Origin of the sequence: Paenibacillus praedii, assembly GCF_049725345.1 — a bacterium.
In the GTDB taxonomy this organism is placed as follows: domain Bacteria; phylum Bacillota; class Bacilli; order Paenibacillales; family Paenibacillaceae; genus Pristimantibacillus.
In genome coordinates this window covers 173,014-228,153 of record NZ_JBMWAM010000004.1, presented here as the reverse complement: position 1 = coordinate 228,153, position 55,140 = coordinate 173,014, and the positions used below count along the sequence as shown (strand labels likewise).

Annotated in this window: 44 protein-coding genes, 1 rRNA gene and 2 pseudogenes (1 of these 47 only partly in view); 4 read left to right on the top strand and 43 right to left on the bottom strand. The window is 49.7% G+C overall.

All coding sequences use genetic code 11. From position 1 onward, the window contains the following. The 5 genes from ACO9K6_RS06325 to ACO9K6_RS06305 all read right to left on the bottom strand — a co-directional run. Positions 1 to 174: ribosomal RNA gene (locus ACO9K6_RS06325) — 16S ribosomal RNA — on the bottom strand; the annotation flags it as partial. Positions 175 to 517: 343 nt separating this feature from the next. Continuing rightward, positions 518 to 2,515, bottom strand: a complete 1,998-nt coding sequence (gene ligA / locus ACO9K6_RS06320) for an NAD-dependent DNA ligase LigA (RefSeq protein ID WP_424766701.1) — start codon at positions 2,513 to 2,515, stop codon at positions 518 to 520. 63 nt (positions 2,516 to 2,578) lie between these two features. Next, entirely contained in the window at positions 2,579 to 4,921 is a 2,343-nt protein-coding gene (pcrA, locus tag ACO9K6_RS06315; protein WP_424766688.1) for a DNA helicase PcrA, read from the bottom strand. A gap of 238 nt (positions 4,922 to 5,159) precedes the next feature. Further along, entirely contained in the window at positions 5,160 to 5,870 is a 711-nt protein-coding gene (gene pcrB / locus ACO9K6_RS06310; protein ID WP_424766687.1) for a heptaprenylglyceryl phosphate synthase, read from the bottom strand. Positions 5,871 to 5,926: 56 nt separating this feature from the next. After that, the gene (locus ACO9K6_RS06305; protein WP_424766686.1) at positions 5,927 to 8,458 is read right to left on the bottom strand and encodes a U32 family peptidase; all 2,532 of its coding nucleotides are present in this window, start codon (positions 8,456 to 8,458) and stop codon (positions 5,927 to 5,929) included. 263 nt (positions 8,459 to 8,721) lie between these two features. On the opposite strand from ACO9K6_RS06305, the gene ACO9K6_RS06300 reads away from it, so the two are divergent. Then, positions 8,722 to 9,690: a sugar phosphate isomerase/epimerase family protein gene (locus ACO9K6_RS06300; protein ID WP_424766685.1), complete on the top strand. Its 969-nt coding sequence runs from the start codon at positions 8,722 to 8,724 to the stop codon at positions 9,688 to 9,690. Between the two features lie 56 nt (positions 9,691 to 9,746). Here ACO9K6_RS06300 and ACO9K6_RS06295 read toward each other — a convergent pair whose 3' ends face one another. After that, positions 9,747 to 9,965, bottom strand: coding sequence for a hypothetical protein (locus tag ACO9K6_RS06295; RefSeq protein ID WP_424766684.1), 219 nt, complete (start codon positions 9,963 to 9,965; stop codon positions 9,747 to 9,749). A gap of 297 nt (positions 9,966 to 10,262) precedes the next feature. Between ACO9K6_RS06295 and ACO9K6_RS06290 the strand changes: the two genes are divergently transcribed. Together ACO9K6_RS06290 and ACO9K6_RS06285 are read left to right on the top strand one after the other, a co-directional pair. Beyond that, a complete protein-coding gene (locus ACO9K6_RS06290; RefSeq protein WP_424766683.1) occupies positions 10,263 to 11,873 on the top strand; it encodes a nitrite/sulfite reductase in 1,611 nt (536 codons plus the stop codon). A gap of 141 nt (positions 11,874 to 12,014) precedes the next feature. Next, positions 12,015 to 13,040, top strand: a complete 1,026-nt coding sequence (locus ACO9K6_RS06285) for a DUF7309 domain-containing protein (protein WP_424766682.1) — start codon at positions 12,015 to 12,017, stop codon at positions 13,038 to 13,040. 64 nt (positions 13,041 to 13,104) lie between these two features. On the opposite strand, the gene uvrA is transcribed toward ACO9K6_RS06285, so the two are convergent. From uvrA to ftsE, 7 genes are all read right to left on the bottom strand, one after another. Further along, positions 13,105 to 15,987: an excinuclease ABC subunit UvrA gene (uvrA, locus tag ACO9K6_RS06280; RefSeq protein ID WP_424766681.1), complete on the bottom strand. Its 2,883-nt coding sequence runs from the start codon at positions 15,985 to 15,987 to the stop codon at positions 13,105 to 13,107. A 16-nt stretch (positions 15,988 to 16,003) separates the two neighbouring features. Beyond that, positions 16,004 to 18,004, bottom strand: coding sequence for an excinuclease ABC subunit UvrB (gene uvrB, locus ACO9K6_RS06275; RefSeq protein WP_424766680.1), 2,001 nt, complete (start codon positions 18,002 to 18,004; stop codon positions 16,004 to 16,006). 284 nt (positions 18,005 to 18,288) lie between these two features. Further along, positions 18,289 to 19,581 carry a PDZ domain-containing protein gene (locus ACO9K6_RS06270; protein WP_424766679.1) on the bottom strand — a complete coding sequence of 431 codons (1,293 nt, stop codon included), beginning with the start codon at positions 19,579 to 19,581 and terminating at the stop codon, positions 18,289 to 18,291. A 94-nt stretch (positions 19,582 to 19,675) separates the two neighbouring features. After that, positions 19,676 to 21,130 carry a S41 family peptidase gene (locus ACO9K6_RS06265; RefSeq protein WP_424766678.1) on the bottom strand — a complete coding sequence of 485 codons (1,455 nt, stop codon included), beginning with the start codon at positions 21,128 to 21,130 and terminating at the stop codon, positions 19,676 to 19,678. 201 nt (positions 21,131 to 21,331) lie between these two features. Further along, positions 21,332 to 22,591: a murein hydrolase activator EnvC family protein gene (locus ACO9K6_RS06260; protein WP_424766677.1), complete on the bottom strand. Its 1,260-nt coding sequence runs from the start codon at positions 22,589 to 22,591 to the stop codon at positions 21,332 to 21,334. Between the two features lie 12 nt (positions 22,592 to 22,603). Then, positions 22,604 to 23,521, bottom strand: a complete 918-nt coding sequence (gene ftsX / locus ACO9K6_RS06255) for a permease-like cell division protein FtsX (RefSeq protein ID WP_424766676.1) — start codon at positions 23,519 to 23,521, stop codon at positions 22,604 to 22,606. Further along, complete coding sequence (gene ftsE / locus ACO9K6_RS06250; protein ID WP_424766675.1) at positions 23,511 to 24,197, bottom strand: cell division ATP-binding protein FtsE; 687 nt, start codon at positions 24,195 to 24,197, stop codon at positions 23,511 to 23,513. The genes ftsX and ftsE overlap by 11 nt, the downstream gene beginning before the upstream one ends. 238 nt (positions 24,198 to 24,435) lie before the next feature. On the opposite strand from ftsE, the gene ACO9K6_RS06245 reads away from it, so the two are divergent. Continuing rightward, a complete protein-coding gene (locus ACO9K6_RS06245) occupies positions 24,436 to 25,833 on the top strand; it encodes a VanW family protein (protein WP_424766674.1) in 1,398 nt (465 codons plus the stop codon). Between the two features lie 107 nt (positions 25,834 to 25,940). Here the strand turns inward: ACO9K6_RS06245 and argH are convergent, their stop codons facing one another. The 30 genes and pseudogenes from argH to ACO9K6_RS06095 form a co-directional block, all read right to left on the bottom strand. Beyond that, positions 25,941 to 27,356: an argininosuccinate lyase gene (argH, locus tag ACO9K6_RS06240; protein WP_424766673.1), complete on the bottom strand. Its 1,416-nt coding sequence runs from the start codon at positions 27,354 to 27,356 to the stop codon at positions 25,941 to 25,943. A gap of 26 nt (positions 27,357 to 27,382) precedes the next feature. Next, on the bottom strand, positions 27,383 to 28,612 hold the full coding sequence (locus ACO9K6_RS06235; RefSeq protein WP_424766672.1) for an argininosuccinate synthase: 1,230 nt from the start codon (positions 28,610 to 28,612) through the stop codon (positions 27,383 to 27,385). A 58-nt stretch (positions 28,613 to 28,670) separates the two neighbouring features. After that, positions 28,671 to 29,630 carry an ornithine carbamoyltransferase gene (gene argF, locus ACO9K6_RS06230; protein ID WP_424766671.1) on the bottom strand — a complete coding sequence of 320 codons (960 nt, stop codon included), beginning with the start codon at positions 29,628 to 29,630 and terminating at the stop codon, positions 28,671 to 28,673. A 30-nt stretch (positions 29,631 to 29,660) separates the two neighbouring features. Further along, positions 29,661 to 30,863, bottom strand: a complete 1,203-nt coding sequence (locus ACO9K6_RS06225) for an acetylornithine transaminase (protein ID WP_424766670.1) — start codon at positions 30,861 to 30,863, stop codon at positions 29,661 to 29,663. Positions 30,864 to 30,867: 4 nt separating this feature from the next. Beyond that, positions 30,868 to 31,653: an acetylglutamate kinase gene (gene argB / locus ACO9K6_RS06220; protein ID WP_424766700.1), complete on the bottom strand. Its 786-nt coding sequence runs from the start codon at positions 31,651 to 31,653 to the stop codon at positions 30,868 to 30,870. Between the two features lie 50 nt (positions 31,654 to 31,703). Continuing rightward, entirely contained in the window at positions 31,704 to 32,945 is a 1,242-nt protein-coding gene (gene argJ, locus ACO9K6_RS06215; protein ID WP_424766669.1) for a bifunctional ornithine acetyltransferase/N-acetylglutamate synthase, read from the bottom strand. A 41-nt stretch (positions 32,946 to 32,986) separates the two neighbouring features. Then, a complete protein-coding gene (argC, locus tag ACO9K6_RS06210; protein WP_424766668.1) occupies positions 32,987 to 34,036 on the bottom strand; it encodes an N-acetyl-gamma-glutamyl-phosphate reductase in 1,050 nt (349 codons plus the stop codon). A gap of 234 nt (positions 34,037 to 34,270) precedes the next feature. Next, positions 34,271 to 35,155 carry a YitT family protein gene (locus tag ACO9K6_RS06205; RefSeq protein WP_424766667.1) on the bottom strand — a complete coding sequence of 295 codons (885 nt, stop codon included), beginning with the start codon at positions 35,153 to 35,155 and terminating at the stop codon, positions 34,271 to 34,273. A 130-nt stretch (positions 35,156 to 35,285) separates the two neighbouring features. Continuing rightward, positions 35,286 to 36,393, bottom strand: a protein-coding gene (prfB, locus tag ACO9K6_RS06200) for a peptide chain release factor 2 (protein ID WP_424766666.1) whose coding sequence is annotated in 2 segments (ribosomal slippage) — positions 35,286 to 36,320 and positions 36,322 to 36,393 — 1,107 coding nt in all. Because the reading frame shifts where the segments join, the coding sequence is not laid out codon by codon here. Between the two features lie 68 nt (positions 36,394 to 36,461). Next, positions 36,462 to 38,969 (bottom strand): preprotein translocase subunit SecA, encoded by a 2,508-nt coding sequence (secA, locus tag ACO9K6_RS06195; protein WP_424766665.1) that lies wholly within the window; start codon positions 38,967 to 38,969, stop codon positions 36,462 to 36,464. 142 nt (positions 38,970 to 39,111) lie between these two features. After that, the gene (gene hpf, locus ACO9K6_RS06190; RefSeq protein WP_424766664.1) at positions 39,112 to 39,657 is read right to left on the bottom strand and encodes a ribosome hibernation-promoting factor, HPF/YfiA family; all 546 of its coding nucleotides are present in this window, start codon (positions 39,655 to 39,657) and stop codon (positions 39,112 to 39,114) included. 229 nt (positions 39,658 to 39,886) lie between these two features. Then, entirely contained in the window at positions 39,887 to 40,084 is a 198-nt protein-coding gene (locus tag ACO9K6_RS06185) for a cold-shock protein (protein WP_424766663.1), read from the bottom strand. A 258-nt stretch (positions 40,085 to 40,342) separates the two neighbouring features. Then, positions 40,343 to 40,681: a hypothetical protein gene (locus ACO9K6_RS06180; RefSeq protein WP_424766662.1), complete on the bottom strand. Its 339-nt coding sequence runs from the start codon at positions 40,679 to 40,681 to the stop codon at positions 40,343 to 40,345. Then, positions 40,641 to 41,066, bottom strand: coding sequence for a flagellar export chaperone FliS (gene fliS, locus ACO9K6_RS06175; RefSeq protein ID WP_424766661.1), 426 nt, complete (start codon positions 41,064 to 41,066; stop codon positions 40,641 to 40,643). The genes ACO9K6_RS06180 and fliS overlap by 41 nt, the downstream gene beginning before the upstream one ends. 3 nt (positions 41,067 to 41,069) lie before the next feature. Next, entirely contained in the window at positions 41,070 to 42,872 is a 1,803-nt protein-coding gene (fliD, locus tag ACO9K6_RS06170; RefSeq protein WP_424766660.1) for a flagellar filament capping protein FliD, read from the bottom strand. 26 nt (positions 42,873 to 42,898) lie between these two features. Beyond that, positions 42,899 to 43,312, bottom strand: a complete 414-nt coding sequence (locus tag ACO9K6_RS06165; RefSeq protein WP_424766659.1) for a flagellar protein FlaG — start codon at positions 43,310 to 43,312, stop codon at positions 42,899 to 42,901. Between the two features lie 184 nt (positions 43,313 to 43,496). Further along, on the bottom strand, positions 43,497 to 43,691 hold the full coding sequence (locus tag ACO9K6_RS06160) for a YjfB family protein (RefSeq protein WP_424766658.1): 195 nt from the start codon (positions 43,689 to 43,691) through the stop codon (positions 43,497 to 43,499). Between the two features lie 24 nt (positions 43,692 to 43,715). Continuing rightward, entirely contained in the window at positions 43,716 to 44,084 is a 369-nt protein-coding gene (locus ACO9K6_RS06155) for a hypothetical protein (RefSeq protein WP_424766657.1), read from the bottom strand. A 72-nt stretch (positions 44,085 to 44,156) separates the two neighbouring features. Next, positions 44,157 to 44,432, bottom strand: a pseudogene (locus ACO9K6_RS06150) (flagellin); the annotation flags it as partial. 2,408 nt (positions 44,433 to 46,840) lie between these two features. After that, a pseudogene (locus ACO9K6_RS06145) lies at positions 46,841 to 47,255 on the bottom strand (flagellin N-terminal helical domain-containing protein); the annotation flags it as partial. Between the two features lie 121 nt (positions 47,256 to 47,376). Continuing rightward, positions 47,377 to 47,619: a carbon storage regulator CsrA gene (gene csrA, locus ACO9K6_RS06140; protein ID WP_424766656.1), complete on the bottom strand. Its 243-nt coding sequence runs from the start codon at positions 47,617 to 47,619 to the stop codon at positions 47,377 to 47,379. A gap of 1 nt (position 47,620) precedes the next feature. Further along, the gene (fliW, locus tag ACO9K6_RS06135) at positions 47,621 to 48,019 is read right to left on the bottom strand and encodes a flagellar assembly protein FliW (protein ID WP_424766655.1); all 399 of its coding nucleotides are present in this window, start codon (positions 48,017 to 48,019) and stop codon (positions 47,621 to 47,623) included. Positions 48,020 to 48,121: 102 nt separating this feature from the next. Continuing rightward, complete coding sequence (locus tag ACO9K6_RS06130) at positions 48,122 to 48,688, bottom strand: DUF6470 family protein (RefSeq protein ID WP_424766654.1); 567 nt, start codon at positions 48,686 to 48,688, stop codon at positions 48,122 to 48,124. Between the two features lie 10 nt (positions 48,689 to 48,698). After that, positions 48,699 to 49,670 (bottom strand): flagellar hook-associated protein FlgL, encoded by a 972-nt coding sequence (gene flgL / locus ACO9K6_RS06125; RefSeq protein WP_424766653.1) that lies wholly within the window; start codon positions 49,668 to 49,670, stop codon positions 48,699 to 48,701. A 26-nt stretch (positions 49,671 to 49,696) separates the two neighbouring features. Continuing rightward, positions 49,697 to 51,256 (bottom strand): flagellar hook-associated protein FlgK, encoded by a 1,560-nt coding sequence (gene flgK, locus ACO9K6_RS06120; protein WP_424766652.1) that lies wholly within the window; start codon positions 51,254 to 51,256, stop codon positions 49,697 to 49,699. A gap of 18 nt (positions 51,257 to 51,274) precedes the next feature. Further along, on the bottom strand, positions 51,275 to 51,778 hold the full coding sequence (locus tag ACO9K6_RS06115) for a flagellar protein FlgN (protein WP_424766651.1): 504 nt from the start codon (positions 51,776 to 51,778) through the stop codon (positions 51,275 to 51,277). Between the two features lie 6 nt (positions 51,779 to 51,784). After that, complete coding sequence (gene flgM / locus ACO9K6_RS06110) at positions 51,785 to 52,051, bottom strand: flagellar biosynthesis anti-sigma factor FlgM (RefSeq protein WP_424766650.1); 267 nt, start codon at positions 52,049 to 52,051, stop codon at positions 51,785 to 51,787. A gap of 108 nt (positions 52,052 to 52,159) precedes the next feature. Next, complete coding sequence (locus ACO9K6_RS06105; protein WP_424766649.1) at positions 52,160 to 52,579, bottom strand: TIGR03826 family flagellar region protein; 420 nt, start codon at positions 52,577 to 52,579, stop codon at positions 52,160 to 52,162. A 113-nt stretch (positions 52,580 to 52,692) separates the two neighbouring features. After that, positions 52,693 to 53,601: a ComF family protein gene (locus ACO9K6_RS06100; RefSeq protein WP_424766648.1), complete on the bottom strand. Its 909-nt coding sequence runs from the start codon at positions 53,599 to 53,601 to the stop codon at positions 52,693 to 52,695. Next, a protein-coding gene (locus tag ACO9K6_RS06095) for an ATP-dependent helicase ComFA (protein ID WP_424766647.1) crosses the window boundary here: on the bottom strand, positions 53,598 to 55,140 show its 3' portion. Its footprint extends 581 nt past the window's final position; the window shows 1,543 of its 2,124 coding nt (coding positions 582–2,124); the start codon falls outside the window, past its right edge; its stop codon occupies positions 53,598 to 53,600. The genes ACO9K6_RS06100 and ACO9K6_RS06095 overlap by 4 nt, the downstream gene beginning before the upstream one ends.

Here is a 55,140-nt window from a genome sequence, read left to right as displayed (position 1 = left end):
ATTAGCATTCGTTTCCGAATGTTATCCCAGTCTTACAGGCAGGTTACCTACGTGTTACTCACCCGTCCGCCGCTAAGTTTCAGAGGTGCAAGCACCTCTGAAACTCCGCTCGACTTGCATGTATTAGGCACGCCGCCAGCGTTCGTCCTGAGCCAGGATCAAACTCTCCAAATTGGTGTTTGACTTGCTCATTACTTCACTAGCTATTTAAAACATTGTTTGGATTTTGACGTGATCCATTTGTTCAGTTTTCAAAGAACTTGCTGTCACAGTTTGTCGTGACAAGAAAATATATTATCATCTTCATTCGATGTTGTCAACAACTTATTTCACATTATTTTGTGTTTTGTTTCGTTGTTAACCGATGTCTCAGAAGCGACAAGAAATAATATAACATCTGTCCAAGCACTTTGCAACATGAAAAATTATACAATTACTATTATTGAAATATCGCCTCCTTACATCATAAAGAGCCCATGCAGCGCATGGGCTCTTTATTTACAAACACAATCGGTGGTTAAACCGTTTCACCTAGGAGACGCAAGAGCTCCGCTTCATCTTCAATAACCGTGATTCCTAGCTCATGGGCCTTGGTCAGCTTGCTCCCTGCGCTTTCACCCGCAATAACGAAATCGGTTTTTTTGGAGACGCTGCCTGAAATCTTAGCTCCGCAGGCTTCGAGCTTTTTTGCCGCCTCGTCTCGCGACATCGTAGGAAGCGTTCCTGTCAGAACAACCGTCTTGCCGCTGAAAATGCTGTCTTGTCTTACGACAGGCTGCTGCTCGACTTCGGCCTTCACGCCAAGCTCGCGCATACGCGCAATGCTTGCCATAATAATGGGGTCATTAAAGAAATTGACGATACTTTCGGCAACGATACCGCCTACATCGGGAAGAGCAATAAGCTCATCGGCTTGCGCCTGCATAATCGCATCCAAACTGCCGTAGTGCTCGGCTAGCATTTTGGTCGTCGCTTTCCCCGTATTCGGAATACCAAGGGCAAATAAGAAGGATGCCAGCTCGCGGTCCTTTGATTTTTCGAATGCGTCAAGAAGCTTGCGTGCTTTCTTCTCGCCAAAGCGCTCCAGCTTGATGAGATCATCATAGGCTAGCGCATAAAGATCAGCCGGGTCACGAACCTCGCAATCCTTATACAGCTGCTCCGCGGTCATTACACTGAATGTATCGATATCCATCGCATCACGGGACGCAAAGTGCGTAATCCGTCCGATAATTTGCGGCTTACATCCTAACTTATTGTTGCAGAACAAGTGCGCGCCACGCTGCTCCAACTCCGTTCCGCAGGAGGGACATGCGGTTGGGAAAACAATTTCACTGCCAGGCTCCTCATCCGCTTTGCCTAAAATTTCTGGAATAACATCATTAGAGCGCCGGATAGCCACAAGCGTGCCTAAAGCATACTTCAGATTTTTGCGCTCGATGTCGCCGATATTGTTGAGCGTACAATTTTGTACAGTTACACCAGCAAGCTCAACAGCCTCAACCCGGGCAACCGGGGTTATTTTCCCCGTGCGGCCTACTTCCCACGACACCGACTCCAGTATCGTTGTTGCTTCCTCCGCTTCAAATTTGAAGGCAACAGCCCAGCGCGGGAACTTATCTGTGTAGCCCAGCGCCTCTCGCGTGCGCATATCGACAACCTTCACAACGGCACCGTCAATGAGAAAATCCAGCTCTTCACGTTGACCGATGACGAGAGCCAGCTCAGCCTGCACCTCTTCAATCGTATCTTTATAGGTTACATAAGGGTTCACTTTGAAGCGATTATCCCGCAAAAACTGCTGCATCTCGCGGTGGTCCGTAAACGACACGCCGTCAGCGTAACCGACATTATAGAAGAAAGCGTTCAGCTTCCGCTCTGCCGTAACCTTCGGATTGAGATTGCGAAGTGCGCCTGCCGCTGCGTTACGAGCGTTTTTGAGCGGCTCCAGGGCCGTTTCATTATATTTCGCCAGCACCGAAAGCTGCATAATCCCTTCACCCTGCACTTCAATAATGCCATTGGTAAAAGGTATCGTGAGCGGTACGGAACGAATCGTCCGCACCTGCTGCAGAATGCCTTCGCCAACCGCACCGTTGCCGCGCGTCGCTGCTTGTACCAGCTGTCCGTCCTCGTAGGTCAGGTTAAGCGTCAGCCCGTCGAATTTCAGCTCGACCACATAGGTCGGCTGAGGCAGCGGCTCCTCATCGGGGTGCTTCACGTTGTAGTCCGCAATCGCCTTTAGGAGCCGTGTATTCCATGCGAGCAAGTCCTCTGCGTCCTGCGCTTTGTCAAGACTCCACAGCCGAGCGCGATGCTTGTAAGGCTCGAAGCCCTTTAGAAGCTCCCCGCCTACCCTCTGCGTCGGCGACTCTGGCAGAATGGTGCCGGAGACGGTTTCCAACGTGACAAGCTCATCGTAAAGCTTGTCGTATTCCGCATCACTTATCGCAGGCTGATCAAGTGTATAGTATTGATAATTATGCTCTGTAATGATCGCAATGAGCTGTTGCATCCGTTCGAGCTGAGCGTTCACGAGAGGCTCCTCCTTCTAATCGTACAAATTAACTGATCAACCTTACACTTTCGTTATCGGCGCGAAGCCGGCAAGCAGCCGCTTAATGCCTACCGGGGCAGGAAAAGCGATCTGAAGCTCCATGTCGTTGCCCGTCCCTTTGACGGATACAACGACGCCTTCCCCCCACTTGCCGTGCGCGACACGATCGCCGGCTGCAAAGCTGCCAGGCGCGGCCGGGCTCGCCGCACCGCTCCCTTGGGCCGCCCGAGCGGCGTCCTGGAGCGGCGTGCTCACCCGCACGCCGCCTCTGCCGCCCATCGCGGCCGGGCTCGTTCCCCCCATACCTGGGGAACGGACTCCTTGCGCGCCACTGGCTGGCACGCGCCCCGGGGAACCAGCGCTAGTGCCGCTGCGCCCGATCGCGCGGGAATAACCGCCTCCGGCCGAGACGCCTTCCCTTACGCTTTCCGGGATTTCCTGCAGGAAGCGCGATGGCATGTTACTGCCCGTGCGGCCAAACAGCGTCCGCATTCTCGCACAGGTCAAGTATAGCCGCTTCTCGGCGCGGGTAATCCCCACGTACGCGAGGCGGCGTTCCTCCTCAAGCTCCTCGTTGTCGGTAAGCGCGCGGCTGTGCGGGAATATGCTTTCCTCCATGCCGACAATGAACACGACAGGGAACTCCAACCCTTTGGAGCTATGCATCGTCATTAGGACCACCGTGTCATTGCTCTTCTCTGATTCCGCTTCATCCTTATTCATCGCATCGATATCCGCGATTAAAGCCAAATCCGTCAAGAACGAAATCAATGTCCGGTCCTCGTTGCGCTTCTCGAAATCCATCGTAACCGACAGAAACTCCTCAATATTTTCTAGGCGCGCCTTCGATTCAAGCGTGTTCTCCTGATGAAGCTCCATTCGGTATTGCGAAAGCTCCAGCACCTTCTCGGTGAGTTCTGTTACCGATAAGTAATCCACCATTCTCGCCAAATTATCGATGATCTCATAAAACTCGCGAAGCAGCGTTCTCGTTCGGCCATTGACCTCCACATCACCTAGATTATTCAGCACTCTGTAAATCGACGTACCCCGTCTTGCCGCTTCATCAGCAAGCTTGCCGACCGTCGTATCGCCAATGCCCCGCTTCGGCACGTTAATGATGCGCTGCAGGCTAATATCGTCGTCCGGATTGGATACGAGCCTCAAATAAGCAAGCAGGTCCTTAATCTCTTTACGGTCGTAGAACTTGACACCGCCGACAATTTGATACGGAATGTCCGATTTAATGAGAATTTCCTCTATCACCCGCGACTGCGCGTTCGTTCGGTACAAAATCGCATGATCCGAGAACTTGTAACCCTTGGTTACATTTTTGCGGATCTCGCCGCTGACGAAATAACCTTCCTCATGCTCCGTATCCGCCTGATAGAGTGAGATCAGATCGCCTGCGCCTTGATCCGTCCACAGCTTCTTCGGCTTCCGGCCGCTATTCAGCTTAATGACCGCATTCGCCGCATCAAGAATGTTCGAAGTCGAACGATAATTTTGTTCCAGCATAATCGTCCGCGCTTCCGGATAGTCACTCTCAAAATTCAAAATGTTCGTAATGTCAGCTCCGCGCCACCGATAAATCGACTGATCGCTGTCACCGACGACGCAAATATTATGATGCTTATCCGCCAGCATGCGTGTGAGCATATATTGCGCACGGTTCGTATCCTGATACTCATCCACGTGAATAAAGCGGAATTTATTTTGATAAAAATCAAGCACCTCAGGTACTTCCTTGAACAATTTGATTGTCATCATGATCAGATCGTCGAAATCGAGCGAGTTGTTGCTTCTAAGCCGCATCTGATATTTCGTGAAAACCTGCGCCACGATACCTTGAAAATAATCACCGACCTTCTGTTCATACTGCTCCGGTGTGATCAACTCATTCTTCGCTCCGCCAATCGCCGCCTGTACGGCCTTCGGCTCGAATTTTTTGGTGTCGATATTCATGTCCTTCATGCAATTGCGAATAACCGACAGCTGATCTGACGAGTCCAGAATGGAAAAGCTCGATGTAAAACCAATCCGGTCAATATCTCTGCGCAAAATACGTACGCACATCGAGTGGAAGGTGGAAACCCAAATATCCCGGCCCGAGGGCCCAACTAGTGCGCTTACCCGATCCTGCATTTCCCGTGACGCTTTATTCGTAAAGGTGATCGCCAAAATACTCCACGGCGCCACACGCTTCTTCTCTATTAGATATGCAATGCGATGCGTCAGCACACGCGTCTTGCCGCTGCCCGCTCCCGCCATAATAAGCAAAGGCCCATCAGTCGCCAGAACAGCCTCCCGCTGCGGCGGATTTAGCTTTTGCACCGCTTCTTCGATGCCTAAATGATTCAACATGCTCCGACTCCTTTGTTCGCATATGTTCGCCTTCTCTCAGTGTAGACAACGACTCCCCTCTGTGTCAATTTGCCTCTTCAAAAATATTTCTTATAAATTTTCCCTCTGTTGTACTAAGCCTTTGAACATGCATAAAACGCCTTCCGGCCGGTTTCCCGTACAAGAAGGCGTTATAGGAATTTCTTAGGCTGAACATCGTGCTTTTTAACGATAGTTAGTCGTCAACGAGTCATTGCTTCTAAGCGCGTTCAGCTATGATCTCCTTAACAGCGTTTACTGTTAACAGCGCTGATGCTAAATCCGAGTAAATAATGTTGCCAACGACAACGGTATGAGCCGCTTCCGCCGCTTTCCTTGCTTTGTCTGCGTCATCAATTCCGCCGCCATAGAATAGCTGCGCGTTCACGATTGCCGATTTTGCACGCTTCACAAGCTGCATATCGCCAAAGCGTCCGCTGTATTCCAAATAGATGACCGGCAGTCTCATAAGACGGTCCGCCATGCGAACGTGCGCAATAAGCTCGGCTTCGCTTAGATCAGTCTGCGCACCCGTCAGCTTCGCCGCTGTAGCCGCCTCATTTAATATAATATATCCTTGCGCCGCTGTCTCTTCCCATGGAACAAAAGAGCCGTATTCCTCAAGCCCCTTCGTTTGCTTGCCGTTTATCCATTCCGCCCGGTCCGTGTTAAGGACGAGGGGCACGAAATACCCGTCAAAGCCAGGAACAGCGCCTTCCATCGTAGACACCTCAAGCGCGCAGTCCACAGCATATCTGCGAACCCGCGCCATAAGCTCCACTGTATTTTCAAAAGTAACTCCGCTGGACCCGCCCACTATGACCGCATCGGTGCCTGACGTACATATCGCATCAAGCGCTTCATCCGAAAGCTCCCGATCGGGGTCAAGCTTAAACACATGCCTCCAGCTGGAAAACCAAGTCTCGCTCATGATTAATCATGCCTCGATTCTTCACCATTGATCCAATTATTTCACTAATCGGCCGATTATTTCACCAGCTGCCCGCGCGTTACGCCGAGCTGATTGATCGCCTTCAGACTACGCCATACCTGTGTTCCACTGATGCGGCCGTCTAAAGCGTCGCGATACAATGACAGCACCTCCAGCACCTTGTCCGGCGTTTCTTCAAGGAATTCGACGCGGAAGTTGGATACGCCCAGTCCGACAAAATTGCGGATATACTCTGCGCCAGACTGCTCAATCGCATTGTATACCGTATTGCGGCAGCCTTCATCGACACGAACCGGATGAGCCATGCCGATTCGATCCTGCAGTGAAGCGCGCTTCTCCTCGCACGGACGGCCGCAGTTCGTATAATCTGTTCCTTCGCTCATAAACGTACAGTATACGCAATGCTCTGTGTGGAACATCGGCAAATGCTGATGGATCACGACCTCAAGCCTCGACGTATCCGAGCTTTCAAGCAAATCAACCATCTGCTGAATGTTCAAGTCATACGAAGGCGTAATCAGATCGAGACCAACCTCGCTGAACAGGTTCACCGCTTTATGGTTCGCTACATTAAGCGAAAAATCGCCGATCAGCTTAGGAAACGGCTGATTGGGATTGGCGGCACGAGCTCTCAAATAATAGTAGAGCGCGCCTGTGTTGCGAACGAGCACAGCATCTGGCTGCAGCTTGAGAATATTCGCATGGTAGCCATTCTCCCCAGGCATATGAATACGCGGCGTAGCCAGCGCAATCGGCTTGCCCGCTTCACGAGCAGCGGCCACGGCTGCCGGGAATTGCTTAATGAATTCAAAATCCGCATAGATATAAGAAACATCGGTTTTCACCGCTGCCTGTACCTGCTCAAGAGTCCGGCAAAGCGCAGTAAGCTTCGCATCCTTGCCGCTGCGCGGCGCTACTATATCCTTCTTCGCCATTCCATTCTCAAATACGTCAGCACGCGTATTTACCTCGCGTTTCACATAGACCGGAGGTTTCGGACGCTCGCCGGAGAGCAGCTCAACCGCTTCGCGGCGCAGCCGGTTCAGCTCGCGTATCGGTACGATCAGATCGCCCTGCAGCTCTACCTCAAGCTTATCCAGCTGATAGAGGGTGCCTCCCAGTCGACCAAGCTGCTCCTCCAGCAGCGCGGCATCCATCGGACGCTTCTGCGCTTGCTCGAGCTCCAGCTCGGATACAACCTCTACGGTCGTCCCCTTCTGCACATCCGTCCACCATGTGCGCATGGGCTGCCCCAGCGCGCCGGTTACACGAACATGAAGCGGAAATACACGATACGGCTTTTCCGTTTCGAAGGTTGCTCTCAACCGTTTATCCAGCGCCGGATCGTTCGTCTTCCATACGCGGTCGCCTACATGCACCTTGCGCAAATCAACATCGTTCCGGCCCGCCACCAGTTCAATCAACGTGCCTTCCTGCGCTTCTCCTTCAATTTTCACACCTTGGCGGCGAATATCATAGACACGGCCGCCCTCTTCCTTCTTCGTCGGGTCGCCAGCATCGAATACGATGCCGTCGCCGCGCTTCAGAGGCGCTTCGATGCGCAGCGTAACCGCATCGCGCATGATGCGCTCTACCCGGCCAAGATAAACGCCCCGGCTTTTCGGGAACGTGCCCTCTACGAGCTGCTTATTGTTCGTTCCCGACAGAAAACCGTGCGTAAAGCCGCGCGAGAAGCTTTGCTGCAGCTCACGCACATCCTCCACCGACGGCTTCGACAAGTCCCCGTCAAAATATTTATCGATCGCGCGTCTATACTTGCTCACGACATTCGCGACATATTCCGGACTCTTGAGACGTCCTTCAATTTTAAATGACGTTACGCCTGCTTGGATAAGCTCCGGCACAATGTCAATCGCCGCCAAATCCTTCGGCGACAGCAAATACGCAATGTCTCCCATCGGCTGAATCTCGCCGTCGACCATTAGATCGTACGGCAGCCGGCAGGCCTGAGCGCATTCGCCGCGGTTCGCGGAGCGGCCCCCCCACATTTCCGAGGTGAGGCACTGTCCGGAATACGATACGCATAATGCGCCGTGGACGAACACCTCCATTGGCAGCTTCGCCTGCTCGCCAATCGTCCGAATTTGCTTCAGGTTATTTTCGCGTCCCAGCACGACTCGTTCCAGATTGAAAGGCTTCGTGAATTCTACCGCCTCCGGCGACGTTATCGTCATCTGAGTCGAGCCGTGAATCGGGAAATCCGGCGATAGCTCCCGAATCAGCTTCACGAGGCCCAAATCCTGGACAATAACGGCATCAACACCGGCATCAATACACATTTCAATCAGCTTCTGCGCGTCTTTCATCTCATCCTCAAATACGAGAATGTTAAACGTGAGGAAGCCCTTTACGCCGTACGTATGAAGAAACGCCATAATTTCCGGCAGCTCCTCGCTGCGGAAGTTATTCGCGCGGGCACGGGCATTAAACTTTTCCACGCCAAAAAATATCGCATCGGCGCCGTTTGCCACTGCCGCCCGCATGCAATCCCAATCGCCGGCCGGAGCCAGCAGTTCTATATCCGATCTTAAAATCGTTGTTGTCATAATAATTTTTAATCCCTCTCATTCTAGAAAAGCTGCTTCTACTATATTAGCAAACCGCGAACGTCTAATCCACCACACAATAATGCCAGTTTCATTTCCTGGTTCTAAAAATAGAAAAATACTCACGCTTGCGCTTGTTTTGTTATGTTGTTATGCAATTTTGTTAAATTCAATTTCAATTATGTGTTGCGAATCGAGAAGTGGTATAATAGGAGCGACTGCTAAAACAATCCATACGATGGATTCGGGAGGTAAAGTAACAAATGAAATTAGGAGTATTTAGCGTACTTTTCGCACAAAAGCCATTTGAGGAAGCACTGGACTATATTGCCTCCAAAGGGCTCGAAGCAATTGAAATCGGAACAGGCGGTTATCCTGGCAACGCACATTGCGATCTTGACGGATTGCTTGCTGACGAAGGTAAACTGAAAGCGTTTAAGCAGGCCGTAGAATCGCGCGGACTGATGATCAGCGCACTTAGCTGCCACGCGAATCCGCTTCACCCGCAGAAAGCCATTTCCACCGAGCATGACGAAATCATTCGTAAAACGATTGAGCTAGCCAACCGCCTTGAGGTATCCGTTGTGAACACGTTCTCCGGCTGCCCAGGCGATCATGAGGATGCGAAGTATCCGAACTGGCCGGTAGCTCCTTGGCCTAACGATTTCCAAGATATTTTGAAATGGCAATGGGAAGCGAAAGTTATTCCTTATTGGTCTGAGATCGGCAAGCTTGCTACAGCCGGCGGCGTAAAAATCGGCCTTGAGCTTCATGGCGGCTTCTCTGTACATAGTCCTGCGACATTGCTTCGTCTGCGCGAAGCTGCTGGCAATGCGATCGGCGCTAACCTCGACCCAAGCCATATGTGGTGGCAAGGTATCGATCCGGTACAAGCGGTACACATTCTTGGCCGTGCCGGCGCGATTCACCACTTCCACGCGAAGGATACAACGATTGACCCGATTAACGTGAACCACCATGGCGTAACCGATATGCAATCCTATGCGCTTATGCTTGATCGCGCATGGCAGTTCCGTACCGTCGGATACGGTCATGATATGAAAACTTGGGCAGACATCCTTAGCGCCCTTCGTTTGGTCGGCTATGACTATGTTGTCAGCATTGAGCATGAAGACGGCCTCATGTCCGTTGACGAGGGCTTCACAAAGGCTGTTCAAAATCTTCAACAAATTCTTATCCGCGAGCCGCTCGGCGAGATGTGGTGGGTATAAACAACAGAAAGGTCTGCCGGACTTGTCCGACAGACCTTTTTATTGCGATTGTTAGATTATGCTAACCAAACCTTCGTGATCATAATGAAGTCGATTAACAGGAACAACGCGAGAGAAACGCCTGTAAAGCCGATCGCAAACAAATTTTTCTTTGGACGAGCGCTTAAAAGCCTCACAAATCCGATGGCAATCAATACCGTAAAGGCAAGCATAAACCAGTCGAACGTATGAATCTTACTTACTTCTTGAGCTGCTTTTTCTGCTGCTAAAAACATGAAGGGACCTCCTTTTTTTCGCACGTAGCCTATATTACTATATGTTAGCTTTAAGTTGCTGCAGACGCAAGTATGAAATACCATTCGTAACAAGTTTGTCACGATTTATTAAAAACTACTTCATTATAATGTTTCCGTATGAAACGCATAATAAAGACTTATTTAGCTGCTTGCTCACATCCATTGTCGCTATACTTAAAATATGTTACGATCAAACTAATCTATATTCATACCTATTATGTCGGATTTATGTCGGATTTTAGGGTATGAATGATACGCTCAAGGGGGATTTGAATTATGGCTTACGAACCTATTTGGATGAACGACACCTCCAAATTGAATAAATTTGAATTCATTAAGATGGAAAAGGATGGCCTCGACGTCATACGCACGATTATTGAGCAATACTCAAAGGAAGGTTATTCTTCGATTCCGGAAGAGGATATGAACCGTTTCAAATGGGCTGGCGTTTATGAGCAAAAGCCTAGAGATGGCTACTTCATGATGCGAATTCGCATTAACAGCGGTATTATGACTTCTGAGCAAGCGCGTATGATCGCTTCCATTGGACGCGATTATGGCCGCGACCTCATCGATGTAACAACGCGTCAAGCCATCCAATATCACTGGCTTAAGGTTGAAGACCTTCCGGACATTTTCAAACGCTTGGAGCAGGTAGGATTGTACAGCTTTGAAGCATGCGGCGACTGCCCTCGTACCATTGTTGGCAACCCGCTTGCTGGCATTGACAAAGACGAATTGATTGACACCGTTGATCTTGTAAATCAAGTAAACGATTTTTATTTGTTGAATCGCGATTTCTCGAATCTGCCCCGCAAATATAAAATGTCCATCTCTGGTAACATCTATAACAATGCACATGCAGAAATCAACGACCTTGCTTACGTCCCTGCTGTGAAAGTGATCGATGGCCAGGAGGTAGTCGGCTTCCACGTGTTCGTTGGCGGCGGTCTGTCCGCGAAACCGCATCTTGCGAAACCGCTTGATATTTTTGTTCGTCCGGAAGAGGTTTTAAAGGTTTCCGTAGGCGTTACGACGATTTTCCGTGACTACGGTTACCGTGAGAAGCGCCATCAAGCCCGTCTTAAGTTTTTGGTTGCTGACTGGGGTCCAGAGAAATTCAAAGAAAAATTGATTGAAATTATCGGTGAAATGCCTTCCCGCGGCGAAGACAAAACCGTTGGCTGGCAAGCTGCTTACTTCGACGGTGTACATCCGCAAAAGCAAGAAGGCCTTAACTACATCGGACTGAACGTGCCTGTAGGCCGTACGAACTCCGATGAGCTGGAGCAGTTGGCTGATCTTGCAGAGAAATATGGCGATGGCAAGGTTCGTACGACAATGTCGCAAAACATCCTGATTGCCGGCATTCCTGACGATAAAGTCGAAGAAGTGCTTGCAGCTCCTGTTTTGCAGCGCCTAACACCAAATCCGAAGCCTTTCATGGCCCGTACCGTTTCCTGCACGGGCAACGAATTTTGTAATCTCGCTGTAGTTGAGACGAAGGAGCGCGCTCGCACGGTTGCTCAATACTTGGATGAGAACGTTGAGCTTGACGAGAAAATCCGTATTCACTTCATTGGCTGCCCGAACGCTTGCGGCCAGAAGCATATTGCGGATATCGGCCTTCAAGGCTCGCTTATCAAAACGCCAGAAGGCATGGTTGACGCGTTCGATATCGCAGTTGGCGGCATTCTCGGACCGGGTGCTCAGTTCAATGCTCCACTGAAAGGCCGCGTCAAAGGCGACAATGTTGGCGATGTTCTTAAACAGCTGATCGAGTTCTACAAAGCTCAGCGCAATTCGAGCGAGAGCTTCCACTCCTTCGTGAAGCGTGTCGGCGTACCGGCCTTCCAAGAGAAGCTTACTGAAATTTTGGCTGTATAACCACAGCTTATATAACGAAAAAACGCTTCGAGCCTTGCATCAGTCTTGGCTCGAAGCGTTTTTTTATTTGTACTCAACCTTTGAATGTGCTACCCTCTAGCTATAAATAGCTAAGCAGCACGGAGAAAGGATGATAACATCATGCTGGCTACAAACGAACAGTGGACAAGACTTTACGAAACCGCACTTGCATTCAAAGCCGCGCAACCATGGAAGCAGCTGGATAACAGTCATTTATTCGGCATAAAGGATCCTGATTCCGACCTAACGGGCTATTGCTGTGTGATGGGCGCAGGCGGAGAGCTGTACGGATTGGCCTTATATTTTGGAAAAGCAGGCCTTAACACTGTAATAGATATGCTAAACGGGGATTCGCATGGAGATCCTATGTTCATTCAGCATTGTCTAATGCTGTCCTTCGACGACCGTGAGGATCTGCAGCCCGAAGAAAGAAATCGCATAAAAGACCTTGGCTTTAAATTCCGCGGACGCGGCGCTTGGCCTTCTTTTAAGCTCCATGAGCCAGGCTATTATCCATGGCCAATTAAAGCGGCAAGTGATGTTGTTTTTCTAACCTATGCACTTGAACAAACGCTTCATATCGCACTGGAAGCATCTGAAGAGCCCGACAGCTACTTTGAGCGTGTAGAAGGTAAGATACCGACGCTCCTTGCTGACCGCCAAGCGGATAACAGCCTGCACTGGAAAATAGAGCGGCTGCTGCCAGAAGAGGATCAGTCAGGATTTGTACCTGCAGCTCCACAGCCTATCGATGAGCTTCAGCTCGCGAAGGTGAGAAAATCTCTTCAAGGTCAAGGCGGCATTTGGGAGATTGGTTGTTTCTTTATGCCTACACCTGTTGGTGACCGGGAACGGCCTTATTTTCCTATGATTATGTTATTAGTTGATCAGCAGTCTAATCAAATACTCGTCATGGAGCTGTTCGACCATTTGGAAGCGTCCGTCGTCATACCAAAAAAACTTTTGGATTTCATTTCAAGCAGCAGAGTAGTCCCTTCTCAGCTATTGACGTCTGATCCCAAACTGTTGAATGATTTAAAAGCCATTGCGAAGAGCTTGAAGATTCCAACTCATCTAGCTAATGCGCCTCTCCTGTTCGATGAGGTGAAAGAATCATTGATTCATAGCATGCTTGCAAGAAACTAAGCGTTTCTTGCTGGATGCACAAAGAAGCAGGCTGACAATGGTCAGCCTGCTTCTTTGCTTTCCGTCACTCCGCCGCAGCGGCTACCTGTTCTTGTTTCTTCTGCCGGGCAATTGTCCGCTCGCGATCCCGTTCGAGTATCGGCTTCAAATACTGCCCGGTATAGGATTGCTCCACCTTGACGACCTGCTCGGGCGTGCCCGTTGCAACGATCATTCCGCCGCCGCTGCCGCCTTCAGGACCAAGGTCAATGACGTAATCGGCTGTCTTGATGACATCCAAGTTATGCTCGATGACGAGCACGGATTCTCCAGAATCGACCAAACGATGCAGTACCGTCAGCAGTCGGTCGATATCATGCACATGCAGGCCAGTTGTCGGTTCGTCCAAAATATAAAGCGTCGTGCCTGTCGAACGACGATACAGCTCTGCCGCCAGCTTCACGCGCTGTGCTTCGCCCCCAGACAGCGTCGTTGCCGGCTGGCCCAGCTTCATATAACCGAGCCCAACATCTAGAAGCGTCTGAACCTTGCGATGTATACGCGGAATGTTCTCAAAGAATGAGCAGCCGTCCTCGATGGTCATCTCCAGCACTTCCGCAATATTTTTTCCTTTGTACTTCACTTCCAGCGTCTCGCGGTTATAGCGCTTGCCTTTGCAAATCTCGCACGGCACATAGACGTCAGGCAGGAAGTGCATTTCAATCTTGATGATGCCGTCGCCGCGACAAGCCTCACAGCGTCCGCCCTTCACATTAAAGCTGAAGCGCCCCTTCTTATAGCCCCGCACCTTCGCTTCATTCGTGCTCGCATACAAATCGCGAATATCATCGAATACGCCCGTGTACGTAGCAGGGTTCGAACGCGGTGTCCGGCCAATCGGCGATTGATCAATGTCGATAACCTTCTCCAAATGCTCTAGACCGCGCAGCTCCTTATACTGACCAGGCCGTGTCTTCGCTTTGTTCAGATCACGCGCTAACGTTTTATATAAAATCTCATTCACGAACGTTGATTTGCCAGAGCCGGATACGCCGGTGACCGCCGAGAATACGCCAAGCGGAATTTTAACATTCACGTTGCGCAGGTTGTTCTCCTTGGCGCCTCTAACCTCAAGCCACCTGTCGCTCGTTTTGCGGCGCTCCATCGGAACCTCAATGAACTTGCGGCCGCTCAAATATTGCCCAGTCAACGAGTTCTCATCGGCCATTACTTCCTCAGGCGTTCCTTCTGCAATAACCGTCCCGCCATGAATGCCCGCGCCTGGACCGATATCAATGATATAGTCGGCTGCCAGCATCGTATCCTCGTCATGTTCGACCACGATCAGTGTATTCCCCAAATTTCGCATATGCTCAAGCGTCTGGATCAATCGGTCATTGTCACGCTGATGCAGACCGATGCTCGGCTCGTCCAAAATATAAAGCACGCCCATTAAACTCGAGCCAATTTGGGTAGCCAGCCGGATACGCTGCGCCTCGCCGCCGGATAATGTACCCGCTGCGCGGCTTAATGACAAATATTCCAGACCTACGTTAACAAGAAAGCCCAGTCGGCTATTAATTTCTTTGAAAATAAGGTTAGCGATCGTCATTTCCTTCTCTGTCAGCTTGACGGATTCAAAATACCGCTGCGCTTCACCAATGGACAAGGAAGTAACCTGCGAAATATTTTGCGAACCGATTGTAACGGCCAGCACTTCCCTGCGAAGCCGTTGTCCCTTGCAGCCTCCGCATGGCTTTGCGCTCATATAATTCTCAATATGCTCGCGCATCATATCCGAGGCTGTATCTCGATAGCGACGCTCCAGATTGTGCACGATGCCTTCGAATGGCACATAAGCCTCCTTGCGATGGCCGAAATCATTCTCGTAGAGGAAACGCACACGCTCTCCGCCCGTTCCATAGAGCAGCTTCTTCATCTGTTCTGCAGTAAGCTCCGATACTGGAACGTCCTGCGGAATGCCATAATGAACGCAAACCGCGCTAAGAAATTGCGGATAATAGTTGGATGTGCTGCCCGCCCACGCCAAAAATGCTGCATTCTCTATCGATTTGCTCATATCCGGCACGAGAAGCTCAGGATCAACGATCATCTTCGCTCCTAAGCCATCGCAATCTGGACATGCACCGTACGGACTGTTGAACGAGAACATCCGCGGCTCAAGCTCATCTATACTAAAGCCGCATTCCGGACAAGCCAGATTCGAGCTGAACAGAAGCTCCTCCTGGTCGATAATATCGACCAGCACTCGCCCTTCCGACAGCTTAAGCGCCGTCTCAAGCGAGTCAGCAAGCCTGCTCTGAACATCAGATTTCACTACGATCCGATCGACAACGACCTCAATGCTGTTCTTTTTGTTCTTTTCCAGCTCGATTTTCTCGCTTAGCTCGCGCAGCTCTCCGTTCACACGCACGCGTACGAAGCCTTGCTTTTGAATATCTGCGAGCAGCTTCGTATGCTCGCCCTTGCGGCCCGATACGATTGGGGCCATGATTTGAAGCTTCGTCCGCTCGGGATACTCCATAATGCGGTCTACCATCTGCTCTACCGTCTGAGAACTAATTTCGATACCATGCTCAGGACAATGAGGCTTGCCGATCCGCGCGAACAACAACCGCAAATAATCATAAATCTCGGTTACCGTACCGACTGTCGAGCGCGGATTGCGGCTCGTTGTCTTCTGATCGATCGATATTGCAGGAGATAATCCTTCGATGGAATCGACGTCCGGCTTCTCCATCTGTCCCAAAAATTGACGCGCATAAGCGGATAACGATTCCACATACCTGCGCTGGCCTTCTGCATAAATGGTATCGAACGCCAAAGAGGATTTTCCGGAGCCGCTTAGTCCTGTCAGTACAACAAACTTGTCGCGCGGAATCGTTACATCTATATTTTTCAAATTATGGGCGCGAGCGCCTTTTACTACGATTTTATCGCTAGCCAATCCGTTCTCCTCCTACTTATCCCATCTCAGCGCGCAGCTCAAGCAGCGCATCACGAAGCTCTGCGGCTCGTTCGAACTGAAGACTCTTTGCCGCTTCTTTCATTTCAGCCTCCAGCCTCTCAACAAGCGCTAAGCGATCCTTCTTGGACATTTTCTCTGCACCTGCGCCGGCAAGATAATCGGCTTTCTGTTCCGCTACCTTCGTCGCTTCAATGACGTCATGCACCTTTTTCCGAATGGTCTGCGGCGTTACGCCATGCTTCTCATTATAAGCAAGCTGAATCGTCCGGCGTCGATCGGTTTCCTTAATCGCGCGATCCATTGAATCGGTTATTTTGTCCGCGTACATAATCACGCGGCCTTCGCTGTTCCTCGCCGCTCGACCAATGGTCTGAATGAGCGCGCGATCAGAACGAAGGAAACCTTCCTTATCCGCATCCAGAATCGATACGAGCGATACCTCTGGCAAATCCAGGCCCTCCCGCAGCAGGTTAATTCCAATTAACACGTGGAATACGCCAAGCCTTAAATCTCTTAAAATAGCAAGCCGCTCCAGCGTCTTAATATCGGAATGGAGATACCTGACTTTAATCCCGATCTCCTTCATATAATCTGTCAGGTCCTCCGACATCTTCTTCGTCAAGGTCGTAACGAGCACCCGCTCATCCTTCGCGATACGGTCTCGAATTTCATTTAACAGATCATCGATTTGGCCCTTTGAAGGACGAACATCAATTATCGGATCGACCAAGCCTGTCGGACGTATGATCTGCTCAGTCATCGTATCGCAATGCTCAATCTCATATGGTCCCGGTGTGGCGGATACATAAATAAGCTGACTCGCCTTCTCTTCGAACTCCTCAAATCGCAGCGGACGGTTATCCATCGCTGATGGTAGCCGGAAGCCGTGATTGACGAGCATTTCCTTGCGGGCGCGGTCACCATTATACATCGCTCTTATTTGCGGCAGCGACACGTGCGACTCATCAATGACGATCAGCATGTCATCCGGAAAATAATCGAGCAGCGTATATGGCGTCGCTCCCCGCTCCCGAAAGGTAAGCGGTCCAGAGTAGTTCTCGATGCCTGAGCAAAAGCCCATTTCCGCCATCATCTCCAGGTCATAGCGGGTTCGCTGCTCCAAACGCTGCGCCTCCAACAGCTTTCCTGCTTCACGAAGCTCGACGAGACGCTCCTCCAATTCCCGTTCAATATTCAAGATCGCGATCTTCATCGTATCCTCGTGAGTAACGAAGTGGGAAGCCGGGAAAATCGCAATATGATCGCGTTCGCCGACAATTTCACCGGTCAGCACGTCAATTTCCGATATCCGCTCGATTTCGTCTCCGAACAGTTCCACGCGAATCGCTCGCTCATTGTTGGCCACCGGAAAAATTTCCACGATATCGCCGCGTACGCGAAACGTCCCGCGTGTAAAGCTAATATCGTTGCGCTGATACTGGATATCGACAAGCTTATGCAAAATCGCATCGCGCGGCTTCTCCATGCCAACTCGCAGCGACAGCACCAGGCTGCCGTACTCCATTGGCGAACCGAGACCGTAAATGCAGGACACGCTCGCTACAATAATGACGTCGCGGCGTTCGAACAATGCGCTCGTCGCCGAGTGGCGCAGCTTATCAATCTCATCATTTATGCTGGAATCCTTCTCTATAAAGGTGTCAGTAGATGGGATGTAGGCTTCCGGCTGGTAGTAATCATAATAGCTTACAAAGTATTCAACGGCATTGTCGGGGAAAAAAGATTTAAACTCGCTGCACAGCTGTGCAGCGAGCGTCTTGTTATGCGCAATTACCAGCGTAGGCCGGTTCAGCTTCGCTACCGCATTCGCGATCGTGTAGGTTTTGCCCGTACCCGTTGCGCCCAGCAAGGTTTGGTGTCTCTTGCCGGCCAAGACGCCTTCGACAAGCTCGTCAATCGCCTTAGGCTGATCCCCCTGCGGCGAGTAATCCGATTTTAATTCAAAAAGCCTCGTTTCCTTTACCAGCTCGCTCACGCCTGTCATTCACCTCCATGATTCCGCACCATATTTTCATTATAGTCAAATATATAAAATACATTTCATAACGCGCATAAAATAAGAATGTTTGTTCCCGTATATTATACCGTTATCTCATCCTCTTCGCAATGACACCCCGGCATAAACAATCGTTCTAACATAAAAAACCAGTCGAGCAAATGACTCAGCTGGCTTTGATATGCACCTATTGTATGATTAACCTAAATACGAAATGGTTGAAACCTATTTGTTCTCTGCCGCCATTAACCGACTGCTGAACGCTAGCTCTCCACGTCTGCCGCATCGCCGCGGCGATGCGAGGTGCGGGAGCTCCGCATCAGCTCCAGCAGTGATGCGGGTCCGGAAGCGGCATAATAGTTGGCCTCCTCGTCAGGCGCCAGAATAACCCCTAGCTGGTGATGCTCACCGGCAAACCTTGCGCGCTGGGAAAACTTCAGCTCACCTGCGTTGTTCAGCACCTCAAGCTTGCAAAATGCGGAGTTGAGTACGAGAGCCTCATACAGCTCTTCCTTCGTTCTCACCCGTACACCATTCACCTTATGCACAATTTCGCCTGCGGTCAGGCCCATCGCTTCGGCAGGCGTCCCAGGCACGATGCCAAGTATACGAAGGCCTCTCGCATCATGCACATACAGCGGCGAACGAGCTGACTCAAGCGCTCTGCTGCGCCAGACAATCGCCTCATGCAGCATAAGGGACGCCAGCGCAGCAACCGGAAGCAGCACAGGCTGCCACCACGCCAGCGCTGCTGCTGCAGCCAAACACACGCTGTACAGCACAAGTCCTTTCGCTGCATGCCGGGCTTTGTCCTTCGGAAGCGAAGAGCGGGTCATCTCCGTGAAGCCGATAATCATCGGCAGCGCGACGAAGGTCCAGCCCTGCGACCAATCCGCCCCGAAGAGCGGCGTCCATGGCAATACTGTCGTTGAAGCTCCGCTTCCCCCAGCGGGAACAAGCAACAACAGCGGCACCGGCCAAAAGCCCTGCAGTAGATAACCTCCGACGAGCTTGCCCCGCTTTCCTTCCAGAAACAAAGGTGTCGCGAGACGATCGCCCTGCCAACGAACGAGCGCCGCCTCTGCCAAATGAAGCAACGCAACCAGCACCAAAAGTCCTGCTGCGTCGATATTGACAAGGGAGGCCGTCACTGCTCCGATCCAATCGCTTCGGTCGGCAAGTGTGGTCCATCCTAACATCCATTGCAGCAGCGCAATCACTCCCGCGCTATAGGCGAAGCATAGGTAACGAATACGGATGAGCATAAGCAATGCCGCTACTCCCCATAGCCAAAGGACTGCATCAGGCGTCATTGCCGCGCCTAAAAAGGCTCCAACCGCAGAGACGCCCACACCAATCAGCAGCCCGGCAAGCATCGCTTTCATAACTAAGCCAGGCCAATTGTGCAGCTTAACCGCGAACAGCTTACGTTCCATCCGTATTTGTCTCGTGTATTGTAAAATAATAAATAATACCGCAATATAATAAAAGGGCTGCGCAACCAGCTGTACAGCCGCTTGTCCGAGCATTTCCAGCAATTCTATCGCCGTTTCCAAGACTCACACTCCTCCTATTTCACCCTGCCGCCAAAAAAATAAAAGGCTGACTCTTCAACCAGAGCCAACCTCTTATTCATTCGACATCCGCGTATCATTTCCTGCTTGCAGCTTGAATTGCTTCATGAAGCTGCTTATCGTTCTTTTCGTCCTGTATCCAATTAATAACCGCCGCTTCGAGTCTTTCACCTGTCTCCTTGTTTACCTCGCCGGTAGCCGTCAGTCCATGCTCATTCTGAAACTTTTTAACGGCTTCTACCGTCTCAGTTCCAAAATAACCATCCTCGCGCTTCGGCTCATAGCCTAGACCATGCAGCATAATTTGAACGCTCTTCACCTGTTCGCCAAGCATATCTTGCTTTAGAGTTTCCGATAAAGCAAGTCTGGCTACCGTATACAGGTCCGGCGGGTGTACGACAAGATCTGGCTTAATGCCTGTCTCATGAATCCAGTTGCCCTTAGGTGTCAGCCACTTGGCTATCGTCATTTTGACGAGACTTCCGTCACCGAGCGCTTTATTATAGCTTACCTGCACCGTTCCTTTGCCGAAGGTGGTTTCACCGATCAGCTTAGCTCCCGCTCCCTCTTGCAGGGCGCCAGCTAATATTTCGGATGCGCTTGCGCTGCCGTTATTCATGAGAACTGCGATCGGATAGGATTTGCTTTGCCCCTTCGAGACCGTCTTCTCGCGGTTTCCGTGCCGATCCTCTACTTGTACGACCGTTGTCCCCTTCGCCATGAACGACTCAGCAATATCAACAACGACGGGCAGTACTCCCCCCGGATTGTTGCGAACATCCAGCACGAGACCCTTCATTCCCTGCTCCTCAAGCCGAGCGAGCTCTTCCTTAAACCGCTCCGCGGTGTGCAGCGAAAATTGACGAATTTCGATCACGCCAATACCATCCGCCTGTAGACTGCCATATACCGTTTCCACGTCAATATCATCGCGGATAAGAACGAGCTGAATCGGCTCGGAGAAGCCTGCCCGCTGGACATGTATTTTGGCCTTCGTCCCTTTCGGCCCGCGAATCTTCGCCACTGCGTCCTGTAAATTCAAACCGTCCAGCTTCACCCCGTTAATGGAGAGCAGCACATCCTTGGCGAGCAGTCCGGAGCGTTCAGCCGGCGATCCCTTGATGGGGGAAACAACGACAACACGTCCATTCTCAAGAGTTACCTCTGCGCCGATTCCGGTAAAGGAGCCCTCAATCGACTCGGAAAAATGCTGTGCGACTTCCTTCTCCATGTAGACGGAATAAGGATCGTCAAGCGAAGACATCATTCCGCTTACTGCACCATCGATCAGCTCATGGCGGTCGACGTTTTGGTAATATTTGGTCTCAATTAATTCCAGCACCGCGTTAAGCTTTGTCAGTTCTTCCTCTTTTAACCCCGTACGCTCGCCTTCTTCGGCAGCAGCCAATAGCGCAGGCGCCGCTTGCTGCTTAGGCGTAATGACTTGATCCGCTATCGTCAATGTAACGAGCACGGAGGCCACCATTGTCAGCATAACGAACGCAAATACGGTTCGTCCTTTGAAATGCACCTGTCTACACCACCTTCTCATCTTTGCACGGTCTTGAATATAAGACCACCCTAGTATATGACAAGCAGGCTGCAATTATTTGTCTTATCAAGTTAAAAGAAACGCACATCAGCATCGTACAATCTTTTAACCTTGTTATTCCTATTTTAAAACAAGGCAGCCTCAAAGGCTGCCTCTTATGCATGATATATAGAATATCGGTTATTTCAAGTAGCTGCTCGGATTTACAGGCACCTCATCTTTTCGCACTTCAAAATGCAGATGCGGTCCAGTCGAGTTGCCCGTGCTGCCAACCTCCGCAATTTTCTGCCCTCTCTTTACCTTATCGCCCTTGTCCACCTCTATACCGCCATTGCGTATATGGGCATAAAGCGTCCACGTGCCGTTGCCGTGATCAATGATGACGCAGTTTCCATAGCCGCTCCACGTCTGAGCGATAATAACGACGCCGCTTTCCGCTGCGTATATGTCCGTGCCTTGAGGCGCGGCAAAGTCGATGCCCGTATGCGTGTGCTTCTTGCCTGAGATCGGATGGATACGCGTACCGAAATTCGAGGTTAATCGATAGCTGCCCTTAATCGGCATGCCCAGCTTACCGCCGGTATACGGATTCGAAATCCGATTTTTCTCAGCATTCAGCTTGGATACCTTCGATGCCAGCGCGATGAGAAGCTTCTCCTGCTCGTCGCTGATGAGCTCAAACTCCTCGATCTGATGATCGATTTCTTCAAGCTTATTATCAAGCTGCTCAATATTGCTGTTATAGCTTGCAATCATACGTTCCTTATCTTGTTCTTTTTTGACAAGATGCGCCTGATAGAGCTCAAGCTTCTCATAAATAGCCTGCACCTCGGCAAGCTGCTGCTCTACCTCTACTTTTTTGAGCAACACAAGCTCTTTCTCCTGTTTTTGCTCTTCCAATATCTCGCGATCCTGCGTCAGGATCGCTTGCAGCGCATCGAAGCGGTCAACGAAATCCGTAAAGCTCGTTGCGCTGAGCAGAACATCCATGTAAGATACAAATCCGTTTGTGTACATCAGACGCATACGGGATTGCAGCAACTCGTCCCGCGTGACCACGCGCTCCTCAGCCTTCTGCAGCTCCAGACCCGTATGGAGCACTTCCTCTTCCTTCGCGTCCAGCTGCGCTTGCGTCTTCGATTTATTAATCACGACATTATCGATTTCCGCCATAAGGTTGTTGATCGAATTTTGCGCTTCCTGCTTCATTCCTTCTATGTCGGATTTCGCAGCCTTTGCATGGTTTGCCTCTTTCTCGGCCACAGCGGCTTGCTTCTGGGCATTTGCCGCCTTTCTTTCCGCTTCCTTCAGCTGCTGCTGCGCTTCTTTGAGCTGCTTCTGAATATCAGATAAGGAAGCTGCTTCTCCGCCCGTCGGCTGAAGCACAAATACCGCGAGCATTATAATGGCGATAAACCATTTCCAATTCCTCTTCTGCACGTTTGCGTCCACCTACACTTTCAAATACTTTCGTATCGAGATGATACTGCCCCACACGCCCAGCAGCGTTCCAAGTCCTAGCAGAAGGGCAGCGGTCATTAGACCAGCCTCTTCGACCGTTACAAGCTTAATCATCATTAGCGATAGACCGATCTGTGTAAATTTCACGAGCTCCGAGTAGCCTACCAGTACTGCAATTGTTGTTAAAACCGAGCTAATAATTCCGATTAATGCGCCCTCGATAAAAAAAGGCCAGCGGATGAATGAATTCGTAGCGCCTACCAGCTTCATGATGCCAATCTCTCGGCGTCTTGCGATAATCGTCATTTTGATCGTATTGGAGATAAGGAACATCGCCGTTACCGACAAGCCGATGACAATGATGAAGCCGATATATCTTAAGGCGTTTGTCACCTTGAAGAGCATTTCTACCGTGCCTTGTCCATAATTGATTTTGTTTATCGGCTTCAGCTCATCCGCTTGGTTAATGGCCTCGATCTGCTGGGCCGCTGTTCCTACAGCTTGCGGATCATATACCTCAACCGTAAAAGAATCAGGAAGCGGATTTTTCTCATTCTCGTAGCCGGCAAGCAGATCTTTATTTTCCTCGCCTAAATTTTTACGAAGCAGCTCCAGTCCCTCTTCCTTGGACACGAACGTGACCTTGCTGACCTCGGTCAGATTGCCGATCTTATTTTGCAGCTCCGTCATCTTGGCCTGATCCACATTAAGCTCGAGATACACTCGAATCTGCACCTGACTTTCAATTTGCCCCGCCATATGATTCAAATTGAGCGCCAGCAGTACAAATACGCCTAATATAAACAGCGAGACAAATATCGAGCTCATCGAAGCAAAAGACATCCAGCCATTTCGAATAATGTTTTTGAAGCCTTCACGAAAATGCCGGAGTAACGTGCTAAATTTCATAGCCATACTCCCCTCTTGCCTCATCACGAACGATATTGCCGTCCTCAATTGCAATCACGCGCTTACGCATGGAGTTCACGATATCTCGGTTATGCGTTGCCATGACAATCGTGGCGCCCCGGAAGTTAATTTCCTCGAGCAAATTCATGATGCCGAGCGAGGTTTCCGGATCCAGGTTGCCCGTAGGCTCGTCCGCGACGATGACCGAGGGATTGTTCACAATCGCACGAGCGATCGATACCCGCTGCTGCTCGCCGCCGGACAACTGGGCTGGCAGACTGGCATGCTTGTGCTTCAAGCCGACTAGCTCCAGCACCTCCATCGTGCGCCTCTTGATGAGGCGGCGCGGCGCCTCGATAACCTCCATGGCGAAGGCGACATTTTCATAAATGGTCAGCTTCGGCAGCAGTCTGAAATCTTGAAAGATTACGCCGATATTACGGCGAACAAACGGGATTTTGCGCGGCCTCAGTTTGCCGATGTTAAATCCGTTGACTGAAATTTGTCCTTTGGTGGGCACTTCCTCGCGATAAATCAGTTTCATGAACGTAGACTTGCCCGCACCTGACGGGCCTACCAAATATACGAATTCATTACGATCTATACGAACAGATACACCACGCAGGGCATGCGTGCCGTCGGTGTACGTTTTCCAGATGTCTTGCATTTCAATCACATTATCACATCCTGTTAATAGTCAATAATATTATTTCGACAGGTTGCGCTGAATTCCTTCATAAGAAGCTTGTATTCCTCATTTTTCACAAATCTCATTTAATCTGTCGAATGAAGCTCCGGTAGAGACGGAGACAACATTGTCATCCACATCGCATATACATATAGAACTGTTTTTGTGATTGCATGGAAAGGAGTGATCGAGCATTTTAAAACGGGTACATATCGGGCTGATCATCATGGCTTCGCTCATACTTGTTGCAGCTGTCGGCTGGGGCTTCGTATGGAGCTATGCGCTTCAGAAAACGGTTCCCGAAGAGGTAATAGCCGGAGGCATCCCCATTGGTGGATTGGATATTGACGATGCTGTGGAGCGGCTTGCGCAGGCCCGGCAGTCGCTGCTGAAGCGTACTATTACGATTCATGGAAATAGCGTGACGAATGACAGCAAAAGCTGGACGGTGGAAGAGCTGGGCTACAAGGCTGAATTTGAGGAGGCGCGAGCTGCATTATTACAGCTTCGTGAAGGAGACATTTGGGAGCGCGCGGTTTATCGTTATCAATTCGAACGCACGTATCCGCTGAAGCAAAGCTGGAATCCAGATTTGTTCGATGCGGCTATACGGAAGCAATGGAGCTGGATCGAGAAAAGCGAAGTGAAAAATGCGTCGCGCGTCATTTCAGATAAAGATGAAGTGGTATATGAGCCTCATATGGATGCTTATCGGCTTGATACAAGGAAGCTGCAGGATGAGGCTCGGAACTGGGTCCTGCTTGATGAGAAGCAGCTGGAAGCAGTGTTCACGAAGGCATGGGAAGCCGAGCTGCCGATAACAGTCATCCATCCCGAGGTGACGCTGGATAAACTGAAGGACGAGGGCATCGAACGAAAAATCATGGCGTTCTCAACTGAATTTCGTACCAGTGCGGAGGGACGCGCGCATAATGTTGCCGTTACAGCTGAAGCGCTTCAGAATTGGCATCTTGCGCCGGATGAGGTATTCGACTTTGGCAAGCTTATCGCCCGCGCAGAGGAGCTTTATGAGTACCGCGAGGCTCCGGTCATATTGAACGGGAGACTGGTGCCGGGCATTGGAGGCGGCATCTGTCAGGTGTCGAGCACACTGTACAACGCTGCACTGCGCGCAGGCCTGGAAATTGTGGAGCGGCGCAACCACTCTCTGCCTGTCGCTTATTTGCCGCTCGGGCAGGACGCTACTTATGCAGGCGGCGCGATCAATTTCCGTTTTCGCAATACGACTGGCAAGCATATGATCATTCGCACCGAGGTGAAGGATCGCGTGCTGACCGTCAAGCTATTCGGCACGATGAATGAAAATGATCGTTACGACATTGAGTCCATTACGCTCAAAACGATCGAGCCCGGCGTGCAGGAAACGGTTAGCGACAAGCTGTCCCCGGGACAAAAGGTCACTCGAGAGAACGGAAAGCAGGGCTATGTTGTCGAGACATACCGCTCGCTAGTGCGGGACGGCGAGGTTGTATCGAGAGAACGGGTGTCACGCGACACGTACAAGGCTCAGCCAACCATGATAGAAGTCGGCAAAATGACGGGCGGACCAACGGCCACGCCTGAGCCTCCTCCGTCTGAGCAGATTGTGGAGGATGGGCTGTAAGGTCTGACGTACCCTAAGCAATGCTCAGAATGCTCGTTTCGCGAACAAAAAAACAGCTCAGCATGCGGCCTTCCATGGCTGCTGCTGAGCTCCTTTTACTTTGCGCGCTATCTGCTGCGCTCTAGATACTCCGTTACCCAAGCCGCCGTTTCGGACAATGCCGCATCGGCGCGGCCGATCGCGTCCTGTACCTGCGATTTTGCGGTACCGCCGTATACGTTGCGCGCATTGACGACCTGCTCAGGCTGAAGGACAGCATAGATGCGGTCGTCGAACAGCGTCGAGAATTGCTTGAATTCCTCAAGCGTCAGATCGAGCAGGTACTTGTTCTGCTCAATGCAGTACAATACCGTTTTGCCGATTACCTCATGCGCTTGGCGGAATGGAAGGCCCTTGTTCACAAGGAAGTCCGCAATGTCCGTTGCATTCGAGAAATCCTGGTTGACCGCTTGGCGCATCCGCTCCTTGTTCACCTTCATTGTGGCGATCATCGGCGCGAACAGCTGAAGCGCGCCCTGCAGCGTCTTCACGGTGTCGAACATGCCTTCCTTGTCTTCCTGCATATCCTTGTTATAGGCGAGCGGAAGCGACTTCAGTACAGTCAGCAGGCCTACGAGGTTGCCGTAAACGCGGCCGGTTTTGCCGCGGACAAGTTCAGGAACGTCCGGATTTTTCTTCTGCGGCATGATGCTGCTGCCTGTGCAGAATGCATCGTCCAGCTCGACAAAATGAAACTCCGTGCTCGACCACATAATAAGCTCTTCGCTTAAGCGCGACATATGCATCATAATAATCGAAGCATCCGATAGAAACTCAAGGATGAAGTCGCGATCGCTTACCGCATCAAGGCTATTCTCGTATACGCGGTCGAACTTCAGCTGGCTTGCAACGAAGTGGCGGTCAATAGGGAACGTCGTTCCCGCCAAAGCGCCTGCTCCGAGCGGCAGCACGTTAATACGCTTATAGCTGTCTTGAAGACGCTCGATATCGCGTCCGAACATCGAGACATACGCCATGAGATGATGCGCGAACAAGATCGGCTGCGCGCGCTGCAAGTGCGTATAGCCCGGAACAATGGTATCCAGATTATCCTTTGCTTGCTCAACCAGCGCCGACTGCAGCTTGTGCAGCATGTCCACGAACTCGACGACACGCTTGCGAAGCCACAAATGCATATCCGTCGCCACTTGGTCGTTGCGGCTGCGGCCGGTATGCAGCTTGCCGCCGACGGATCCGACATCATCAATCAGCGTCTTCTCAATGTTCATATGGATATCTTCGTCGCCAATGGAAAATTCAATGTCGTCCCGCTTGATGCGCTGAAGGACGCGGTGCAGACCGTCCTTGATTTGCTCTACGTCGTCAGCAGGCAGAATACCCTGCTTGCCGAGCATCGTGACGTGAGCAAGACTGCCCTGAATATCTTCTTCAGCCAGCTCCTTGTCGAACATAATTGAAGCTGTGTATTCCTCTACCAATTGGTCCGTTTTTTTCGTAAAACGACCGCCCCATAGTTTACTCACTGGTTCGTTACACTCCCTTGTCAAGCTTACTTGTTCGTTACTGCGGATGACACCTTCAGACGCAAAGCATTAAGACGGATGAAGCCTGTTGCGTCGCCCTGATCATAAGCCTGCGATGGATCTGCTTCCATCGTCGCAATGTCAGGATTATACAAGCTGACAGGGCTCTTCACGCCTGCGCCGATCACGTTTCCTTTGTACAGCTTCAAACGAACAACTCCGCTTACGTTCTTTTGCGACTCATCAACGAGTGCTTGCAGGGCAAGACGCTCCGGCGCGAACCAGAAGCCGTTATACACAAGCTGGCTGTATTTAGCGATCAAGGAGTCACGAAGATGCATAACCTCGCGGTCCATCGTCAAGGACTCCATTTTGCGGTGCGCGGTGAACAGAATCGTACCACCCGGGGTCTCGTACACGCCGCGGCTCTTCATGCCGACAAAACGGTTCTCTACCATGTCCACGCGGCCGATGCCGTGCTTGCCGCCAAGCTCATTCAGCGTTTCCATCACTTCTAGCGGGCTAAGCTCCTTGCCGTTGACCGCCGTGCAGTTGCCTTGCTCAAAAGTAAGCTCGACATATTCTGCTTTGTCCGGCGCTCTCTCAGGCGATACGCTCAGCACATACATGTCCTCGTTCTCCTCAGAGCTAGGATCGAACCATGGATCCTCGAGCATGCCGCTCTCAAAGCTGATGTGCAGCAGATTGCGGTCGGTCGAATAAGGCTTCGCTGCGGATGCTGTTACCGGAATGCCATGCTTCTCCGCATAAGCGATCATTTCGGCGCGGCCCGGGAATTGCTCACGGAACGCTTCCAGACGCCAAGGCGCGATCACGCCGATCTCAGGCGCTAGAGCAGCGGCTGTCAGCTCGAAGCGAACTTGGTCATTTCCTTTGCCCGTTGCGCCGTGCGCGATTGCTGTAGCGCCTTCCGCGCGCGCGATATCGACCATGCGCTTCGCGATTAATGGACGAGCGATCGATGTGCCGAGCAAATATTGGCCTTCATACAGCGTGCCTGCTTGGAACATCGGGTAGATGAAGTCCTTCGCGAACTCGTCGCGCAGATCATCGATATATACTTTGGATGCGCCTGTCGCAAGCGCCTTCGCCTCCAGACCGTCAAGCTCATCCTTCTGTCCGATATCCGCTGTAAAAGCGATGATTTCTGCGTCATAGGTTTCTTTCAGCCATTTGAGGATAACCGAGGTATCCAAGCCGCCTGAGTAGGCGAGTACGATTTTTTCTTTTGCCATGATCGTTTATAACTTCCCTTCGAATGATATTTGAAATTTGTATACATCTTGCAAAGAATTAAGACATAATGGCAGCCATAATCGCTTTCTGTGCATGAAGACGGTTCTCGGCCTGGTCAAAAATAATCGATTGATCGCCGTCGATGACCCCTTCGCTCACTTCCTCGCCGCGATGCGCAGGCAGGCAGTGCATGAACAGATAGTCCTTCTTCGCATATTTCATCAATTCCTCGTTCACCTGGTAAGCGGCAAAAGCGATCTCGCGCTCCTTCTGCTCCGCTTCTTGGCCCATGCTCGCCCATACATCCGTATACACGATATCCGCATCCGCGATTGCTTCCTTCGGATCACGGCAAACGACGATTTGCGACCCGGTTTCCGCTGCATGGTCCTTCGTCTGCTGCACGATGTCCTCATCCGGCTCATAGCCCTCCGGCGTTGCAACCGACATATTCAGTCCAAGCTTGGCAGCGCCCATCATAAGGGAATGCACCATGTTATTGCCGTCGCCGACATAGGCGATTTTCAGCCCTTCCAGACGTCCCTTATGCTCCAAAATCGTCTGGTAGTCCGCAAGCGCTTGGCATGGGTGCGACAGATCAGTCAAGCCGTTAATAACTGGAATCGTTGCTCCGCGGGCCAATTCGACAACTTTGCGGTGCGCGAAGGTACGGATCATGATGCCGTCCAGGTAACGCGACAGCGTCTGCGCCGTATCCCAGATCGTCTCGCCGCGGCCAATCTGAAGATCATTGCCGCTGAGGAACAAGCCTTGCCCTCCAAGCTGGTACATGCCTACCTCGAACGAAACACGCGTGCGCGTGGATGATTTTTCGAAAATCATGCCAAGCGTTTTGCCCTTCAGAATATGATGGACCTCGCCCGCTTTTTGCTTTTGCTTCAACTCGATAGCCAGGTCGATCAAGTAGCGGATTTCCTCCGGCTTGAAATCGACCAGCATTAGAAAATCGCGTCCCTTCAAGCTTTGCGCTAATTCCTCTTTCACTGTTACTTGCATAGTAAAGCCCTCCTTCAGATAAAGCCCTATTTATACTGCAGACCGTTTCGCTTCCAGCAGCTCTGCCAGGATTGTAACCGCCGTATCAATCTCTTCCTCAGTGACGAGCAAATTCGGTAATAAACGAATGACGTTTGGCCCCGCTGAGATGACGATCAAGCCGCGCTCCTGCGCCTCGTTCAAAATCGCCGCAATCGGCTCCGCGCATTCGATGCCCACGAGCAGGCCAAGTCCCCGAACCTCCCGCACAAAATCATTCCCCGCCAGCTTCTCGCGAAGCTGCGTCACTAAATATTCGCCTTTCTTCGCCGCTTGCCCGGACAACCCCTCGCCTACTATCGTCTCCAGCGTCGCTTTTACGACCGCCGTTGCAATGGGCGTTCCGCCGAATGTCGAGCCATGCGTGCCTGCCGTAAAGCCTTCGCGCAGCTTTTCCTTCGCCGCCATTGCACCAACAGGGAAGCCGCTTCCGAGACCCTTCGCCATCGTAAAGATGTCAGGCTCGATGCCGTAATGCTCGTATGCAAACAGCTTGCCCGTACGACCCATACCCGTCTGAATCTCATCGGCAATAAGCAGGATGCCATGCTTTTCACATATAGCGGCGACTCCTTGTATGTAAGCCGGATCCACTGGATAAATACCGCCTTCGGCCTGCACCATCTCAAGCATAATGGCCGCTGTCTTATCGGTCACAGCTGCTTCCAGCGCTTCGAGATCATTGAACGGAATCGTTCGAAAGCCTTCGGGCAATGGAGCAAAGCCTTCCTTCACCTTCGCTTGGCCCGTTGCGGTAAGTGTAGCCAGCGTACGTCCGTGGAATGATTGTTCGAATGTAATGATTTCATAACGTCCATTGTTGAGCACCTTCTGGTTATAACGGCGAGCAAGCTTCATCGCCGCTTCGTTCGCTTCCGCGCCCGAGTTGCAGAAAAACACTGCATCGGCGCAGCTGTTGTCGGTAATAAGCTTAGCTGCCTCCGCTTGGTTCGGGATATGAAATAAATTAGATACATGCCATAGCTCATCCAACTGCTTAATTAGGGCTTCTTTAATTTGCTTAGGCGCATGCCCTAGGTTCGTAACCGCAATACCGCTCATAAAATCAAGATATTTGTTTCCCTGATCATCCCATAGCCAGCTGCCTTCACCCTTTACGAGTGCGATCGGATATCTGGCATAAGTCGGGAACAACGACTGATTCGCTGCAGTTGCCGTTTGTGTCTCGCTCATTTCCTTACACCTGCCCTTCGTTGGTTTGCACGATGCGCGTACCTACGCCGCCCTCGCGTACCGCCCTCGTCAGCACGCCTGGCTCCTCGCCGCTGACGATCACGACCTCGCGAACGCGTCCTTGAATGCATTGAATGGCCGCTCGCACTTTAGGAATCATACCGCCATAGATTTCCCCGCTCGTGATCATCGCTTCGATATCCTCAACCGTCGCAACAGGCAGTACCTGCTTTACACCATCGACCGTTTTCAAAATGCCCGGAACATCCGTCACCACAATCATCCGCTCCACGCCAAGGTGGGACGCAACCGCTCCGGCAGCCGTATCCGCATTAATATTGTAGCGCTGCCCCTCAGCGTCTATCCCGATCGGCGCTACGACCGGAATATAGCCCATTCCCATGACGCCCTCAATGATCGCAGCATTAACATCGGTCACGTCTCCGACAAAGCCAATTTCATCCGAATTGCTCACTGGCTGAGCCTGAATGAGCATGCCGTCCACACCCGAGAGTCCGAGCGCTTTCGCGCCGTTCGTTTGAATTTTGCGTACGATTTCTTTGTTGATGCGGCCAGCAAGCACCATTTCCACGACATCCAGCACAGCGTCGTTCGTCTTGCGGAGGCCGTTCACAAATTCCGTTTCAATGCCAAGCTTGCTGAGCGTCTCCGAAATCGCCGGACCGCCGCCGTGCACGATAACCGGACGCACGCCTGCCGCCTGCAGCTCGCGCAGCTCATCAAAAAAGCTATTCGGAAGCGCCGCCAGCGTGCTGCCTCCGCATTTCATTACAAACCGTTGCTCCGTCACTATTCCATAACCTCCAGCATCCACTTTGATTACGTGCGATATGCCGCGTTAATGCGAACGTAATCGTACGTTAAATCACAGCCCCAAGCCGTTGCCTTGCCATCGCCGTTATGAAGATCAACGCGAATGACAACGGTATCGCCCTTCAAATATTCCAAAGCAACCTCTTCGTCAAATACGACCGGACGGGATTGCTCTAGTGTCAAAATATCACCCAGGCGGATATCGACTGTCTCCGGATTAACCGGCTGACCCGCGCGGCCGACTGCCGCAATAATACGGCCCCAGTTCGCGTCAGCGCCGAATACCGCGGATTTGACAAGCGAGGATCCGATAACCGTCTTCGCGATGGCCTGCGCCGAGTCATCGCTGACCGCTCCGTTCACCTGTACCTCAACGAGCTTCGTGGCTCCCTCGCCATCGCGCGCGATCGCCTTCGCGAGCGCCTCGCACACATGACGTATCGCCGCTGCGAATGCTGCCCAGCCCTCGTGCTGCGGCGTTAGCTCTTTATTCCCCGCAAGACCGCTGGCCATCGCTACGAGCATATCATTTGTGCTCGTGTCGCCATCCACCGTAATCATATTAAAAGTCATGTCTGTCGCCTGGCGCAGCACTTGCTGCAGCGCCTCGCTGCCGATTGCGGCATCCGTCGTGACAAAGCCGAGCATCGTAGCCATATTCGGGTGAATCATGCCGGAGCCTTTGGCCGCACCCGCCACATGGACGCGCTGACCGTCGAGCTCAAGCTCTACACATATCATTTTTTGGACAAGATCCGTTGTTAGAATTGCTTGGCAGAAATCGTCAGCGCCTGCGCGATTGCCTTGCAGCGTCTCCGGCAGGCCGTCAATCCCGCTGCGCACCTTATCCATCTTCAGCAGCTCGCCAATAACGCCTGTCGACGCAACCGCCACATCCGCAGCCGCTACGCCAATCGATTCTGCGAAGCGGGCGCGCATCTCGTATGCATCAGCCTCGCCCTGCTTCCCTGTGACTGCATTCGCATTGCCGCTGTTCACGAGCACCGCGCGCAGCATGCCGCCTTCCCCGATGCTCTCGCGCGTAACCTGCAGCGGCGCCGCTTGAAACACATTCGTCGTATACACGCCCGCCGCCGCTGCCGGCACCTCACAGACGATTGCGCCAAGATCGTGGCGCGTTGTTTTTTTGAGGCCGCAATGCAGTCCTCCAGCCTTGAAGCCCTTAGGCGTCGTTATCGAGCCGTCTGCGACGACCGAGAACAATGATTCCGTATTCCCCTGTCCCATGGTAGAATCGATTCTCCTTCGCATGTATGAGTCTATTTTATTTAAGGATAAACCGGAACGAACTGCAGACCGAGCGTCTCATCCCAGCCCATCATTAGATTCAGGTTTTGGATCGCTTGGCCGGCCGCGCCCTTCACAAGGTTATCAATAACCGACACGATCGTTACCCGGCCTGTGCGCTTATCGACCGCAAAGCCGATATCGCAATAGTTCGAGCCCCAAACTTCCTTCGTAGCCGGCCACTGGCCTTCCGGTCTGACCCGCACGAACTTGCGGCCTTCATAATAGGAGCGGTACAGCTCGATAAAATCGTTAGTGCTCCGTTCACCCTGAACGCTCGCATACATCGTTGACATAATCCCGCGTGTCATCGGAACAAGATGCGTCGTAAAGGTCGTTACGACCGGCTCCCCGGCAGCGTCAGACAATACCATTTCAATTTCTGGAATATGCTGGTGCTGGTTAAGCTTATAAGCTTTGAAATTCTCATTCAGTTCAGAGTAATGAGTACCAAGTGAAGCACCGCGTCCCGCACCGGAGACACCTGATTTCGCGTCGATAATAATCGTCGAAGGGTCTATCCAGCCTTCCTTCACCGCAGGGAGAAGACCAAGCAGCGTAGCCGTAGGATAACAGCCCGGATTCGAAATAAAAGGCGCGTTAAGCACCTGATGTCCATAAATTTCTGCGAGGCCGAATACCGCTTGCTGCAAATAAGCTTGATCCGCAGCAGGCTTTTTATACCACTGCTCGTAGAGCTCCGTTGATTTCAAGCGGAAATCACCAGATAAATCAACAATCTTGAGTCCCGCCTCCAGCAGCTGCGGCACAAGCTTGGATGCCACGCCCGCCGGAGTCGCCAGAAATACGACATCCGCCTTCTCCTTAATCGCCGCAGGCTCAACATCGTCCAGCAGCTCCTCACGAATGCTAATTAAATGAGGATATCCTTCCGTAATTGGCGTTCCAGCGCTGGAGGATGAAATGACCGAGGTCACCTCCGCCAGTGGATGGGAAGCCAGCAATCGGATAAGCTCTACGCCGCCGTAGCCTGTCGATCCGATTATCGCAATTTTCACCTTTGTACTCATCATAATCTCTCCCCGATGCTGGACGCTGCATGGCGCCCCCAAAAATCATTGGCAAGCCTGCTGCAGCTCCATCTATTGCTCTTTCCGTCAGTGGAAAGGTTGTCAACATCTTCAACTTATTATTGTACAGCATTCGGCAGTTGATGGAAATATGCGTAATGTTCCGTATTATTATACAATCGAATTCATAATAATACAACGCACTTTTGACGTTCTTTTTTGGAAGAAAACCATTCAGCTCTCCAGCTTAAATCCTTGCCCAAGCACCTCCGCCGTATTGCTTATGATGACAAAAGCACCCGGATCAATCGCACGCACAAGCTGCTTCAGCTTCGCCACCTCGTTCTGCCCGACGACCACCATAAGCACCGTCCGTCCCGCGCCCGTATACCCGCCATGCCCGTCCAATCTGGTAAGGCCCCGGTCAAGATCATGTAATATGGCCGAGGCCACAGTCTCGGAATGATCGCTAATAATAAAGGCAACCTTGGACAGCTGAAGGCCGCTTTGCACAAAGTCGATCGTCTTGCTCGTGACGAACAGCCCGATAAGCGCATACAGCGCAATTTCCGGTGAAATGATGAACCCGGCTGCAGCAATGACCAGCCCGTCAAAGCAAACCACAGCCAAGCTAAGCGGAAGACCGGTATACCGGTGCAAAATCTGCGCCGCCAGATCGACGCCGCCCGTGGAGCCGCCGCCGCGAAACACAAGACCCAGCCCCAGACCAACGCCAATCCCGCCGTAAATGGCGGCAAGCAGCGGATTATCGGTCGGTGAAGGCCAGCCATCCGTCAGCAGCACAAATAACGGCAGCAGAATGGAGCCTAATGCCGTTTTGAGGGCGAAGCGTCTACCGAGCAGCCATAGTCCAGCTAGAAAAAGAGGAATATTGATGGCCCATTGTGTAAGCGCGGGCGTAAGTCCGGTTAAGCGCTGCACCAGAATAGACACGCCTGACACGCCTCCCGAGGCTATGCCATTTGGCACCATAAACATATTGAAGCTAATCGCAACAATAACAGAACCGATCAGCAATTGAACGACACTCCAAATGGACAGTGCCCGCGGACTGAGCCTGCGTCCGCCTTTTCTCCTTCTTTCCGGTGTTTCCTTCATCGATCCTATCTCCTTCGCCTGTGCCAGCTCGATTTACTCTATTCGCAAAAAGAAGAGTTCCACACCTAGGCAGTGTAAGAACTCTTCATCAAAGCTATTCATCAACAGTCACTCACTGGTCACTTACTGATTAATCATGCCGAATCTGATGGCGCAAATAACCATCGATAAACGCATCGATATCTCCGTCCATTACCGCGCCGATATTGCCGGTTTCCACCGATGTGCGGTGATCCTTGACCATGCTGTAAGGATGGAAGACGTAGGAGCGTATTTGGCTGCCCCAAGCAATGTCGGATTGCTCGCCGCGAATTTCCGCAAGGTGCTTCATCTGCTCTTCAATCTTCCGCTCATACAGCTTCGACCGGAGCATCTTCATCGCCCGCTCGCGGTTCTGAATTTGCGAACGCTCCTGCTGACAAGCAACAACGATTCCCGATGGGATATGCGTAATACGAATCGCCGACTCCGTCTTATTCACGTGCTGTCCGCCCGCTCCGCTGGCCCGGTACGTATCCACCTTCAAATCCTCGGATCTGATCTCGATCTCGATATCATCATCGATTTCCGGCATCACATCGCATGAGGCAAATGAGGTATGGCGACGACCCGCGGAGTCGAATGGAGATATGCGCACAAGCCTATGAACGCCTTTCTCCGCTTTCAGATAACCATAGGCATTGAAACCTTTCACCAAAATCGTCACGCTCTTGATACCCGCCTCATCGCCCGGCAAATAATCGAGCAGCTCGACCTTAAAGCCCCTCTTCTCCGCCCAGCGCGTATACATACGGTACAGCATCAAGCCCCAATCCTGGGATTCGGTGCCGCCTGCACCCGGATGCAGCTCCAAAATGGCGTTCAATTTGTCATAAGGCTGATTGAGCAGCAGCTGAAGCTCAAAATCACTAACTTTGCTCATTAGCGCCTGAACGCCGCTGACAACATCCGCTGCCAGCGACTCATCGCTTTCCTCTTCCGCAAGCTCCAGCATCATCTGCAGCTCCTCCTGCTCGTTGTTCAGCCGGTCGTAATGCTCGACAACCGACTTCACCGCATTGAGCTCGGAAATAACGCTTTGCGCTTTCTCATTATCGTCCCAAAAATCAGGAAATGTCATCTTCTCTTCAAAATTCGCAATGATCTCCTGCTTCAGATCTAAGTCAAAGAGACCCCCTGAGTTCTTGGAGACGCTTCGCCATTTCACGCAGGTCCTGTTTCACTGTTATGTCTATCATAGCGTTCGCTTCACCTCAAAATAGTCATTCTTCTCATTACCGTATGCTCTCTCAGCAAGAACTGCTCCTTACTTGCCGTGGCATTGCTTATACTTCTTGCCGCTGCCGCATGGACAAGCATCGTTACGGCCCACGCGCTCATCGCGCTTCACAGGACGTTTCTCCTGCGCTTCTCCGCCGCCGCTAGTTGTGGTCGTTTGTCCTTGAGCCACCTCTTGACGCTCCAGGTTGCTCTCGACTCGCGCCTTCATAATATATTTCGTAACTTCCTCTTGAATATTCTCGATCATTTCCTTGAACATTTCGAAGCCTTCAAATTGATATTCGCGCAGCGGGTCAGTACCGCCGTAAGCGCGCAAATGAATACCTTGACGAAGCTGATCCATCGCATCGATATGATCCATCCACTTGCTGTCTACGGCCCGAAGCACAACGACCTTCTCGAACTCGCGCATCGTTTCAGGCCCAAGCTCTGCCTCGCGCTCATCATAATAACCAATGACTTTATTGTTAAGGTAGTCGATGATTTCTTCCTTTTCCTTGCCCCATAGCTCATCCTTCGTCAGCGACCCTTCTGGAAGGAAGGTCGCATGCGCATAATCGACGACAGCCTGCAGATCCCACTCCTCCGGAATATCCTCGGAGCAATGCGCTTCGACAATTCGGTCAATAACCGGCTTGATCATCTCCATAACCTCTTGGCGAATATTTTCCGAGCCAAGAATGTCGCGGCGCTGCTTATAGATAACCTCACGCTGCTGGTTCATCACATCATCATATTGAAGGACGACCTTCCGAATGTCGAAGTTATTACCCTCAACGCGCTTCTGTGCGGACTCGATCGCCCGTGAAATCATACGGCTCTCGATAGGCTGATCCTCATCCAGGCCAAGCCGATCCATCATACCCATAATATTCTCTGAACCGAAGCGGCGCATTAGCTCATCCTCAAGCGACAAATAAAACTGCGAGGAGCCCGGATCGCCTTGACGGCCGGCACGACCGCGAAGCTGATTATCAATCCGTCGGCTCTCATGCCGCTCCGTACCGATAATATGCAAGCCGCCGATATCGGCAACCGTATCGCCCAGCAAAATATCCGTACCGCGCCCAGCCATGTTCGTCGCGATCGTAACCGATCCCGCTTGACCTGCGCGTGAGATGATTTCCGCTTCTTCGGCATGGAACTTTGCATTCAATACCTTATGCGGAACCCCTTTGCGCTTCAGCATATCGGAAAGCTTCTCGGAATTTTCGATCGAAATCGTACCGACGAGCACCGGTTGATTTTTGCTGTGGCGCTGCACGATTTCTTCCACTACCGCTTTAAACTTGCCGCTTTCGGTTTTATAGACGACATCCGCGATATCCTGACGAATCATCGAACGATTCGTTGGCACTTGAATAACGTCCAGTCCATAGATCCGCTTGAACTCTTCTTCCTCCGTCTTTGCCGTACCGGTCATACCCGCCAGCTTGCGGTACATACGGAAGTAGTTCTGGAAGGTAATCGTCGCGAGCGTCATGCTCTCATTCTGAACCTTCAGCTGCTCCTTCGCTTCAATCGCTTGGTGCAAGCCGTCGCTGTAGCGGCGTCCAGACATGAGACGTCCGGTAAACTCGTCGACAATGACGACCTCGTCATCCTCAACCACATAATCGACATCGCGTTTCATAATAAAGTTAGCTTTCAGCGCTTGCTGAATATGATGGTTAAGCAGCACATTCGCATGATCAAACAAATTCTCGATGTGGAACGCCTTCTCCGCTTTCTCCACGCCTGCTTCTGTCAGCATAACGCTGCGCAGCTTGATATCAATCGTGAAATCCTCTTCCGGCTTCATACGGCTGATAAAACGATCCGCAGCAAAATACAGCTCCGTCGACTTCGCAGCTTGCCCGGAAATAATGAGCGGAGTCCGCGCCTCATCGACCAGAATGGAGTCCACCTCATCGATAATCGCGAATTGCAGCGGACGCTGAACCATTTGTTCCTTGTAAAGCACCATATTATCACGCAAGTAGTCGAAGCCAAACTCATTATTCGTACCATACGTAATATCACAGGCATAAGCAGCCTGCTTCTCATCATGGGATAGACCATGCAGGTTACAGCCCACGGTCATGCCAAGGAAGCCGTACAGCTGTCCCATCAGCTCGCTGTCACGCTGCGCCAAGTAATTGTTGACCGTAACGACATGCACGCCTTTGCCAAGCAATGCGTTCAAATAGACCGGCAGCGTTGCAACGAGTGTCTTCCCTTCACCCGTTCTCATCTCGGCGATCTTGCCTTCGTGGAGGACCATGCCGCCCATCAGCTGTACATCAAAATGACGCATGCCAAGCGTACGCTTCGATGCTTCTCTCACCGTTGCAAATGCTTCCGGAAGCAGCTTGTCTATCGTCTCGCCTTTTTCGATTCTTGCTTTAAACTCATCCGTTTTGGCGCGAAGCGCCTCATCAGATAATCCCGTAAATTTTGATTCCATTGCATTTATTTCATCTACCGTCCGCTGGAGCCGTTTTACTTCGCGCTCGTTTGGATCACCGAATATCTTTTTCACTAGTCCGAGCATAATGTTCCCCTTTCGTAATGACGCCTCAATGCATTAAATTGTATCAGTTTGTCGAGTTTGCCGCAACGAGGACCCGGGTAAATGAAAAAGCCCCCCTCCAAATTAAGGAGAGAAGGCTCTCTGAATTAAGTAATGATTGCGGTTAGCCTTGTTCAATTAATCCATATTTCCCGTCGCTGCGCTTATAGACAACGCTTACTTCTTTGTTGTCGATGTTCGCAAATACGAAAAAGCTATGTCCTATCATATTCATTTGCAAAATCGCTTCCTCCACGTCCATCGGCTTCAAGGCGAAGCGCTTTGTACGTACAAGCTCCAGCTCATCTTCCTCTTCAATGACGCCAACCGCTGAGCCTTCATCCGTGAACAAGGCGCGAACGCCGCTGCCTTGGCGGAATTTACGGTTGACCTTCGTTTTATGTTTGCGAATTTGTCGTTCGAGTTTGTCCACAACCACATCGATGGAAGCGTACATATCCTCGCTCTTCTCCTCGGCTCTAAGCATGACGCCAGGGAGCGGAATGGTTACCTCTACAGTATGTTTGCCTTTCGTAACGGATAACGTTACATTTGTTTCGGAGGCGACTGGAGATTCAAAATACTTGTCCAGCCGGCTGAGTTTCTTTTCGACGTAGTCTCTCAATGCGTCTGTCACTTGAAAGTGTTGACCTCGAATGTTGTAATTCATGTGGAACTCCTCCTTTACATGCGCTTATTATATCATATGTCAGTGGGCGGAGTAAAATTGTTTTTAGTTTATTTTGAATTTTCAAACAAAAGAGTACTATAGTACTAGGAGGTTTGAGAGAGGGGAATTTCCATGAAAAAAAACAAAGAAAAAAGCTCCGGAAGTCCGGAGCTGGGTGTAAGTCGAATCTAATATGATCCCTATATAGGGTGGCTGGATCAGCCAATAATTACAGTTTGACTACGTTAGCAGCTTGTGGGCCACGAGCGCCTTCAACAATATCGAATTCAACCGATTGACCTTCTTCGAGCGTTTTGAAACCATCGGTTTGGATCGCGGAGAAATGAACGAATACGTCGCCGCCTTGATCAGTCTCGATAAATCCATAACCCTTCTCTGCGTTAAACCATTTCACTTTACCTTGCATGTGCAAACATTCCCTTCATCTTCAAATACTGTGAGGCATCGCTTCGTATAACCCACAATTTGACTATAACACCCACTTCACGGAATTGTCAAACAATTTGTTGTAAGCGAATTCATTCAAGACGGGACAAGGGTTTACGGCTTGGCGGATCGTGTCGAATCATCGTATGTCGATTTAGGGGTGAGATGATACTTTAGTTATTTTTAATCCAAAAAAGCCACCCGCAGGTGGCCCATTATGCTTTGCTTTAGTAAAATTTTATCGTTTCGTGTCAAAAAACAAACTGTCATCGCCGTATGAGCCTGAATCATACTTCGATTTTGATTGCTTGCCTATATTGATCTTGTTGATCTCGTGATTAGCCTCATTGCGCAGCACCGTCATTCTGCCTTTAATAACGGCATCCATTTCTGTTATACGCAAGACTAAAGCGCGTGTATCTGTGTCATGCTCGCGAACAGGTGGTAATTGCTGCAGTTCAGCAAATAACATCTCTCTTTCCTGCATGTAGCGCTCCATATCCTCAAGCTTGCTGTTATCCAGTCGCGCGATCAACTCAGACGACAGTTGATTGAGTTGGTTTAAAAGTGCTTCCATTCGCTTGTCCTGCTAACTGATTGTATTGTTTGGCAGCTTGAAACCATGTTTCTTTCAGCTCAATGAGATGACCTAGAACCTCTTCGGCAGGTACCACATCTTTTTTTATATTTGATTCAACTAGCCTAGCATTGAAATATTCATATAATCGCAACAAATTTTCAGCAATGGGAGATGTCCGATCAAGCGTAATAATGAATTCATTAATTACGTCCTGCGTTTTCAACAAGAACTTATTCGCATCCGAGTATCTTTTTTCCTTTATGGCTTCTACACCCTGACGGCAAAAACGAATTCCACCGTCAATTAACATAATGAGAAGCTGTGCCGGAGTAGTTGTCTGAACCGTCGATTGAAGGTACTTGTTCGATTGTTGTAATTGCATTTATTATCCTCCTAGGCTAAATTGCTGTGTTAGCCATGCGCTTTGGGAATTCATTTGACTAATATACTTTTCCATCGCAGTGAACTGTTGGTAGTAGCGGGTTTCCATTCTCTCTAACCGCCTGGTGAGATTAGCCATCTGATCGACTAGTCGCTTACTTTCGATACCCATTGAATAATTCGTTTCAATCGTTGTTAAAGTTCCTGCTTTATCCGTGATTTGTTTAAATAATTCTGCAACCTTGTTGTGCAAACGAGTTGCGATGCCATCATTTGACTCTGTAGCCCCGTCAGCCGTAAACAAAGCCATCACTTCATCTGGATTATTTGTGATAGCATTTTTAAGCTTTGTTTCATCGATATACAGTTTACCACGGTCCGCATAGGAACCCGTTATTGAAGTACCTGTAATATTGCTGTTTGAAATTCCGATATCGGCTAAGTTTTGTAATTGTCCCTCTGGTAGCCCGCTAACCGAATCCAGAAAAACTTGACGGAGTGAATTTAAACCGGATTTCAACATTCCGTCGTTTGCAAGCATTCCATTTCTGGCACGTTCTTCCCATTTCTTGATCTCGTCTTCACTTAACTCTTCACGTTCAGCATCCGTAAGCGGCTGGAAATCACGTTCTTTCTTTTCCAGCAATTCTTTATTAACCTCTTCTACAAGCGAGTTATATTTCTCAACAAATTTCTTAACGGTTTCAACGACTTTATCGACATCTTGAGTCACAGATATATTAACCGCTGTTGCATTCGTTTGTGTTGCAGTAAAGGTCATTCCTCCGAAGGAAAAAGTATTAGAGTCATACTTTGCCTTAACGCCGTTAACATGAACCTGTGCACTTGTACCTTTAACATCAATTTTCGGATTGTTTGTTTGAGGTGAAACTAATCCAAGTGATGCAGTCAGACCGTTTGTCCCTGAAAATGATAATGGCTTCGTCGCATCATTATTATAGAAGGCTAATTTCCCTTCTCCATTTAAGTAGGCTTGCACACCTACGTCTTTCATCTTGTCATTAATCTCATCAACCAACTGCCCAATTGTTGTTGAACTTGTTATATCATAGTCATAATTTTTTCCGTCCATCTTAATTTGAAAGGATTTTGTTCCTACTAAACCACCATTAATTTTAGCTGATTCTGATGTAAAGCTAGTAGTACCATCCAGAGCACTAGTTTTGAAAATGGAGTTCAAGTTCTCACCATTCGTGAGCTCCATACTTATGTTCGAGGATGCTCCCGTTTTAGAAGATGTAAAGAACAAGCGATCCATCGTGGAATCGTAAGTAACTTTAACTCCCGTTTTGGACGATTCATTATTAATCGCAGTGACCAGCTGACCCAATGTATTCGTTATCTTCACATCTATAGCAGCCGTTCCTTTATCCCCACTAATCTTCAATTGTGTATCTGCAACTAAACCCAACGAAGCGACAGTTTTGGAATCACCAGAATCACCTGCCAAGTCTCCCGTGTTGAATGCCGCAGTCTTTGCCAATCGATCAACTTTTATCGAATATTGTCCTTCATTTGCAGCTGAACTAGCTGTTACGGAGACTATGTTCTCCTGTGAAGATGTGACCTTTTTCGTTAAATAGCTCGATTGTAATTTCATATCGAATGCTACATTTCGAAATTCTAAAATTTTATTATTTATCGATCGGTAATCATCACGTTTCCATTCAAGCAACTGCTTCTTCTGTTTCATCTTATCCATCGGAATCCGCTGTGCACTCATAAGTTGCTTAATGATATCATCAGTATTCATACCGGATGCAAGACCACTGATACGCATAGACATAGCTTACACTCCTTCCACGTGATACTTCATATCTTCTCGTCAATTAATATACCGGCCATCTCCCAGAGCTTTGCAACAAAATCCAATGTCTTTTCCGGAGGGATTTCGCGAATAACTTGACCGGAATCTCTGTCCAACACTTTGACGGCTATCATCTTAGTCTTTTCGTGTACATTAAATTCCAGTGATGTTGTTTTTCCTTCAGCAGCCTTAATTGCCCGTTCAATAGCTTTAACTATTTGTTCATCGCTTACTGTGTAATGCTCACCACGCAGTTCTCTCTGCTTTAGCTCACCTATATTCGTAATTGCAGATAAATTTATGGAAGTCTGAGCTGCGGTACCCTGCATATTCGTAATGGTAGGTTCTGTTGATTTGTTCCCTGATGCCAAGCGATCAGCCTGCCCGCTAGTACCAGTGATCGATGTATGGATATTCATCACAAATCGCCCCCAATAATAATATTCTAACTTATTTATCGGATAAATAATGTTAAATCATTAGAGTATGCGGAAAAGAGATTCTCCCTTTACCACAACTACACAGCTTTTTAGTTACAATAAAAAAAGACTTCTCCATTGAGAAGTCTTGAGGTATAAGCTGCATTGGTCCATATTAAGACCTCTATATTCTAATATCGATTGAACTTCCCAAATAGGGCCGAACAGATTGCTCCATAGCCTTTACTTGACCTAGCATATCTGCCACACTAGCCGCATTTCCATTGGCTGAATCCATGGCGATCTTCATCGTTGCCAGGCTTGCATCCTGCTTGATACTAGAGTGACTCATCGCCATTGATAAAGCTGCAATATCCATTTAGATCACCGCTTCCATTAGGTTTTAAGACAAAATATAGGGTCGAAATGTAACTTCCAACTCAGCATTCAATCCCTTAAAGCTTGGGAGTAAATTTAACTGAATACCCTCCAGGGCTTTCCCTCTATTCCCTTGCTCATACGAAGAAACAACATGTTCGATGGCATTACGCAATTGATTCATAGTCTCTTCCAGCTGATGGCCCGAAAGCTTAGAGATGAACCCCTGCAATGACTTTTCGATTTGGTAGAAACCATTCACAAGGTCATCCATCAATCGAATCGTTTCTTCAAAAGCACCCTCATTTAGTCTGACTGTGATGTGCTCTAACGCTTCTAAGCAGCCTTCGGACAGCTCAATTGTCCTTTTCATGACATCTACATGTTTTTCCATATCATTACCTCATTTCAGGGTATGAGAAAAGGGACTCTAGAGAGTCTAGAGTCCCCTTTCGTAAGACTAATATTAACGAAGCAATTGAAGCACGCCTTGTGGCTGTTGGTTTGCTTGTGCAAGCATAGCTTGAGCCGCTTGTGAAAGAATGCTGTTCTTCGTTTGAGTCATCATTTCTTTAGCCATATCAACGTCACGAATACGGGATTCAGCCGCTGTCAGGTTTTCAGAAGATGTGTTCAAGTTGTTGATTGTGTGCTCCAGACGGTTCTGGAATGCACCCAGTTTGGAACGTTGAGCAGATACCGCTTCAATTGCATCGCTTAGAACGCTGATTGCAGCAGTTGCCTTTTCAGTAGTTGATAGATCTAATGAGAACTCAACATTCTTTGTGGATGTACCGTCAGTTACATTGGCAGTGCTTACGTAGGATGCGACTGCACCATCCTTCGCTTTAACTGTTGATGCCGTACCGTCACCAGAAATAGCAAGTGCTTCGGAACGCATGTCGCCAACGTTGATGTTAATAGATTGTCCGCTGTTCGCGCCTACTTGGAAGGAAGTAGAGTAGTCACCTTTCGTTGAAGTCGTTAATTCAACTTTAGGAGCCGTTGTGTTGCCAATTTTTTGATCCAACTGCAGCTTGCCATCAGCTGATACAGAAGCTGTATACAATTGGTTTAGACTAGCATTTTTGTTGATAGCGTCAGACAATGCTTGTGTTTGGGCAGCAGAGCTGCCAGCTTCTTTAATTGCAGTGCCGTTATCGTAACCAACGTGTGAATCTTTGTCAGAAACAGTAATTGTTTGACCGTCGATGGAGATCGATGCACCATTAGTCAACAATTCACTTGCATCAATGGAATATTGTCCATTAACACCAGTTGCACTAACACTCAGATCAGTCGTTTTCAGGTCAGTGCCCGTTGCAACATTTTCAGTGATACTGATTGTGGAACCTGTTGCGGAAGCAGTGAAGCTGTCTTTCAAGCTTGAGTTAAGGTTGATGGCATCAATCAAGCTGGATGCTTGAGAAGATGTATTTCCGCTGTTTACGTTGAACTCACCCTTAGTAGAGTCTGCGCCGCTTTCAACAGCTTTAAATACTTGACCTTTAATAACTACATTGTCACCAGCTGCAAATGCTTGATCGATGTTCAATGTGTAGTTACCTTTAACCTCTTCAGTTCCGCCTACCAATGTGCTTGTACCTTTAACAATGTTGTTGCCAACAGTTGCTGTATCCCAGCTACCAGAACCTGTTGCTGTGTACTTCGAGAAGTCGTGCCCGCCAACATTACCAAGAGCTTGGATTGCTGCTTCAATTTTGGCAGCAGTATTCTCAGATGCATTGTCGGAAGCCAAGTAAATAGTCAGATCACCATTATTACTATCAACAGTTAATGAAGCAGCGTTTTGCGCTGTTATACCGCCAGTAAATGAGATAGTGCCTGTAATTGGTGTACCGCCAGTTGCGGCCGCTGTAATTGGAGTTGATGCAGTTATTGTTCCTGAATTAAAACCAGCGCCAGTCAAGCCAGCAGTAATTGCAGTAGCAATCGATCCGGATTGAACAGTATTAGCAGCAGTATTATCCAGATTACCTGTAACATTCAATGTTTGCGTCTCAGCATCCCAAGTCGATGTTAATGCTGAGGCTGAACCTGTATTTGTCATGTTAAAAGAAATTTTAACGCCATTTAACTCAGTATTATTATTCGCAGCTGTTAAAACTAAACCATTTGTAGCCCCTGCAGTAGATGTAGCTGTAGCGGCTGTACCAGTTGCACCAGCTAAAGATCCCTGGACAATAGTAACTGTTTTCAGGTTTTGACCGCCAGCATTTGTAATAGTCAACTTATCATTCGTACCGCTTCCTGCTGCTGTAGGCGCTGCAAGATTAACACCTGTTGCTTGACCTGTATTTTCTACTAATTTTATTGTGTTCACAGCACCAGGAGCAGTTGCTGTAAATCTTGCACTCAAGTCTGCATCTGCTTGAATAGCAGCTAGTAAGGATGCCGCTTGAGCATTCTCTGTAGGGGCTGTAGTAGAGTTAGCTGCAATTACAAATTCACCATTAGCTGCATTCGCTGCACCAATTACACCAGTAAATGTCTTACCGCCAATAGTGATCGTGTCGCCTGCTTCTTCAAAGGCTTTGGTAATATCGAATGAAAAATCGCCAAGAACTTCAGCTTTACCACCTGTAAGAGTTCCTGAGGTTGCAATGCTTGAAAGGGTAGTTTCAGTGCTTGTTGGTACTTTTGCAGTGAAAGCTGTAATTGGTCCTGTAGGAGAGGCAACTGTCCCTGTTCCAGCTGCAAGTCCGTTAGTGATCTCATTATAAAGTTCCCCACGATTTGTTGCGAGTGAATTACCAGAAGCATCCGCACCTATCGTAATTGTGTAGGTATTTCCTGCCAGGGCAGCAGTGGAAGTAGAACCAGCTGCACCTTGTACAATCTCAATCGTTTTCCCGTTAAGCGTATTGCCTACGGCAGCAGCTTCAAAAGTAATTCCATTCGCAACGGTTACAGTTGCCTTTTGTCCAGCAGTACTAGCTGTGTCTACTGTTAAAGCGGACAAAACACCTGTTGCAGCGCTAGTAGATGCTTGAACTGTTGCAGTGGAATTAACACCTACTACGCTCTTAGCTACAGTAGTTAGGTCAGACACCACACCTGCTGCTGCTCCGGTTTCACCTGCTGCTACTGTTGTAGTAGCTGCTGCAGTCGTAACAGCTGGAGCTGTTTTACCTTTTAGTAGGTTCTGTGTATTAAACTCAGTCGTGTTACCGATACGGTTAATTTCAGAAGTCAATTCATTCATTTCGGACTGGATTGCACCACGGTCAGTTTCTGTGTACGTTCCGTTGGATGCTTGTGTAGCCAATTCTTTCATGCGTTGAAGAATGTCGTGAGTTTCGTTTAGCGCGCCCTCAGCTGTTTGGATTAATGAAATACCATCCTGCGAGTTACGTGACGCTTGTTCCAAACCGCGAATCTGTCCACGCATCTTCTCAGAGATTGCAAGACCTGCTGCATCGTCGCCTGCACGGTTGATCCGAAGACCCGAAGCTAGTTTCTCCATTGATTTGGATTGTCCAGCAGAAGCGCTTGATAACTGACGATGAGTGTTAAGTGCTGCGATGTTGTGATTAATAATCATGAAATATTTCCTCCCTGAAAGCTCTATTATCCGCATCCTTGCGGAAGCTTACAGTGATAGGTCGGCCGCCCTATCACCTTGCTAATATATATATCGACAGCATTCTGCTTTTCTTTATAGCTTATTTTAAAAAATCAGGCATTTCTTTTAATAATTTTGTCATTTCATTTAATGGTATTGCTTTTTGTACCGCTTCACGATTAGCAGCTTGAATGTTCAAATAAATTTCTTTTCGATATATATCTACTTCTTTAGGTGCCTGAATGCCGAGCTTTACATTTTCACCCTCAACACCCAAAATAATGACTTCAATATTGCCGTTAATAATAATCGATTCGTTGCTTTTTCGAGATAAGACTAACATTTCATCCCCTCCTTAGACGAACAAGCGGTGAGCGAGAGCTATATTCACTATTATGTAATATTAGCTGTTTTCCGATTTTTTTATTTCTATTAATAATTATTGGAGCCAGTAAATTAATCGTAGCTTGCGATGGCTCGGACGGCATCGTTACGATAGACCATACTTCGACATCCTCTTCGGTTAATATGTCCAGTTCCTGCTTTGTCGACTCAGATAATTCGACTTCGTACTCTGGATTAAAATAAAAGGGACTTGCTACTAGAAAAGAAATGTCGTTGTCCTCTACAGACTGCATCAATTTAATTGGAAGCTCGCCTTCTACGGAAACAAATCCAAATTGATAATATTGCTCGAATCCAGGAATTCCTTGAGCAAAGTATATGATCGAAAGATTATTCACTTTCATGTTCCTCCTCTTACCTGTTCCTAATATGGTTTGCAAAAACAAAAACTATAGACCTCATTCACAGTTTTCACTTGAGAGGGCTATAGCTTCACAAAATTATATGAGTTCGTTGATTTGCGGAGGTGTTATTTGTAAACTGGGATGCTGTTGCATATATATATCCAGCTTTCCACGTTCATATTGGATAATCGGTCGATTTATTTGTGCATGAATCTCTACACGGCCTGGTGTTGTTTCGATCGATAACTGTCCAGGAGTATAATTAACATCAACATTGTCTGTTGATGCTTCCCCGCGAAAATCAAATTCTGGAAATGTCCTTTGCCAGTCAAGGGCCATTTCCGCGATCGGATTCCCTCCCAAATGAATATCAGCCATCCGATTGCCCTTCTCCACAATACGGGCTAACCCTTGCAACGCCATGTCGGAAGCCATAGAATAAATTTTACTCATCGTCTCTAAACTGTTCCCGAGACCAAGAGCATCCCAAGCTCGGTCTTGATTGATATCAAGCTGTCCTTTTGGTTGCGATATTGATTGTACTGCTTGATTCTGTTTTATTTCTAATGTTGCTTTTGGCTGTTCTATAGATTGCTTTCCCATGTCAGCATCAATGCCGATTTTTGCGTATTGCTGACGAATTTGAATCTGAGGAATTTGCACCTATATACACCTACCTTAAGAAATCGACCAAACTTGGACGTATAAGCTGTGCTCCAACCGACAGTGATGCTTGGTAAACATTTTCTTCTGTTTTTAAATTTGTAATAACCACTGACATATCGGCATCCTCCGTCTTAGCTTGAACCGTTTGCAGGTTGATGTTAATGTCGCTCAACCGACTTTCGATAATCTCAACACGATTCACTCTAGCTCCAACCTCTGCTCGTTTCGTCAGCATCGTGTTTATTCGAGTATCCATTTGATCAAGCATCTTTGATACTCCTTTTTGGTCACCAGAACCCAACATGTCATATGCGCGCTGAAGCAGTAGAAACACATTATCACTACTCTCCAGTTCTTCTTGAGTAGCTGCCGGATCAACACTCTCACCGAATACTTCGTTACCGAGTATATTAATTTTTAAGCTCATTCCCGCAGATAACTCATATTTTATAGAACCCGTATCTGTACTTACTTGGTATGCTTTCAATTTTGGCGGCTCAACCAGCAAATCAACTGTGTCATCAAGAGTAACAGCAGGATACGGCTTTTCACCAGTCAATTCACCGTTAAACACCTGTTTTCCGTTGAATTGACTGTTTCCAATTTCGACCATTTGGTTGTACAGTTGGGATATTTCCGTCTTAATTGAATCAAGACTTGTTTGCTCTAACGTACCGTTAGCACCCTGTACCAACAATTCCCTCGCACGTTGCATCACATCTCCAGCTTGACCGATCGTTGTATCTGTATACTCAAGCATGGACAAAGCCGAACCGACATTGCTTGTATATTGATTATTCGCATCCAATTCGCTTCTGTAACGGAGCGCGAAAGTGATACCAACTGGATCATCAGAAGGTTTGTTGATCTTCATACCTGTTGACAGTTGGTTTTGCAGATTGTTCATGCGTCCGAGATTGTTAGATATATTACGCAGAAGCTGCGTATTCATCATCGATTGCGTTACGCGTAAAGACATAAATTGTCACCTCCATATGTTTAGATTTAGAGACCAACGCGACCCATTCCGTTAATCACTTTATCCAATATTTCATCAATCATCGTCATATTACGAGCAGCAGCATTATAGGCATGCTGATATTTAATCATATTGGACATTTCTTCATCTAAGGATACGCCGCTGACGGATTGTCTGCGAGATTCGACCTGCTCCACGATAATTTGCTGGTTGGCTTGCATACGTGTTGCTTCTGCAGCCTGTACGCCAAGCTGCCCGACCACGGAGCGGAAATACGCGTCTACCGTATTCCTGTTCTTGCCTTCCCCTGAATCGAAATCAAAGCGTGTGTCTCTCATTTGTGAGAACAATACGGCTAAAGAGTTATTTCCGCTTATAACACTTTCAGATCCATCCGTATTTATGGTCACGCGCATCGAGCTGGCAATGAGATTAGAATTAGCCACAATTGCCGGGTTTAAGGCAATATTTCCTGCGTTTAAACCAGCCGTACTGCCCTCACTGTCCGTAAAGAACGGCAAGCCCGCTTCATCCCCAGCAAGGTTGTAACCCAGTTGGTGAAGCCCGTTTAGACCATTAACCGTCACTCTTGTATCTTCCGTCAAAGTGCGATTAGCACCCGTGTAGGTCACATTATTCAGCACAGTACCCTCTGGGAGCACCGATCCTTTCGGAAGCGTAATTTCGAATTCACCCATTGCCATCGTTTGAACCATTTTGTCCAGCTCGTTAATATAACCCTCTACAAAATGATCCCTGGAATGAATCGTTCCGTATATGGCCCCGCTGTTCAGGTCCCCCGATTCAATTGCGGCTGAAATAGTTGCCATATCGATTGGCGTCCCCGTGGATCCTTGTACAAGCTCCGTACCGCCCATTGTTATTCTGTAGCCATTCGCTTGATCCTCTACACGAATATTAATAAGCCCCGACAAATCATCTGTAAGAAGATCTCGCTGATCTCTCAGATCATTGGCGCTGTCACCGAGTCCCTCTACCCTTCGAATCTCTCCGTTCAGTTGGGCAATGCTAGTCGTAAGGGAATTTACCGTCGTGAGATTAATCTCTACGTTTTCCGTCAAATCTGACTTCAAATCGCCAAGCTGCTTAGCCGTATAGTTAAAAGCATCAACCATCGCCATCGTCTGTTCCATGACAACCTTGCGACCGTCTGCGTTTTCCGGATTTTTAGTCAAATCGGACCAGGAATTCCAGAAGTTCGAGATAATTGTACGCAAACCCGTGTCACTCGGCTCGTTCACGATTCCCTCAAGCTTGGATAGCGTGTCTAATTGCACGGTAAAATTTCCATGCGATTTATATTCATTGCGGAACTGATTATCTAGAAACTTCTCTCTAACACGAGTAATAGAGCTCGCCTCAACGCCGGTGCCAAGCTGTCCTGCCGCAGCCGATTTGGAAAACCCGACTGCATCAATCGGTCTAGAGGCCGTCATGTTCACCACTTGACGCGAGTAACCGGCCGTATTAGCGTTAGCGATGTTATGTCCGGTCGTATTCAGAGCCGATTGAGTCGTGAACAAGCTTCGCCGCGCCGTCTCTAACCCATGAAATGTGGATGCCATAATCATTTCCCTCTCTTCTTACGTTCTTATATTAAAACGACTGTTCCGATTATTGGCCATCCCCTGTACAGCACGATGGTAAGTCACGTCTTCTTCCTCCGGGCCAAGCAGCAGATCCTGCGTAAAATGCAAATATTCCAATGTCATTTTGACTAGCTGCTGGTTAAACTCGTTAATGTCCTGGAGCTCATGGATGACTGCCGAGAGTTCTTTCCATTTGTTCTGCAGCTGCTGCTTCTCCTCTGCATGAAAAACGGCTTGAATGAGCTTTTCCATCTTGAAGGAGCGCTGTCCGGTCACTTTCTGCGAGAGCATATACTTGCCAACAAGGAAGGTGCGTCTCTGCTCAAGCTCCAAAATATGCTCAAGCAATTTCTTCTCCTTGCCGGCAATATAAGATATGGTCTCGATGCTGTTCTTCGTGATGGCTTCTGTCTTGGCCTTGCCGTATTCAATCAACTGCCGATGCTCGTCCAATAGCTCTTGCAGGATTGCAAGGATTTGCTGAATGTACTCGTTCATAGCGGATTACTCCTTCAAGTAAGGAAGCAGCTTCTCAGCGATTTTGCCGGCTTCCACATGATATGTTCCCGATGCGACAGAACGTTTTAGCTGCTCGATCTGCTTGCTTCTCTCCGGATCCTGCGCCCGGCTCGTTGTCAGCATCTCTTTCGCGGCTGCCGAAATTTGGACCTCGTCCTTCTGACGGGCTTTGTTCGCTCCGCTTACCCGTGCTTCGTTTTGCTTCTGGTAGTGATGATGTGCGCTGATCCGATTCGTCTCGTTTATTTTCATTTTATCCACCTCTTTATTTAGCAGGAACTAAAAAAGCCGATTACCTTTACAAGTATTATCGGCTTGGGTCATGTGAAATTTTATAGGCATGGGAATATTAGAAAGATTTCATTTGTTGCCCTTATATCTGTCCAGTCCACGGTAGGCGCCGGAGTTCGATTGTGAACGATTAAGCGTATCTTTCTGAGCCAAGTCCTGAATCATCTGCTTCCTGTCCTTCTCTAACCGGTTACGACAATTATCACAGAGGTGATTTTCGCGTATAAGCGTTCCGCACGACTCACAAGGATAGGAAAGATTCGGTGCGTTCACCATGGAGATCCGGCCTTCACGAATGAATTTCGTGATTTGCTTAATCGATACACCTGTTTCATCCGAGAGCTCCGTTATAATTGCACCCTTAAACTCGCGCAAGTAGTTGGCGCAAAGCTCATACTCTTTATCAATTTCACGCATGCACGATGGGCATACATCTCTAAAGTTTTTTGCAAAAAGCTTCCCGCATCGAGGACAATTATCCAGGTTCATTGCAATGCGCCCTCCTTCTTATTCGCTAGTTAATATACTGTTAGGTTTATTTTATACGAAAGCTGTAATTATTTCACTATGAATCTATCCGATTGCCGATTCTTCGACAATATCTAAGAACGCGCCCACGTCAGCACATATATTTCCATAGGCAGCTCCCTATGCTGGCGCAGAACCTGTGAGCACGCTTCTGCTGTGCTTCCCGTTGTATAAATATCATCAATGAGCAATACGCGGAGCATTCGATTTTCTGAAGAAGCACTTGCAGGAGCAGAGGCAGGATGAATGTGCAGCTTCTGGAGCTCGGCAGCATTTATGTTAAAAAGCTGACGCGTATCACGAAGTCTCTCCAGGCGCGTCTTGAAGCTTTGCTTCTCGGTATGCCGCTCGCGGACGAGCAGGTGCAGAAGCGGTAGCTGATAACGGCTTGCAAGCGCAGACGCTAGCTGCTCCGCCTGATTGAAGCCGCGGTCCATCGCCCGCTCCCGGCTGATGGGGACATAGGTAATGGCATGCCAATAGTCAGAATAGCGAGTGTTCTGTTTGGCTCTGCCGCGACCTGCACGACTGTCCGCAGGCTTATCGCAGCGCTGTGCGATGTCATAAGTCATCGCCTCAAAAGCCGGTATCAGCATATCGCCCAGCACAGGACCAAGCTGCTCATTGCCACGATATTTGTATTGGGCGAGAAGCGCCCTCATCGCTTCGTTATATTGCACCGCGCTGCGGTTGTATACAAAAGCATGATGCGGACTGCGGATACAGTCATCGCAGGAAATGCCGCGTCCGCATTTGGAACAGTAGATGCGGGTGAGCCATGGCATTGCGGAGAGGCACGCTCCGCAAGCGGATTGCCGAAGCTGGGTCGGCAGCTGCGGATGGGTATGGCTGGCCGCGCTGCGAGCCGCGCTTTGCGTCTTGCCGCACAGCAGGCATGCGGCAGAGCGCGGAGCGAGCAGCTGCGCGGAGGCGGTGAAAGCGGAGTGCAGCCGCTGAAGCCATGAGGATGGCGAGAGTGTCATCGTTCGCCGCCTCCTTTGGATTTAGGGAGCAAATAGCCTTGCTTGCGCGCTATCCGGTTCATCGTTCGGATATGGCGCACTGCGGCAACCTGCGATTGATTGCGCTCCTTGCTGCAGAAGTAAACCTTTCCATATGGATCGTCGGCTGAGCGCCCTGCTCGACCAGCCATCTGTACCAGGGACGCTTCATCGAAGAGCCGTCCGTCCGCATCCAATATGTATACATCGCTTTTTGGTATCGTTACTCCCCGTTCTAAAATAGTCGTCGTAACTAATATACGAATCTCTCTAGCCCGAAAACGCTTCACCTTGTCCGCGCGCTCGACATCCTGCGAAGAGGTTGCCTCAACCGCTGCATGATTTAAGGCAGCCCGAAGCAGCCTCGCCATCGGCTCGGTTTGCGCGATTCGCTGCACGAATACAAACAGCTGAGCGTCCCTTTGCAGCGACTGCCGCATCGCGGCCAGCAGGTTCGCCGGAAGCTTCCGCTGCTGAAGCATCTGCTTGACCGCTGGTCCAGCCAGCAAACTCGGCACCGGCAGCGGATGGCGATGGTACCGCACAGGAACGCGCGCATATGCAAGCCTCCCGCTCCGCGCTGCACGCTGCAGTTCTCTAGGCGGCGTTGCCGACAGGAGCAGGCGAGGCGTTCCAGGCGCGCAGCTTTTATTCGCCGCATAATGCAGAATGGGATCTCCATGATATGGAAAAGCATCGATCTCGTCTACGATAACCAAATCGAAGCCTTGATAAAAACGCAGCAGCTGATGCGTGGTAGACAGCGTAATATCGCCTGTCTCCCAGCGCTGCTCGCTGCCGCCATATAATGTAACGACAGCAGCTTCGGGAAATGCTTTGCGTATGCGCGGATCAAGCTCAATGACGACATCGCGGCGCGGCGTGGCGATCAGTGCTCTGCCTCCTCTTAGCAGTACGGATTCCACAAGCGGAAATATCATTTCGGTCTTTCCCGCTCCCGTTACCGCCCACAGCAAAAACTCGCGAATCGGCGCTGCTTTTCCAGGTGATTGCTGCACAGGCTTCACCGCCTGCTCCTCCACGAATTGAAGCGCCTTCGCCGCGGCCGCAGTCTGCGCCGGGCTCAGCTTCCACCCCTCCAGCCGCCGCTCCACCGGCGGCAGGCGCACAAGAGCATCCGAAGCGCTCGTCAATCTCGCGCCATCGTCCAACCCTCCGCGCTGCCCGGTAACCAGCAGCTCACATTCCCGGCTTCGCCCCATCCCAATGCATGCCGTGCAATAGGCACACACCCTCCCGCACGCCGCGCATGCTGTGCGGCGCTGCAGCGCCTCGCCGCTCCCGCAGCGCAGACACCTGCGCTCACGCCTGCGGCGTCCCGGGGCGTCCGCTCGCCCGCCTCTCCCGGCGGCGATCGCTCCGCTCAGGCGCACCCGCCCGAGCAGCGAAGCAAGCTGGAGCCATTCGCTCCAGCTCGCCCCGGCGCCGGGCCCGACCGCGCAGGCAAGCAGGGCTTGCGCTTCGCTGCGCAGCAGCGCACGACCCTGCACCACCTCCGCG

Excerpts from the sequence above, each read along its gene's own strand:
- ACO9K6_RS06305 (WP_424766686.1), bottom strand. The coding sequence starts at position 8,458 with ATGACAACAACGATTTTAAGATCGGATATAGAACTGCTGGCTCCGGCC.
- hpf (WP_424766664.1), bottom strand. The coding sequence starts at position 39,657 with ATGAATTACAACATTCGAGGTCAACACTTTCAAGTGACAGACGCATTG.
- ACO9K6_RS06115 (WP_424766651.1), bottom strand. The coding sequence starts at position 51,778 with ATGAACGAGTACATTCAGCAAATCCTTGCAATCCTGCAAGAGCTATTG.
- ACO9K6_RS06225 (WP_424766670.1), bottom strand. The coding sequence starts at position 30,863 with ATGAGCGAGACACAAACGGCAACTGCAGCGAATCAGTCGTTGTTCCCG.
- ACO9K6_RS06155 (WP_424766657.1), bottom strand. The coding sequence starts at position 44,084 with ATGGAAAAACATGTAGATGTCATGAAAAGGACAATTGAGCTGTCCGAA.
- ACO9K6_RS06235 (WP_424766672.1), bottom strand. The coding sequence starts at position 28,612 with ATGGCAAAAGAAAAAATCGTACTCGCCTACTCAGGCGGCTTGGATACC.
- argC (WP_424766668.1), bottom strand. The coding sequence starts at position 34,036 with ATGAGTACAAAGGTGAAAATTGCGATAATCGGATCGACAGGCTACGGC.
- ACO9K6_RS06160 (WP_424766658.1), bottom strand. The coding sequence starts at position 43,691 with ATGGATATTGCAGCTTTATCAATGGCGATGAGTCACTCTAGTATCAAG.
- pcrA (WP_424766688.1), bottom strand. The coding sequence starts at position 4,921 with ATGTTGAATCATTTAGGCATCGAAGAAGCGGTGCAAAAGCTAAATCCG.
- fliS (WP_424766661.1), bottom strand. The coding sequence starts at position 41,066 with ATGCAATTACAACAATCGAACAAGTACCTTCAATCGACGGTTCAGACA.
- ACO9K6_RS06180 (WP_424766662.1), bottom strand. The coding sequence starts at position 40,681 with ATGGAAGCACTTTTAAACCAACTCAATCAACTGTCGTCTGAGTTGATC.
- secA (WP_424766665.1), bottom strand. The coding sequence starts at position 38,969 with ATGCTCGGACTAGTGAAAAAGATATTCGGTGATCCAAACGAGCGCGAA.
- ACO9K6_RS06165 (WP_424766659.1), bottom strand. The coding sequence starts at position 43,312 with ATGAATATCCATACATCGATCACTGGTACTAGCGGGCAGGCTGATCGC.
- ftsX (WP_424766676.1), bottom strand. The coding sequence starts at position 23,521 with ATGAAATTTAGCACGTTACTCCGGCATTTTCGTGAAGGCTTCAAAAAC.
- fliD (WP_424766660.1), bottom strand. The coding sequence starts at position 42,872 with ATGTCTATGCGTATCAGTGGTCTTGCATCCGGTATGAATACTGATGAT.
- ACO9K6_RS06100 (WP_424766648.1), bottom strand. The coding sequence starts at position 53,601 with ATGACACTCTCGCCATCCTCATGGCTTCAGCGGCTGCACTCCGCTTTC.
- ACO9K6_RS06105 (WP_424766649.1), bottom strand. The coding sequence starts at position 52,579 with ATGAACCTGGATAATTGTCCTCGATGCGGGAAGCTTTTTGCAAAAAAC.
- ACO9K6_RS06185 (WP_424766663.1), bottom strand. The coding sequence starts at position 40,084 with ATGCAAGGTAAAGTGAAATGGTTTAACGCAGAGAAGGGTTATGGATTT.
- argF (WP_424766671.1), bottom strand. The coding sequence starts at position 29,630 with ATGCAAGTAACAGTGAAAGAGGAATTAGCGCAAAGCTTGAAGGGACGC.
- ACO9K6_RS06245 (WP_424766674.1), top strand. The coding sequence starts at position 24,436 with ATGGCTTCGCTCATACTTGTTGCAGCTGTCGGCTGGGGCTTCGTATGG.
- ACO9K6_RS06285 (WP_424766682.1), top strand. The coding sequence starts at position 12,015 with ATGCTGGCTACAAACGAACAGTGGACAAGACTTTACGAAACCGCACTT.
- ACO9K6_RS06205 (WP_424766667.1), bottom strand. The coding sequence starts at position 35,155 with ATGAAGGAAACACCGGAAAGAAGGAGAAAAGGCGGACGCAGGCTCAGT.
- argB (WP_424766700.1), bottom strand. The coding sequence starts at position 31,653 with ATGAAATGCGGAGGCAGCACGCTGGCGGCGCTTCCGAATAGCTTTTTT.
- csrA (WP_424766656.1), bottom strand. The coding sequence starts at position 47,619 with ATGTTAGTCTTATCTCGAAAAAGCAACGAATCGATTATTATTAACGGC.
- ACO9K6_RS06295 (WP_424766684.1), bottom strand. The coding sequence starts at position 9,965 with ATGTTTTTAGCAGCAGAAAAAGCAGCTCAAGAAGTAAGTAAGATTCAT.
- ACO9K6_RS06300 (WP_424766685.1), top strand. The coding sequence starts at position 8,722 with ATGAAATTAGGAGTATTTAGCGTACTTTTCGCACAAAAGCCATTTGAG.
- ligA (WP_424766701.1), bottom strand. The coding sequence starts at position 2,515 with ATGCAACAGCTCATTGCGATCATTACAGAGCATAATTATCAATACTAT.
- flgL (WP_424766653.1), bottom strand. The coding sequence starts at position 49,670 with ATGTCTTTACGCGTAACGCAATCGATGATGAATACGCAGCTTCTGCGT.
- ACO9K6_RS06290 (WP_424766683.1), top strand. The coding sequence starts at position 10,263 with ATGGCTTACGAACCTATTTGGATGAACGACACCTCCAAATTGAATAAA.
- flgK (WP_424766652.1), bottom strand. The coding sequence starts at position 51,256 with ATGGCATCCACATTTCATGGGTTAGAGACGGCGCGGCGAAGCTTGTTC.
- pcrB (WP_424766687.1), bottom strand. The coding sequence starts at position 5,870 with ATGAGCGAGACTTGGTTTTCCAGCTGGAGGCATGTGTTTAAGCTTGAC.
- argJ (WP_424766669.1), bottom strand. The coding sequence starts at position 32,945 with ATGGGACAGGGGAATACGGAATCATTGTTCTCGGTCGTCGCAGACGGC.
- flgM (WP_424766650.1), bottom strand. The coding sequence starts at position 52,051 with ATGAAAATAAACGAGACGAATCGGATCAGCGCACATCATCACTACCAG.